This is a genomic window from Niabella aquatica, assembly GCF_054779315.1.
The window spans coordinates 230,687-272,536 of sequence record NZ_BAAGYM010000011.1 but is presented as its reverse complement, the minus strand read 5'-3'; the positions used below and the strand labels follow the sequence as shown (position 1 = coordinate 272,536).

The 41,850-nt window shown below is 40.2% G+C and carries 47 protein-coding genes and 1 pseudogene (1 of these 48 running past the window's edge); 32 read left to right on the top strand and 16 right to left on the bottom strand.

Going from position 1 to position 41,850, the window contains the following annotated elements; translation table 11 throughout:
- Window positions 1–140: 140 nt before the first annotated feature.
- Both ACYVBM_RS10755 and ACYVBM_RS10750 read right to left on the bottom strand, forming a co-directional pair.
- Window positions 141–476: a hypothetical protein gene (locus ACYVBM_RS10755; RefSeq protein WP_460685656.1), complete on the bottom strand. Its 336-nt coding sequence runs from the start codon at window positions 474–476 to the stop codon at window positions 141–143.
- A 135-nt stretch (window positions 477–611) separates the two neighbouring features.
- Window positions 612–1,481 carry a hypothetical protein gene (locus ACYVBM_RS10750; RefSeq protein ID WP_460685655.1) on the bottom strand — a complete coding sequence of 290 codons (870 nt, stop codon included), beginning with the start codon at window positions 1,479–1,481 and terminating at the stop codon, window positions 612–614.
- 398 nt (window positions 1,482–1,879) lie between these two features.
- Here ACYVBM_RS10750 and ACYVBM_RS10745 point away from each other — a divergent pair, with 398 nt between their 5' ends.
- The 4 genes from ACYVBM_RS10745 (at window position 1,880) to ACYVBM_RS10730 (ending at window position 3,575) form a co-directional block, all read left to right on the top strand.
- Window positions 1,880–2,185, top strand: coding sequence for a hypothetical protein (locus ACYVBM_RS10745; RefSeq protein ID WP_460685654.1), 306 nt, complete (start codon window positions 1,880–1,882; stop codon window positions 2,183–2,185).
- Between the two features lie 35 nt (window positions 2,186–2,220).
- Window positions 2,221–2,757 carry an FKBP-type peptidyl-prolyl cis-trans isomerase gene (locus ACYVBM_RS10740; RefSeq protein WP_460685653.1) on the top strand — a complete coding sequence of 179 codons (537 nt, stop codon included), beginning with the start codon at window positions 2,221–2,223 and terminating at the stop codon, window positions 2,755–2,757.
- Between the two features lies 1 nt (window position 2,758).
- The gene (locus tag ACYVBM_RS10735) at window positions 2,759–3,226 is read left to right on the top strand and encodes an FKBP-type peptidyl-prolyl cis-trans isomerase (protein WP_460685652.1); all 468 of its coding nucleotides are present in this window, start codon (window positions 2,759–2,761) and stop codon (window positions 3,224–3,226) included.
- A 178-nt stretch (window positions 3,227–3,404) separates the two neighbouring features.
- Window positions 3,405–3,575: a LuxR C-terminal-related transcriptional regulator gene (locus ACYVBM_RS10730; protein WP_460685651.1), complete on the top strand. Its 171-nt coding sequence runs from the start codon at window positions 3,405–3,407 to the stop codon at window positions 3,573–3,575.
- Between the two features lie 137 nt (window positions 3,576–3,712).
- On the opposite strand, the gene ACYVBM_RS10725 is transcribed toward ACYVBM_RS10730, so the two are convergent.
- The 3 genes from ACYVBM_RS10725 to ACYVBM_RS10715 form a co-directional block, all read right to left on the bottom strand.
- Window positions 3,713–4,798 (bottom strand): PAS domain S-box protein, encoded by a 1,086-nt coding sequence (locus ACYVBM_RS10725; RefSeq protein ID WP_460685650.1) that lies wholly within the window; start codon window positions 4,796–4,798, stop codon window positions 3,713–3,715.
- Window positions 4,799–4,976: 178 nt separating this feature from the next.
- Window positions 4,977–5,153, bottom strand: coding sequence for a hypothetical protein (locus tag ACYVBM_RS10720; protein ID WP_460685649.1), 177 nt, complete (start codon window positions 5,151–5,153; stop codon window positions 4,977–4,979).
- Window positions 5,154–5,573: 420 nt separating this feature from the next.
- Entirely contained in the window at window positions 5,574–5,774 is a 201-nt protein-coding gene (locus tag ACYVBM_RS10715; RefSeq protein ID WP_460685648.1) for a hypothetical protein, read from the bottom strand.
- Between the two features lie 226 nt (window positions 5,775–6,000).
- On the opposite strand from ACYVBM_RS10715, the gene ACYVBM_RS10710 reads away from it, so the two are divergent.
- Both ACYVBM_RS10710 and ACYVBM_RS10705 read left to right on the top strand, forming a co-directional pair.
- Entirely contained in the window at window positions 6,001–6,207 is a 207-nt protein-coding gene (locus tag ACYVBM_RS10710) for a hypothetical protein (RefSeq protein ID WP_460685647.1), read from the top strand.
- A 712-nt stretch (window positions 6,208–6,919) separates the two neighbouring features.
- Complete coding sequence (locus tag ACYVBM_RS10705; protein WP_460685646.1) at window positions 6,920–9,046, top strand: catalase; 2,127 nt, start codon at window positions 6,920–6,922, stop codon at window positions 9,044–9,046.
- Window positions 9,047–9,169: 123 nt separating this feature from the next.
- Here the strand turns inward: ACYVBM_RS10705 and ACYVBM_RS10700 are convergent, their stop codons facing one another.
- The 4 genes and pseudogenes from ACYVBM_RS10700 to ACYVBM_RS10685 all read right to left on the bottom strand — a co-directional run.
- Window positions 9,170–9,370: a CsbD family protein gene (locus ACYVBM_RS10700; RefSeq protein WP_460685645.1), complete on the bottom strand. Its 201-nt coding sequence runs from the start codon at window positions 9,368–9,370 to the stop codon at window positions 9,170–9,172.
- A 401-nt stretch (window positions 9,371–9,771) separates the two neighbouring features.
- A complete protein-coding gene (locus tag ACYVBM_RS10695; RefSeq protein ID WP_460685644.1) occupies window positions 9,772–10,143 on the bottom strand; it encodes a nuclear transport factor 2 family protein in 372 nt (123 codons plus the stop codon).
- Window positions 10,144–10,241: 98 nt separating this feature from the next.
- Window positions 10,242–12,965, bottom strand: a complete 2,724-nt coding sequence (gene ligD, locus ACYVBM_RS10690) for a DNA ligase D (RefSeq protein ID WP_460685643.1) — start codon at window positions 12,963–12,965, stop codon at window positions 10,242–10,244.
- 23 nt (window positions 12,966–12,988) lie between these two features.
- Window positions 12,989–13,198: pseudogene (locus ACYVBM_RS10685) on the bottom strand (DUF3606 domain-containing protein); the annotation flags it as partial.
- A 594-nt stretch (window positions 13,199–13,792) separates the two neighbouring features.
- Between ACYVBM_RS10685 and ACYVBM_RS10680 the strand changes: the two are divergent.
- From ACYVBM_RS10680 to ACYVBM_RS10630, 11 genes are all read left to right on the top strand, one after another.
- Window positions 13,793–14,266 carry a hypothetical protein gene (locus tag ACYVBM_RS10680; RefSeq protein ID WP_460685642.1) on the top strand — a complete coding sequence of 158 codons (474 nt, stop codon included), beginning with the start codon at window positions 13,793–13,795 and terminating at the stop codon, window positions 14,264–14,266.
- 370 nt (window positions 14,267–14,636) lie between these two features.
- Window positions 14,637–15,059 (top strand): SRPBCC family protein, encoded by a 423-nt coding sequence (locus ACYVBM_RS10675; protein WP_460685641.1) that lies wholly within the window; start codon window positions 14,637–14,639, stop codon window positions 15,057–15,059.
- Window positions 15,060–15,361: 302 nt separating this feature from the next.
- On the top strand, window positions 15,362–15,784 hold the full coding sequence (locus tag ACYVBM_RS10670) for a hypothetical protein (RefSeq protein WP_460685640.1): 423 nt from the start codon (window positions 15,362–15,364) through the stop codon (window positions 15,782–15,784).
- A 3-nt stretch (window positions 15,785–15,787) separates the two neighbouring features.
- Window positions 15,788–16,324: a glycosyl-4,4'-diaponeurosporenoate acyltransferase CrtO family protein gene (locus ACYVBM_RS10665; RefSeq protein ID WP_460685639.1), complete on the top strand. Its 537-nt coding sequence runs from the start codon at window positions 15,788–15,790 to the stop codon at window positions 16,322–16,324.
- Window positions 16,325–16,687: 363 nt separating this feature from the next.
- A complete protein-coding gene (gene ubiE / locus ACYVBM_RS10660) occupies window positions 16,688–17,419 on the top strand; it encodes a bifunctional demethylmenaquinone methyltransferase/2-methoxy-6-polyprenyl-1,4-benzoquinol methylase UbiE (RefSeq protein ID WP_460685638.1) in 732 nt (243 codons plus the stop codon).
- A 378-nt stretch (window positions 17,420–17,797) separates the two neighbouring features.
- On the top strand, window positions 17,798–18,322 hold the full coding sequence (locus tag ACYVBM_RS10655; RefSeq protein WP_460685637.1) for a TetR/AcrR family transcriptional regulator: 525 nt from the start codon (window positions 17,798–17,800) through the stop codon (window positions 18,320–18,322).
- Window positions 18,323–18,333: 11 nt separating this feature from the next.
- On the top strand, window positions 18,334–18,744 hold the full coding sequence (locus ACYVBM_RS10650) for a DUF1348 family protein (protein ID WP_460685636.1): 411 nt from the start codon (window positions 18,334–18,336) through the stop codon (window positions 18,742–18,744).
- 126 nt (window positions 18,745–18,870) lie between these two features.
- Complete coding sequence (locus ACYVBM_RS10645) at window positions 18,871–19,665, top strand: DUF6597 domain-containing transcriptional factor (protein ID WP_460685635.1); 795 nt, start codon at window positions 18,871–18,873, stop codon at window positions 19,663–19,665.
- Between the two features lie 164 nt (window positions 19,666–19,829).
- On the top strand, window positions 19,830–20,162 hold the full coding sequence (locus ACYVBM_RS10640; protein WP_460685634.1) for a RidA family protein: 333 nt from the start codon (window positions 19,830–19,832) through the stop codon (window positions 20,160–20,162).
- 206 nt (window positions 20,163–20,368) lie between these two features.
- On the top strand, window positions 20,369–20,947 hold the full coding sequence (locus ACYVBM_RS10635; RefSeq protein WP_460685633.1) for a TetR/AcrR family transcriptional regulator: 579 nt from the start codon (window positions 20,369–20,371) through the stop codon (window positions 20,945–20,947).
- Window positions 20,948–20,991: 44 nt separating this feature from the next.
- A complete protein-coding gene (locus ACYVBM_RS10630) occupies window positions 20,992–21,960 on the top strand; it encodes a nuclear transport factor 2 family protein (protein ID WP_460685632.1) in 969 nt (322 codons plus the stop codon).
- 79 nt (window positions 21,961–22,039) lie between these two features.
- On the opposite strand, the gene ACYVBM_RS10625 is transcribed toward ACYVBM_RS10630, so the two are convergent.
- Window positions 22,040–22,951 (bottom strand): LysR family transcriptional regulator, encoded by a 912-nt coding sequence (locus ACYVBM_RS10625; protein WP_460685631.1) that lies wholly within the window; start codon window positions 22,949–22,951, stop codon window positions 22,040–22,042.
- 115 nt (window positions 22,952–23,066) lie between these two features.
- Here ACYVBM_RS10625 and ACYVBM_RS10620 point away from each other — a divergent pair, with 115 nt between their 5' ends.
- The 7 genes from ACYVBM_RS10620 to ACYVBM_RS10590 all read left to right on the top strand — a co-directional run bounded on the left by ACYVBM_RS10620 (window position 23,067) and on the right by ACYVBM_RS10590 (window position 28,072).
- Complete coding sequence (locus ACYVBM_RS10620) at window positions 23,067–24,074, top strand: polysaccharide deacetylase family protein (RefSeq protein ID WP_460685630.1); 1,008 nt, start codon at window positions 23,067–23,069, stop codon at window positions 24,072–24,074.
- Window positions 24,075–24,093: 19 nt separating this feature from the next.
- Complete coding sequence (locus tag ACYVBM_RS10615) at window positions 24,094–24,483, top strand: Dabb family protein (protein ID WP_460685629.1); 390 nt, start codon at window positions 24,094–24,096, stop codon at window positions 24,481–24,483.
- Between the two features lie 36 nt (window positions 24,484–24,519).
- Window positions 24,520–25,419, top strand: a complete 900-nt coding sequence (locus ACYVBM_RS10610; protein WP_460685628.1) for an NAD-dependent epimerase/dehydratase family protein — start codon at window positions 24,520–24,522, stop codon at window positions 25,417–25,419.
- Window positions 25,420–25,424: 5 nt separating this feature from the next.
- Entirely contained in the window at window positions 25,425–25,835 is a 411-nt protein-coding gene (locus tag ACYVBM_RS10605; protein WP_460685627.1) for a MauE/DoxX family redox-associated membrane protein, read from the top strand.
- Window positions 25,836–25,850: 15 nt separating this feature from the next.
- The gene (locus ACYVBM_RS10600; RefSeq protein WP_460685626.1) at window positions 25,851–26,138 is read left to right on the top strand and encodes a putative quinol monooxygenase; all 288 of its coding nucleotides are present in this window, start codon (window positions 25,851–25,853) and stop codon (window positions 26,136–26,138) included.
- A gap of 13 nt (window positions 26,139–26,151) precedes the next feature.
- Entirely contained in the window at window positions 26,152–27,150 is a 999-nt protein-coding gene (locus ACYVBM_RS10595) for an aldo/keto reductase (protein WP_460685625.1), read from the top strand.
- 97 nt (window positions 27,151–27,247) lie between these two features.
- Window positions 27,248–28,072, top strand: a complete 825-nt coding sequence (locus ACYVBM_RS10590) for an RteC domain-containing protein (RefSeq protein WP_460685624.1) — start codon at window positions 27,248–27,250, stop codon at window positions 28,070–28,072.
- A gap of 6 nt (window positions 28,073–28,078) precedes the next feature.
- Here the strand turns inward: ACYVBM_RS10590 and ACYVBM_RS10585 are convergent, their stop codons facing one another.
- Window positions 28,079–28,432, bottom strand: a complete 354-nt coding sequence (locus tag ACYVBM_RS10585; RefSeq protein WP_460685623.1) for a winged helix-turn-helix transcriptional regulator — start codon at window positions 28,430–28,432, stop codon at window positions 28,079–28,081.
- Between the two features lie 102 nt (window positions 28,433–28,534).
- On the opposite strand from ACYVBM_RS10585, the gene ACYVBM_RS10580 reads away from it, so the two are divergent.
- Window positions 28,535–29,083: an NAD(P)H-dependent oxidoreductase gene (locus tag ACYVBM_RS10580; protein ID WP_460685622.1), complete on the top strand. Its 549-nt coding sequence runs from the start codon at window positions 28,535–28,537 to the stop codon at window positions 29,081–29,083.
- A gap of 9 nt (window positions 29,084–29,092) precedes the next feature.
- On the opposite strand, the gene ACYVBM_RS10575 is transcribed toward ACYVBM_RS10580, so the two are convergent.
- Entirely contained in the window at window positions 29,093–29,449 is a 357-nt protein-coding gene (locus ACYVBM_RS10575) for a winged helix-turn-helix transcriptional regulator (RefSeq protein ID WP_460685621.1), read from the bottom strand.
- Window positions 29,450–29,539: 90 nt separating this feature from the next.
- On the opposite strand from ACYVBM_RS10575, the gene ACYVBM_RS10570 reads away from it, so the two are divergent.
- From ACYVBM_RS10570 to ACYVBM_RS10560, 3 genes are read left to right on the top strand one after another with little or no spacing between them, the layout of a single operon-like run.
- Window positions 29,540–30,367 carry an SDR family NAD(P)-dependent oxidoreductase gene (locus tag ACYVBM_RS10570; RefSeq protein ID WP_460685620.1) on the top strand — a complete coding sequence of 276 codons (828 nt, stop codon included), beginning with the start codon at window positions 29,540–29,542 and terminating at the stop codon, window positions 30,365–30,367.
- A 13-nt stretch (window positions 30,368–30,380) separates the two neighbouring features.
- Window positions 30,381–30,767 carry a DoxX family protein gene (locus tag ACYVBM_RS10565; protein ID WP_460685619.1) on the top strand — a complete coding sequence of 129 codons (387 nt, stop codon included), beginning with the start codon at window positions 30,381–30,383 and terminating at the stop codon, window positions 30,765–30,767.
- A complete protein-coding gene (locus ACYVBM_RS10560; protein WP_460685618.1) occupies window positions 30,764–31,003 on the top strand; it encodes a hypothetical protein in 240 nt (79 codons plus the stop codon). Before ACYVBM_RS10565 ends, ACYVBM_RS10560 begins: the two co-directional genes overlap by 4 nt.
- Window positions 31,004–31,481: 478 nt before the next feature.
- Here ACYVBM_RS10560 and ACYVBM_RS10555 read toward each other — a convergent pair whose 3' ends face one another.
- The 4 genes from ACYVBM_RS10555 to ACYVBM_RS10540 form a co-directional block, all read right to left on the bottom strand.
- The gene (locus ACYVBM_RS10555) at window positions 31,482–32,828 is read right to left on the bottom strand and encodes a TolC family protein (protein WP_460685617.1); all 1,347 of its coding nucleotides are present in this window, start codon (window positions 32,826–32,828) and stop codon (window positions 31,482–31,484) included.
- A gap of 1 nt (window position 32,829) precedes the next feature.
- The gene (locus ACYVBM_RS10550) at window positions 32,830–35,898 is read right to left on the bottom strand and encodes an efflux RND transporter permease subunit (RefSeq protein ID WP_460685616.1); all 3,069 of its coding nucleotides are present in this window, start codon (window positions 35,896–35,898) and stop codon (window positions 32,830–32,832) included.
- Complete coding sequence (locus ACYVBM_RS10545) at window positions 35,898–36,932, bottom strand: efflux RND transporter periplasmic adaptor subunit (protein WP_460685615.1); 1,035 nt, start codon at window positions 36,930–36,932, stop codon at window positions 35,898–35,900. The genes ACYVBM_RS10550 and ACYVBM_RS10545 overlap by 1 nt, the downstream gene beginning before the upstream one ends.
- Window positions 36,933–37,033: 101 nt before the next feature.
- Window positions 37,034–37,630, bottom strand: coding sequence for a TetR/AcrR family transcriptional regulator (locus tag ACYVBM_RS10540; protein ID WP_460685614.1), 597 nt, complete (start codon window positions 37,628–37,630; stop codon window positions 37,034–37,036).
- Window positions 37,631–38,120: 490 nt separating this feature from the next.
- On the opposite strand from ACYVBM_RS10540, the gene ACYVBM_RS10535 reads away from it, so the two are divergent.
- The 4 genes from ACYVBM_RS10535 to ACYVBM_RS10520 form a co-directional block, all read left to right on the top strand.
- The gene (locus ACYVBM_RS10535) at window positions 38,121–38,294 is read left to right on the top strand and encodes a helix-turn-helix domain-containing protein (protein ID WP_460685613.1); all 174 of its coding nucleotides are present in this window, start codon (window positions 38,121–38,123) and stop codon (window positions 38,292–38,294) included.
- Between the two features lie 387 nt (window positions 38,295–38,681).
- The gene (locus tag ACYVBM_RS10530; protein ID WP_460685612.1) at window positions 38,682–39,887 is read left to right on the top strand and encodes a tyrosine-type recombinase/integrase; all 1,206 of its coding nucleotides are present in this window, start codon (window positions 38,682–38,684) and stop codon (window positions 39,885–39,887) included.
- 503 nt (window positions 39,888–40,390) lie between these two features.
- On the top strand, window positions 40,391–40,675 hold the full coding sequence (locus tag ACYVBM_RS10525; RefSeq protein ID WP_460685611.1) for a helix-turn-helix domain-containing protein: 285 nt from the start codon (window positions 40,391–40,393) through the stop codon (window positions 40,673–40,675).
- A gap of 302 nt (window positions 40,676–40,977) precedes the next feature.
- Window positions 40,978–41,850, top strand: partial view of a site-specific integrase gene (locus ACYVBM_RS10520; protein WP_460685610.1) — the 5' portion only. It continues 381 nt past the right edge of the window; 873 of the gene's 1,254 nt are visible here — the first part of the coding sequence; its start codon is at window positions 40,978–40,980; its stop codon lies off the right edge, out of view.

Sequence of the window (41,850 nt, the reverse complement as noted above, 5' to 3'; positions counted from 1 at the left end):
GTAAAAATACTCACCCAACAAACAAATGATGAATTTGACACCCTCTCTTAATGTACGAAAATAATCGTACAACGACTATCTTTTAATTTTCGGGAACACCCTTACCATATTTTTGATTTTTGACAACATTTAACACCGCGCTATAGTCTTACGGGAACTTTTTTAATAAGATGATTCTCCAGCGCCTGGAATTTAATGTATTGCTCACGGCTTAATATTCTTTGCAGGCAAACCGTTCTCTTTTGTTTGAGTTTGAATAACTGCTCATCGTAATTTTTATCAGCCGCTTTTAGCTTTTGAGCCCTGGCCTGGTAGTCGCGTTCTACTGTTTCTAATTTTTTTACCTGCTCAGCACTTAATTTTAACAGGCTGCGCCATTCATTGATTGGGGTATTTGCCCGGGACGTATTATTTTGGGAAGACGCGCAGGAAACAAATAAAAAACCTGTAATCATTAAAAGGTATATCATTTTCATTTCCTTATTCATTTAGAGAAAGACGGCCACAACCCGTTATACGTTGTATGTGCAATAGCCTGCAAGTCTGGGATCGGGAAGTCAGAAGCCTGTTACACACTATACCTATGAACTGTGATCCTGCAACGAGCCTCTCTAGCGCTCTATCCACACCCTTCTTCCGGAAAGCGCGCTTAATGAGTCTTTAACTCTTGTAGTATCCAGGTGGGCTACAGGAAGAGGAATAAACAGCTTATAGGTTACAGAATCAGCAGTTTGCATTTCTACCGGCCAGTTGATCTTTTTTAGCTGATGGTATCTTTTAAATGCCCGTGCCTGTGTGGCTGTTTCAAGCACGAACTTATACATTCCGGGAAGGGTAGCAGCAGTTGCCGCGGTTGCGGGTTTAGCCGCCATGGTATCTTTACCTGCATGCGCTTCAGGTGGTACAGGAGTTGTGGTGATTTCTTCTACAGCGTTGGCATTGGTCTCCACGTTCTTGGCATAAAACCAAACGGTAGCAGCTATAGCCAGGATGCAGAGGGTGAGTATAATAACGGCCGGCCTGGTCTTTCGGGGTTTTCTTGTTTCATCAATATAGGTTTGAGGCACAGAATTCTTCTCTGTTATAGGAACCTGTTTTTTCTTTTCTTTTTCGGTATGATGATATTTTTCTTTATGAAACTCAAAACTGCCATCAACTCTTTTTGTAAGGGTACCAATACCACTTAAAAAATAGGGTTTCCCGGTATTTAAAAAGTTAATAACGGCATCTATCTCAGACAAAAGGTCGGATTTTGAAAGTACCTTCATTTTCCCTGTTTCGGCCGAAACAAAGTCTATCAGCGCTTCATCGAGCGCTGTAATTTTACTTTGTTCAAAAGTGATATTCAAAAGGGCAGCCCCTTTTTTACTGTAGTCTGCATCAGGATCATAAGCACTTTCTGCATGAAAGGTCCCTAAGCCGGGCAGGCATAATATTTTATTGGCTGCAAGATATCGGGCTAAAACAGGAGCTAATTTCATCCGTTTATTTTTTATTTTTTTTAATCAGGTTTGATGGTTACTGCCCTGCTAAGCAGGAAAACGGCTCATTTCTTTGCTCTTACCTGGTTTTTAATAGCCGGATCTGTCTGGTCTGAAGGACAGGATCTGTTATCTCATGCAGTCCGGATATGCAAACCAACCTGGCTTATTACAAAACGTTGATTATGATGAATTCGCAATATAAAAGTTTTTATTGTATTACCCAAATGCAGTAAAGCGCTTAATTTTGGCAAACATACATGAAACGCGCTCGTTTATAAAGTCTGCCCGTTCCGGCGGGGAGGTACACGAGGGGTGAATGAAAAATTTCATGGAAGTTCCATGCCTGCCTGTCCGGCAGGCCCTGGTCCAGAAACAATGATAAAATTTCAATAGAAATGTACACCAAGGAGGAAGAGGCCTTCATTACATATTGGGCAGCGCACCGGCAAAAAAAGAAAAAATTTTTCAGGCAAATGATCGTAGGATTGCCTGCGGGTATCCTGTTAGTGGTTGCTATCCTGCTCAATTTCATGAGTGGCTGGTATAAAAGGGCCGCCATGGTAGCTAATGCCAGCCCTTCTCTTTTTATTATTTTATTCATTGCTGGAATAATTATTGTTGCGTTTGCCGGTATATTCTCGTCTTACCACAAGTGGGATATCAACGAAACCCGCTATAAAGAATTGATCAGCAGAAAATAGTTCACTTTTTAAATTTTAATAAAATCTCTACGAAAATGAAAAAAATGGTATGGTTCCCGGTTGCGGCTGTATTTGCGGCGCTTATTGTAACGGCTTGCTTTAAAAAGGATGATGTGGTACAATGTACGCCAAATACAATGGAAAAGGACCGGCATATAATTGATTCTTTTATTAATGATAATGGCTTAGGTTATGTATCATTTAATTCTCAATTAAATCTGTACACTGGTATAGTAAGTCCGGGAGAAACAAATGCGCCTGGCGATAATACAGATATCGCTTATAAATATACCATTAAGCTTATGAATGGAACTACTTTATACACCTCAGATAGCCTGTATCGGAACTCTCAAACAGGAATTAACCTTAAGCCAAGTGATTTTAACTCGGCCTCGCTCGAATATTACTTTTTTAAGAGTGTGGGTAAGAAGGGCGTAATGAAAGTCATTGTACCATCTCACAGAGGTTCGGATTGTAGAGATCAACAGCTTCAAAATGGGATTATAATTCCGGCTAATTCGCAACTTATTTATGATTTTACTTTAACCGGGGTAGGAACAACAACGCCATAATATGAAAGTATATTTAATTGTATCGGTTTTATCAGCTTTTATTCTTTCAGGGTGTTTAAAAAATGATGAGCCCGATCCCTGTGTATCCAAAACAGCAGAGCAGGAACTGCCGGCTATGATAAAATATGCAACGGATAGTGCCATCACCTACCAGCAACATGAATCCGGCATTCTTTATGAAATAATCGAACCCGGCACAGGGGCAAATCCTACCGCTACCAGCACTGTTAAAGCAAAATACGTAGGAAGGTTTTTAAACGGCCAGCAGTTTGATGCAAGCACTGGCGGTGTTTCTTTTAATCTTTCCGAAGTAATAAGAGGATGGACCATAGCTGTTCCTCTTTTGAAAGAAGGCGGTAAAATGAAAATGATCATTCCATCGTCCCTGGCGTATGATTGTAATCCTTATTATCCTGCTTTTCATAACAAGCCTTTGTACTTTTATATAGAACTGGTAGATGTACAATAGCCTCGAAAAGAACATAACCTTATTAAAGCCCGGGTTACCGGGCTTTTTTGTACCTGCTTGCCGGTCATCAAAATATAGGTAAGCTTTGCGAGACGAAATCACTTGAACAGGTATTAAGCTCAACTGAGCGTAGAATTGTTCAACTAATTGCGGAAAACAAAACAAGTATACAAATCGCGTGGCTTTATTTATCAGCACATACACGGTAAAGAATCACCGGCACCGCATCTGCCGTAAGCTCAGTCTGAAAGACGAAAACAATGCCCTGGTCAAACGGGTACTACAACATAAGGACTTATTAAAAAGAAATTACATAAAAAGCAGCTGTCGGCCAAAGCAATACACATAAAGAAACATCAAAGCCAACTACAGGTCAGATACATAGCATATCAATTTTTACAACGGCTCCATCAGCTTCCGCAAAAAAATTCAATACTATCTCCTTTCGCTTTCTTATGGTAGCTGCGTATTTGTGATTTTAATAAATCAAGTCGTATGCTGTTCTGTTAAATCTCTTGTTACTTTAGTAAATCCTATCACCTGGTTCGCGCTATCATGTATAGCGGTAATTACCACACGAGCCCAAAATAACAATCCATCTTTTTTTACTCTCCAGCCTTCATCTCTTACTACATTACAGGAACGGGCCTGGTCCAGTAGCCTTTCCGGAAGTTGAGCGGCGCGATCATCTATAGTATAAAATTCTCTAAAATTTTTGCCAACTATCTCCTCTGCCTTGTAGCCCTTAATTTTTTCAGCACCCTTATTCCAATTCTCAATATTTCCGCATTCGTCCAGTAAAAGGATAGCATAATCTTCAATTTCTTCAACCATCTTGTTGTATTTCAGCAGTTTTAAATCTTCCTTACCCATGGTCTCATTTACAATTCCATGGATCCGGTCATCGAGCATATTAGAAGCTGTTTCTAGCATCGTTAACCATTCCTCATCTATTTCATAGCCAGAATCTCTTACTAACTTCACTAAACCCAATATGCTGGAAACCGGCTGCCTTATCTCATGCGACTGAAGCTGTGCAATATTTCGAAGCCTGTCATTCTTTAGCTTTATTTCGCTAACAGTCTTTTCAAGTGCACTCCTGCTAAGCTCTAACTCTATAATCAATACAATTTGTTTGGCTAAAACTGTAAGCAGATTTTTTTGAGTGAGGGAAAGATTGTTCGGCTTTTTGTCAAACAAGCATAAAGCTCCTAAATGATTCCCGTTATTTAAAATCAAAGGTGCCCCGGCATAAAACCTGATAAATGGAGGTTGTACTACCAGTGGATTATCAATAAACCTCGCATCTTTCGTTACATCAGGTATCTCCAGTATTTCATCTTGAGCGATTCCATACTGGCAAAAAGATTTATCAATAGGAACTTTTTTTAGGTTTATTCCTGATGCAACAGTCAGCCAGTTCGTGTCTCGGTCCAGCACAGTTACAAAACATATAGGCATGTTGCAAAGCCGGGAGCATAGCTTGGTTATTTCTTTAAATTGCGGGTAACGTGAAAAATCAATTTCCAAAACTCTCTCCGCTTCTTTAATCCGATCCTCTTCATTGGTCATATTTGCAAAACGTTTAAAAAGCCATTTAAAGTAAGATAAAAGACTAATAAAACAGGAAATTTATTTTACTTTGATCAACAATTTCTGACATCACGATAGGCAGCTGATGAAATGAATCATCTTATTCAATAATTTGTTCGGCTAGCTCGAATTAACTATTTGTCTCATATCCTATATTTCAATTTACCGGCACCATTCCGTTTTCTTTTGAGGTTATCACTCCAAAAAAGACAATATTGATAGCAAACCAAAAAACTGACTTTAACCAGTTTCCTTCCCGGAAAGCTTCAATCAGCGAAACGCCAAAGAAGATTGCAAATACAGAAAAGTCAGTACGCTGGTTTATCTTTCTCATAATTTGAAGGCATTTATCGTTTACAAAAATAAACTTATTGAAAGTTGAAGTTACATCAGGTGACTTCTGTCAGCTTTTAAAATGACTATAATCAAATTATACAACAATACCAGTTAAGTGATATCCGCACGCTTTTCTATGGGCAAAATAGCTATAGTCATCTATCTCGTTTTTATGGGTCAGCACACCCTGCGCTTAGTTTGGGTTGGTCTGCCTGGTTTTTCGCATTTCAGCGAATAGATTTCCGATCATCCTATCTGCAAAAATCACTTCTTCCGGCTTTTGTTTTTTCAAATGTGGAACGAATAAAGTGGCCACTTTGAAAATGCACCAGGTATTAAACGGAGGTTTCGCATTTTATGGCTGGCTTTTTATTCATAATCCGGCCGGTAGTTCTGATAAAGAAGTACACTGCTTCGGTTACGCAACAGCCCCAAGTTTTTTGCATAGGTATTGCAACTCTTCTATCTTGTTTATACTGATCACTTTAATATCGGTTACAAATACATTGGTAACCAAATCCTCTGCTACCTCCACTTTAACAAGACCATTAACAAAATGTTGGGTATTAGACCCATTAGACGGCTGAAACCCGAGATTCATAATTTCGTTGGTAGTCATATTCGTTGTTTCCTATGCAGATTCAAAATAAATGCCATTAATTGCTAAAATCAAACCGATATCGATAAACACCCTTAATAGTTCGGTGAATAAGGAACAGTTTTCGATTAACGGGATTCTTACTATTTCAGTAAAGGGCCTCTTATTATATACTTATTAAAATATTTATTGTTCCTGCCTCTGATTAGGAAAAGTCTGTAAATTTGCTTTTTAAAATCTAACCTGTATGAGAAAGATATTATTCTATGAGGACGTGATCCGGTTGCTTCGCGAGTCCGAGTCAGATGATTTTATCCAGCAGGGAATCCTTCTGCTAAGCCTGGTGCACGAAGCAATGGCAAAAAATACGTTACAAAAGGATGACTTCATATTTACCCAGTTTGAGGAAGGACATATTTTGGTTACAGATATTAAAAAAACTGCAAGGGTTTAGCCATTTATGGATCCATATTTTTATAAGCAGATTTTGGACTCGTACTAAAACAATGGCATTACCTGGCACCTGTTATTGACAAATAATATAAATAAATGAAAATCAATGTGGTCCTCAAGCATTAATTTTTAAATAGACATAATACGCTATTAAACCCCAATATATATATAAGGTAATCTATCAGAGATAATAAAATATCATAGTCTTTGCAGTAACTAAGGCCTGAGCCTATTGGATAAGCTGCCTGCATTCAAAAAAAACATCACTTCTGGTACAGTACGGCTATTGATCTCGAGCGTTTCGCGCCTGTTTTCGGTCTGGGCATGTTATCGATACTTGCACTGGCAGGTGGTGGCACCAAACGCCGTTAGACAGGTATGGCAATACTGGCATTAGTGACAATGAATAGCTATTGATCCGAGCCAGTGACCTTCCCGATCTTAAGAGTGAGATACACTATCCAGCTGATGTATCCGGCCTGTAATGAGTTTAGCACTTTTCCAGCTTTTAATTTCCTGGCTTGTTGTCAGGAACAACTTCTCGTGCCGTGTTGCCTTTGTTGCAGTGATTAGCAGCCTGAGAAAACCGCCTCTCCCAAATTTTAGCATTCCAAAATGCTTTACTCCCTTTGAAATTATTTTTTGGCCTTTTAAATTTGGTATAGTTTTAGTGTCATGATAGTGTCATTTATAAAAATCGAAAAATACTTGCCATGGCTAAATCCAAATCTGCTCCAGCTAAAAACTTAAAAGCCGCTGATCTGGCTGCTTACACAACAGACCCTGCCAATAAAGCAATGACCACCGACCAGGGTTTAAAGATCAACGATGATCATAATTCCCTGAAAGCCGGTGAGCGTGGCGGAACCCTGCTCGAAGATTTTATCCTGCGCGAAAAGATCACCCATTTCGATCATGAGCGCATCCCTGAAAGGATCGTTCACGCAAGAGGCAGTGGTGCGCATGGAGTGTTTAAACTCACCCGGTCTTTGAAGGAATTTACAAAAGCAGCATTTCTTACAGATACCAGTCGCGAAACGCCCGTTTTTGTAAGGTTTTCTACAGTAGCCGGATCGCGTGGCTCTACCGATCTGGCGCGGGATGTGCGCGGGTTTGCCGTAAAGTTTTATACAACCGAAGGCAATTACGACCTGGTAGGTAACAATATCCCCATCTTCTTTATACAGGATGCGATGAAGTTTCCCGACCTGGTGCATTCGGTAAAGCCGGAGCCGGATCATGAGATGCCGCAGGCCGCGTCAGCGCACGATACATTTTGGGATTTTATTTCGTTGATGCCCGAAAGCACCCACATGGTAATGTGGACCATGAGCGACAGGGCCATACCCCGAAGCCTGCGCATGATGGAAGGTTTTGGAGTGCATACCTTCCGCCTGATTAACGATAAAGGGCAGGGAAGCTTTGTAAAGTTTCACTGGAAGCCCATATTGGGCGTACATTCAGTAGCATGGGACGAGGCTCAGAAAATTTCGGGGAAAGATCCCGATTTTCACCGGAGGGATTTGTGGGAAGCAATTGAAGAAGGAAATTACCCGGAATGGGAGCTGGGTGTGCAGATCATTCCCGAAAAGGATGAGCATAAATATGCGTTCGATCTGCTCGACCCTACCAAGCTGGTGCCGGAAGAGCTGGTGCCCGTACAGATGATCGGGAAAATGACCCTGAACCGAAACCCAGATAATTTCTTTGCAGAAACCGAGCAGGTAATGTTCAGTCCCGCGCACCTGGTGCCGGGCATAGATTTTACCAACGATCCGCTGCTGCAGGGCCGTTTATTTTCTTACACGGACACACAGCTGTCAAGGCTGGGCGGTCCGAACTTCCACCAGATCCCGATCAACCGTTCGGTAAACACCATCTACAACAACCAGCGGGACGGGCACATGCAAATGCAGATCAATAAGGGAAAATCCAGCTATTCACCCAATAGCATCGGCGGGGGATGCCCCTATATGGCAAAAGCGGCCGAAGGCGGCTTTACTTCTTATACAGAAAGAATTGATGCCAGCAAGATCAGGGCGCGCAGCAAAAGCTTCCGCGACCATTTCGGGCAGGCAGCCTTATTTTATAACAGCCAAAGTGAGCCCGAGCAACAACATATTAAAGACGCTTTTAGTTTTGAGCTGTCTAAGGTTACCATCCCGGCCATCAGGGAACGGATGGTAAATAACCTTACGAATGTTAATATGGACCTGGCGAAATATGTTGCAGGTAAATTAGGACTACCATTGCCCAAAAAGGCGATGCCGGTTGAAAATGGTGCCATCCCTGCCGACGGAGATCCGAGGGACTATGCACCGCTAAAAATAAAGCAGAACATCGGGCATTCGCCTGCGTTAAGCATGGCCGGTTCTAAAAAGGGAAATATTGCCACCCGTTGCATAGCGGTGCTGGTCGCCAATGGAGCGAATACAGCAACCATTATGGAATTACAAAAGGCAGCTACGGCAAAAGGAGCCAAAATAAAGCTGATCGCTCCAACGCTGGGCGCTGTAACCACCGCCGATGGCAAGCAATTGCAACCACAAGAAACATTATTCAATACCGCTTCAGTACTTTTTGACGCAGTGTATATACCCGGCGGTGAAGGGGCGGTTAAAGCTTTGATGACAGATCCTGACGCCATTCATTTTGTAAATGAACAGTTCCGCCATTGCAAAGCAATAGGTGCAGACAAAGATGCCGCCGATTTTATAGAAAGAACTTATTGCGACAAGGGTGAAGGCATTGTTACTGATGGTAATATTAAACGGTTCCTGGATGAGGTAGGCCAGCACCGCTTTTGGGAAAGGGAAATGGCCAGAAAAGTACCCGCATAAGTTCGATAATTTAAATCCAATCATTATAAAACTGTTCTTATCCACTGACCACTAAATTAGTTTTTACCAATAAAAAGCCTCCAGTGTTATGCTGGAGGCCTTTTTGTTTTTGTTTAAAAGTTATTAATCAAATTTCAGTTTGTCGATGAACTCATTAATATTTTCCTTTGTTTCACCGGTTTTCTTTTGCACTCTGCCGATCAGCTCATCTTCTTTACCTTCTTCATAAAGTAAATCATCATCTGTCAGGTCCGCCCATTTTTGCTTCAGGTTTCCTTTAACAATGTTCCAGTTCCCTTTGATCTTATCATTTACTGTGCTCATAACTCTTTAAGTTTTTAAGATTAAAAAATATGATGGATTAAAAATACAGGTAATGCGCCCGGATATGGCACTAAGCAATGTTTAAAAGTATCTATACGCTGCCTTTTTAGTACTTGCTTTGCATTTGGCTTTATGTGGTAGCTGATTTACAGATAATGATACAATTCTATTTATTCGCGTGTAGCGGAGCCCATCGGCTCACTACCTGCGTAAACAGCATACGCTCTAAAACTTCCTGCATGAGTACAATTTCAAATTTCAGGCCATAAATTACATTACAGAATATTTTAAAAATAAGCAATATCAAAAACAAGAGACTTGATGAAAAATAATATCAAATCGGCTCTTAATTTCATTCTCAATTATACTTATAGTTGTCGCATCGCCAACCAATAAAAATATTATCTACTTAAATCAGATTCGGTATGCATTGCGCATAGCCAATCGTTATTAGCGTTTACCCACGTTGAGGTACAGACGCACTCAAAGAAAGATGGCTGACCATCCACATTAAATTCCAGCTGGATATGGTAAGCAATAATTGCGGCATCATTTATTACCTGTATTTCCTCCTTGGAGATGTCCAGCACTTTCATTTGCCTGCTCTTGCCCGCATCAAACATTTTTTTAAAAGTATCGGCATCCACATTTTTAACGCCATCTCTGCCGGCTGTAATGCAGGGAAAGCGGGTAAGGCTTTTTACCGTTTCAAAATCCCGGCTTTCCATTGCCTGCCAGTATTTCTTTTCCAGATCGAGAATGTTAGTTTCCATAATGTTTTTTTGTTATTGATACATATTGTGTTTATTTCAAACATTGTCCAGATATAAAGTAGCAAACATGTTCAGCTCCGGTAAGCAGGCTTGTGCGGTTATTGTGCTTCTATTGCCTGAATCACTTTTTTAAGGTCAATTCCTTTACCCAGCACCGGTTTAAACAGGTCGCCTTCAGCTTTTATCCGTTCAACAGCGTTGCGCATTGTAAAATCAGCCATTTTTAAACCCTTTTTTACCTCGTCCCAATGGAGCGGCATCGAAACCGTAGCGCCCGGTTTTGGCCTTACCGAATAAGGGGCTGCTATCGTAGCATGAGGCCGGTTTTGTAAAAAGTCGAGATACATCAGTCCCTTCCTTGCCTTTACTGTTCTTTTGATTGAAGTGTATTTAGGAATTTGCTGATGAACCAGCATAACTATCACCCTGGCCAATTCCTTCGACTGTTCATAGGTGTACTTATTACCCAGCGGAATATAAATGTGCATGCCTGTTGATCCGCTTGTTTTGGGGTATGAAACTACACCCATATCTTCAAGCACCTGCCTGGTTACCTGTGCCGCTTCTATCACCTGTTCAAAAGAGGTTTTACCGCCGGGATCCAGGTCTATTATGCAAAATGTAGGGTAATCGGGCTTTTTGATAGTGCTGCTCCAGGGATTCATTTCAATACAACCTAAGTTGGCCATATACAGCAGCGTTGCTTCATCGTAACCAACGAGATAATTCCTGTCCTTATTATCGGCATCGCTATGGTAGAGAAAAGTATGTACCCAATCAGGGGCTTTCCCCGTTACATCTTTGAAGTAAAAACCTTCTCCTGTTATTCCGTCGGGAAAACGGTTCATTGATTGGGGGCGGTCTTTAAGATAAGGCAGGATATAAGAAGCTACCTGGTAGTAATAATTTATAAGGTCGCGCTTAGTATATTTTTCCTTTGGCCAGAATATTTTGTCAAGGTTGGTAAACCTTAGCTCATGGCCGCCCACCTTGCGTACCTGGGTTTTATCTTTTGGATTTAAAAGCGTCTTTCGGTCTCCCTTCTTAACCGGCTGAACAATCGCTTCGCTGCTCTGACTCTCCAGCACTTTTTCGGTGGCGATTTCTTTTTCAAGAACCACTTCTTTAGCTTTTTTATCGTTCCGCATACCTTCGAATGAGGGATGACGCATCACGCCATCAGTGGTCATTTCAGCGTAGCTTACTTCGCAGATCAATTGAGGCTTTAACCATGTGGCTTCAGCTTTGGGTGGATTAGGTCTGAAACGGCTGGGCTTATTGACATCCGGTTCTTCGCTAAAGGCTGGTTTCTGGGTAATAAGCGGTTGAAATTGCTTCAGCATGCCCTTTTGCTGTTGTATGTTAAAGCCAGTGCCTATTTTACCGGTATAGATAAATTTACCTTTTTCAAACACGCCCACCAACAACGAGCTAAAAGGCTTACTACTGTCTACGTTATTGGTATAACCGCCAATAACCACTTCCTGCCGCTTGTTGGCCTTGATCTTCAACCATTCCCTGCTTCGGCCGCCAGTCAAATATTTACTGTCTTTCCTTTTGGCCATAATGCCTTCGAGGCCCATTTTCCTAGCGGCTTCCAGAAACTCGATGCCCGAAGTTTCGAAATCATCGCTGGCCTTAATTATCGAATCGGCAGGTAATAACTCCTTCAGTATGGCCTTCCTGTTGGTAAGCGGCAAATGTGTAACGTTATATCCATTGTACCAAAGAATGTCGAAAAGATAATACAGCAACGTGCCATCGGCTTCACTTCTCCAGTTTTGCAGCGAAGCAAAATCAGCATGGCCATTCTCCTTTACTACAACAATTTCTCCATCTACAATCGCGTCAACTGGCCAGTCTTTTAACGCTTCATGCACCGGGTAGTATTTATCATTGAAGGATTTATCGTTTCGCGATTTAAGCTCTATCTTATTGTTATTCATGAATGAAACGGCGCGGTACCCGTCCCATTTAATCTCATAGAGCCAGCCTTCATCATCGAATGGTTTATCAACAAGTGTTGCCAGCATCGGCTTCACCGATGTATAAAAGGCTTGTTCCGTTGCTTTATCCAGCAGCCTTTTTAGCCTGCTGCCCGCCGGCTTTGTGCTGTCCGCTATGGGCGCTATCTTTTTCTTTATCTTTTTTACCGGTTCAGGGATGGTTGCTGCTTTTTTTGCTGTTTTTACCGCTCCCGTACTTCGACCCTTCTTTTTTGCTGATGAGGAATATATATTTGTAGCAGAATGGGCAATCTGCTCAATGGTTTTTTTCGATCTTACCGACTTATCCTTTAAAGTAATGTCTTCTTTACCGGCATACTTATCGTCAAGCTTCATCAGCAACCAGCCGTTTTCGCCACGGGCGGCAGCTTTAACCAGTGCAAACATTCCTTTCAGCTTTTTGCCGTGAAGCGTAAATTTTAATTTCCCTGAATAGAGCTGGTGCAACAATGATTTTTCCTGTGCTTTCCTGTCTTTTTCCTTTATCTCCGCCGGTTCATAGGTACCCTCATCCCATACCATCACGGTGCCGCCACCATATTGTCCCACCGGTATGATCCCTTCAAAATTCCTGTAGTCAAAAGGGTGATCTTCTACCATCATCGCCAGGCGCTTTATACCCGGATCGAGCGACGGGCCCTTTGGTACGGCCCAGCTTTTCAATACGCCGCCCATTTCCAGGCGGAAATCGTAATGCAGGTGCGATGCTGCATGTTTCTGGATAACAAAATGAAGTTGGGTACCGGCAGACTTTCCGCCAAAGGGCTCAGGAGTCTTGCCTGGTGATCTTTTCTGCTTGTAGGCTGATAAGCTCATAATTAGGTGGGTTAAAAACACGGTCAATCAAAATTCACTATGGGGCATATTTTCCCTATGCCATTCTTTGCAGGCTTGTCAATATCCAACGCTTTTATGTCAATATGCGCCCCGTCAGGATTCTTTCGCCTTAAATATTCCGTAATCCCGGATTGTTCGTTACCTACCTTTTCTATTGCCTGCTTCACGGCCTCTTTGGTAACATTCAGCGCTCCTGCCAGGTAGTCTATTTCATACGCCTCGTTACCGCGACCCGATCACGGTCGCGCCGGTCTTTTTTGTTTTTGTCATCTGCCATAACCTTATGTTTTAGAAATAAGATGAATATTAAAAGATTTTGCAAAAAGCATGCTACTTAATAAGTGACAGCCAAAGAGGTTATAAATAAAACTCCCTGTAAATAACAGGGAGCACAACTTAAAATCAGCTGCTATAAAGAACGCCTTTATTACTAAAAATAATAATCTCTGTATTATTAGGGTACAACGGATGAATCAATTTTTAATAATTGTTTTTCTCGCCTCTTGTTAAGCCTTCTGTTTTTTATGGGCTTTATATTTTATTATGCCCAATATGAAATTGCATTAATCTCACTCCCAGATCCCGTTGAATGGTTAACAGATCGGCCTGCCGTTCATCACCGGTTTCATTAGGGGAGTAAATTTTCGCCACCTGGAATTTGTTACCGCCTATACCATTATTGATATTACAACAATCTGAATATGTGGGATATATGCAAAACTGAGTGTCCTACTGAGTTTATATTAGTGATAAAATGTTGCGCTTCCTATAATATCAACGTATTTATATAAAAATATTTAAGCGTTATGAAATTTACTACCATCTTTAAGACTATTACTCTTTGTACTGCTTTTTTATTTATTCTCCGGTCCTGCAAAAAAGCAAATACAGGTGAAAATTGCCTGCCCTTTATTAAAGCAGATACTTTACGTTTCAACGTAGTTGATAAAAACAGTGGAGAAAACCTGTTTTTTCCCAATACGCCCCATTACACCTCAGATCAGATATTATTCCTTATAGATGATATGACAGTGCCTGTAAAAACCAATATTGAAACATCATCATCCGGGCAGAAGAATTTTTTAATTGCAATTGGTTCGGGACAAAAAAGCGGAATCATAAAGGGTTACATCGATGGCATGATGGAATATACGATTGACTATTTAATGAAGCAAGACAGAACTTCAGGGTGTCCAGCATATATTTTCGACAAAATCATTGTTAATGGGAATCAGCAAGAACATAACTTAAAGGGCAGAGTGATTGTTCTGAAGAAATAATGGCTATCAGGTTTGCATTTTTTATTATTCATCTTATAACCATCAAAAAGTCAAAATCGGGTATTGAAAAAACAGGAGCTCATTGACAGGCCTCCTGCTGGGTGCAGCAGCAAAAAAGGTAAAGATTGGGCTATTATTATTCTGAAATGATTAAATTAGCGCAGCTGCTTAAGCTGATATGAAAATAAAAGTAGTCCGAAATGTAATGTCTCGTTAATAAAATATATTACCCTGTCCAATCAATTTGATTTTTGAAAAATAAATCGTATACCAACCCTTACATACATTTAAAAATAGATATACCTCGCTAATCTGCAAGTTAGCGGTCATTGTAACTAACCACACTAAAACAGATTAAAACAAAATCTCTATGCAAACAGATCATCAATCAAAGTATCAGACAATTATTAAAGCACCAATTGACAAAGTATGGGATGCATTAACCCATCCAGAAATTGTAAAGCAATATTTCTTCGGCTCGAACCAGGAAACGGATTGGAATGTTGGAAGTAAAATCTTGTGGACCGGTGAATATGGAGGAACCGCCTACGTAGACAAAGGCGTGGTTTTAGAGTATTTGCCAAACAAGAAACTTTCGTACAGTTATTTGAGCAGCTGGAGTGGATTGGACGATAAGCCCGAAAATTATCTTTTGGTTTCTTATGAAGTAACCCCAACTGAAGGGGGAACAGAGTTAATGATTACGCAATCCAACTATGATGAAGAAAAAGCAAAACATTCTGCCGAGAACTGGGGCGTGGTCATAGACGGGTTAAAAAAACTTATTGAATAAGTGAACGAAGACCTGGGGCTGCGTATTGTAAAGCAGGTCCTAAGAAAACTGGCTGGTCTGATCAGATGAAATACAATAGCGCACCTCCAGTATCCATGAGAGATACATCAATATTTGCTGATATGTTGAGAAGTGCCGGTAAATGCTGCCGATGTTAATTATCGTTTTTATATTATCAGCAATTGTGGCATATTTTAGGGTTGATGCGTGAGCACAACAATGGAAAACAGCTAATCGGAATACAGTAAAATCACCACCGCTGAAGGCACATAAAATAGCAATCATAAATTCGTAGACAACGAATGACAGACAAAAGTAATTTATATTTAATTGGGAAAATTCCAGACTGTGCTGAACAGATTTCACATCTTGTTTCAATGCTTAACTATGTACGACATGGTACGATTTCAACTATTTCGAAATTATCTGTTTCGGAAATCGATTATTTCGAAGACGAAGATACCAATTCTATCGGGTCGCTATTATCACGTGCCGCAGCCGCTGAAGTTGGTTATCAGGCAGCGACATTTTTTAATCGTCAATTAACCCAGGAAGAAAAGAATGAGTGGGATACTGCTCTTGGTTTTGGTAACAAAGCAAGACAGGAAATTAAAGGACATAACGTAGCATATTACCTGGAGAAACTTAAAAAAGTAAGAGCCGTGACGTTTACCGAGTTCGCAACCCGTGACAACAAATGGTTGCTTGAACCTATAACACTGTAAACGATGATAAAATTAGTGATGGCGATACAGAAACGTGATATATTTAATCAGGCAATTAATTTTTTCTGGTCCATACTTTGTTTGGTGCCCATATTCTGGTTTTGGTTCAAGGAAGGTATCAATAACATATATTTTCGTTTATTTCTTGGGATTGCACTAATTATCGGCCTACTTCCCAGAAGTATATTAAACCTTTTGACATTTAGTTCGCAAAGAAATTTCTACGAGCGGCTTGGAGTAAAATTTATTAGGAAATTTGTTCAAAACGGAGATGCCGTCAATTCGTTGAATCATACTAAGGGCATTGCCAATGCAAAAGGGAAAAAACACTTTCGGACCTACACAAAAACCATTGCGATGTATGAAAGATATCATTGGATCTGCCTCACTTTTTTCCTACTAACTACATTATATTGTTTTGCCTACGGTTATGTAAAATTCGGGATATTGATATCAATTGCTAATACATTGTATAATTTCTGCCCCATATTATTGCAACAGTATAATAAACTTAGAATAAAAAAACTATTTAATGACTAAGATAAAATTACAGGCTTATATTTTGCTGCGGCCTGCCTCATTAGGTGGTGGGCTGAAAAGGTCAGATTCTCAGGATTGCACCACATGAAGATGGATCCTTTTACTACTATGTAGACATTGTTGAGTAAAACGATAATGACAACAATCCGTAATAAATTATAAAAGAACAACTATTTTATGACCAAGACATACGTTCCCAAATTAACAACTACTCAAGGCACTTCCGTCTAGTTAAGCGTAACATCTTACCCTGTTATAATCGTACACGACAACGACCCTTCTTATTTCGATTATTATTTATTAGTTTATTGTTATTAAAAGCAAATTTTAACTTTATCGCTTTTCCTATTAAATAGAATAAAAATGAATACACAGGTAATTATACCCTATCAAAATTCCAACAAAGGAAAACACGAGCAGATTGAAAAAATGTTTAACAACATTTCCAAAAACTATGACTTCCTAAACCGACTAATAACGTTCGGAATGGATAAAAAATGGCGAAATAATGTTTTAAAACTTTTGATAGAGAAAAACCCAAAAAACATCTTAGATATTGCAACAGGTACGGGAGATATGGCAATCCTGTTTTCAAAAACAAATGCAAAAAATATCGTTGGCGTAGATATTTCAAAGGGTATGTTAGATGTAGCCAATGAAAAAATATTGAAACTAAATTTGCAGGACAGAATTACAACAGAAATACAGAACTCGGAAGATTTAAAATTTCAGGATAATACGTTCGAAGCTGTGTCCGTAACGTATGGTATCAGGAACTTTGAAAATTTATCAAATGGACTTTCAGAGATATATAGGGTTTTAGATGAAAATGGTGTTTTGGTTATTCTTGAAACCTCACAGCCTAAAAACAAAATATTTAAAGCTATTTATTTGTTTTACACAAGACTGATAATGCCTTTTGTAGCAAAACTATTTTCGAGAGATAAAAACGCCTATAAATATTTATCAAATTCTGCAATCAACTTTCCATACGGAACGGAATTAAAAGAAATCATTCAAAGCGCAGGTTTCAAAAGTGTAGCAGTATACCCTCAATTTTTCGGTGCTTCTACTATTTATTACGCAAAAAAATAGATAGAAAAAGAAGAACCACAGAAACGGGAAAGACAACAATATTTTTTTTGACCATCAATGACCAGGATTAACATCTTGGTCGTTGTGGTTTTAAAACAATGTCAAACAAATCCACCCGACCTCTCTTCGGATAAGCCCCGATGAAAACGGAGCGGATAATATGAAGTAGGAAATCGAGAGCAATTGCAAACAGATAAAGCTGGATGTCGTGAACATTTTTTAAAATGAAATGGAGCGCATTAAGAATGACCCCGATTTACAGCATTTGATACAGCAGGAGGGGTAACGGCTAAAATAATAGGTATTCTAAAAAAATAAACAGACAGACTTGTCTGTTTATTTTTAATTCTATACATTTGTTTTATAAACGATATAGACATGAATACACCAAGAGAGAGAATTATTGATACCGCTTCACTACTGTTCCACCAACATGGCTATAACAGCACTGGAATTAATCAGATTATCAGTGAAGCCAATGTTGCCAAAGCGAGTTTTTACCAACACTTTAAATCAAAAGACGACCTATGTGTTGCGTTTCTGAATGCAAGACATAAATATTGGTTTTTAGAATTGATGACATACGTATCAAAATCGAAAAGCACCAAGAAAAGAATATTGACCGCTTTTGATTTCATCATTTATATGAACGAAAAGGAACACTTTAGAGGGTGCAGTTTTTTGAACATCCTGTCGGAAATATCAAGCGAGCAGGAAAAGATACTTTCTGTGATACAGGCACACAAAAACGACCTTAGAAAATTCTTTGAAAAAGAACTCGGAGAGGAATTGTTATCCGCTCATATCTACCTGTTATTTGAAAGTTCAATTATAGAGAGCCAACTCTTTAAATCAAATGAGTTGGTCGAGAAATCAAAAAAAATCTTGAACAGTTTAATTTAAGTTTTACAACTATGGAACAGAAACATCCTTTACCTCCATTTACTTTGGAGACTGCAAAACAAAAAATCCAAATGGCGGAAGATGCTTGGAATACCAAAAATCCCGAAAGGGTATCAATGGCTTATACCGTTGATAGTAAATGGCGCAATCGAAACCTGTTTATCAATGGTCGGGAAGAAATTGTGAGATTTTTGACCGAGAAATGGGAAAAAGAATTGGATTACAAACTTAGAAAAGAATATTGGGCGCATACCGACAACAGAATTGCCGTTAGGTTTGAATACGAGTACAGAACCAAAGAGGGCAAATGGTTCAGAGCCTACGGTAACGAAAATTGGGAGTTTGATGAGAACGGTTTAATGAAAAAGCGATACGCAAGTATTAACGACCTCGAAATAAATCAGGGAGACAGGTATTTATAGAATACTAGTCTCCCGCTAACGGAAAACAGATAACATACGGACGGACAGGACGGAAAGGGACTCCGATTTATAGTGCTTGAATTGCTTATAAAAAAACTCATTTCTTAATACTTTTAAAATAAAACAATGTATTATCAACAAATTATTCCAATCAAACCGTTACAGGACTATATACGGTACTTTTGGGTATTGGAAGATTTTACTGATGATAATACACAAAAAAGGTTTAAAATCATTCCCGATGGTCTACCTGCATTGATTTTCCAAAACGAGCCAAATCTGTTTTTTGATAAAGCGGGTAAGGCTATGCCTCAATTGTTCCTGTATGGACAATCAACAAAATATACTGAACATAAAGTTACAGGGGCCTTCAAAATTATGGGGGTATATTTGCAACCGACTGCGTTAAAAACACTTTTCAATATAGAAGCATTTGAATTAAATAATCAAAATGTTTCCTTAGAACACATTCTTGACGAGCCTATTCTTGAAAAACTTGTTAATGCCATATCTGTAAATGAAAAGATAGATATTATCACCCATTTTTTCCTTAACCTAATTCAGCAGATTAGGTACAATAATAGAAAAGCAGAATTTGCATCAGCGCTATTGCAAAATGGCAAGACACTGAAAGAAATCCAGGTAGAAATGAATGTGTCGGAACGTTCTTTGGAAAGGATGATAAAGCAATATGTTGGAATATCGCCTAAAATGTTTTCAAGGATTATCAGGTTTCAATCGGGTTTAAATACATTACGTCAGACTGACTTTAAGAATTTTACAGAACTCGCCTATATGGCTGGTTATTTCGATCAGTCGCATTACATTAAGGAATTTAAAGAGTTTACAGGAACTAACCCTACAAATTTTGTACTTAACACGCGTGAATACTTAGCAAATTTCCCATTGTGGAATGATTAGTTAACCATCTTTTTTTATACCTGTCGGTTTTTTACTATCTCACAGATTTTACCGTGGATAATTTTGTGCTTAAATCAAAAGCATGGCTTTGGTATATCCTTGATCGGGATATACCAAATACTTAGCGTATTTATTTAATTATTGTACAGATAAACAAGAGCAAAATGAGCAAAGACAACATTCTAAAAGTCGTTAGATTAAATCCTAAGAGTATATCAGCCCCGGTTGGAAAGTATTCACACGTCACTGTCATTCCCAAAAATTCAGATTTATATACCTTTTCTGGTCAAATCGGGGTAGATAATAACGGAAATATCCCCGAATCTTTAAATGAGCAGGTGCATAACACATTTAAAAATATTGAGCAGATTTTGGAAAGTCAAAATCTAACCCCCGATGATATAATAAAAGTAAATATTTGGGCTACGGAAGATATTGATTGGGATTCCTATATACAAAATGGGAAAATTTATTTATGCAAACGTATCCCTCAATGACCATCGCCTATGTAAAAGGATTAGGTCTTGCAGAACTTAAAATCGAGATTGAAATTTGGGCTTCGAAACAATGATAGCCCGCCTTGTAAACTACTCATTCTAAGTTAATTTTAGCGTTTCTGGTTTTTTCTGATAAAAATATAATGAATAAATACGTCGGAATTTTTTTGTAGTGATTGCTACAAAATACTATCTTTGTCAACGATATGCCGAGAAACAAAGGATTTGATTACAATAAAAAGCTGGAAATAGTGCGTAACCTATTTTGGGAAAAAGGTTATCATGCAACTTCCATGAAAGACATTGAGCATGTAATGCAACTCAGCATTACCAGTATTTATAATGCCTATGGGAACAAACATAAACTTTTTCTTGAATGCCTCGGTAATTATGCCCAAATGAAAACAGCCCAATATCAAGGTGCGGTCAAACATGACGGTTCACCGTTCACAGTACTTTTCCATGTTGTACATGATGTGGTGAAACAGACAATAAAGGATAAAAAAAACTGCCTTATAATCCGTACAATCTTTGAATTGGGGGATAGTGATAAAGAGGTAAGCAAATTGATTACCACTAATGCCAAAGTTTTAGAGGGAATATTCAAAGACCTTATAGAAAAAGCAAAAATGGCAAAAGAGATTAAAGGCGATGTTGTACCCGAAGTGGTTGCAAGATTTATCCTTTCGTCTTTTAGCGGATTTCACAAGCATTATATCCTATCGGGAAACAACAAGGAAGTAGAACAGATGGTTGATTTTATGCTAAACTCAATGAAAGCATAATTTTTTTTGCAATATTCTGTATCGTTCACTACAAAATAAAATTTATGAGAAAGCAATTAAAGATAATTTTAACGTGTGCAATGATTATGGCAAATGGAGCGTATGCACAACAATTCACAAAAAACAGAAAAGAAGTAATTATGGTAAACAATCCTCAACAAGAAGTACAACGACTGGTTGCTCATTCTTATTACGAAAAAATCAATAGTGGAAATTTCAATGATGACAGTTATTATGACCTGTTTACAGAAGATGTAAAAGTATTCTATCCAAAATTCGGATTCGCCGAGGGCAAGGCAGGTGTAAAGAAATTCGGTGAACAGGTAAGGAAGTTATTTAACAACCTCACTTTTGAGTTGGACAAATTCAACTTTATAGTAACGGACAATATCGTTGTTGTCGAGGGAGTGGAAAAAGGAGCGATATATACAGGTTCTACCTTTCCCGATAATGAAGTGTCATTTGGAAAATTTTGTACAGTGTTTGAATTTGAAGGTAACCGAATAAAGAGAATGTACTGTTATGTTGACCCAGACCACGCGGGCATGGATACAGAAGTTGTGACGTTGTTAAAAAATGACATTCAGAACCTAAAAGAAACCGAACAGAAAAACATTGAAATTCAAACACAAAAAATCGTTGAAGAGTTTTACGAAATCCAATCGGGTAAAAAACAGCGAAGTATGGCAGAACTGTTTGCCGATAAGGTTGACTTTGATCTACCGGGAAATAGGGAAAAATTTCCATGGACAGGAAAGCGAAGTACAAAGAAAGAAGTTGAAGACTATTTCAAAGTTCTGTATCAGAATATAAAATCCGAAAAATTTGGCGTGGAATTTATCGCTATAAACGGAGAAAATGCTGTGGCAGTAGGACAATTGTCATCGGTCATACTAAAATATGATAAAGTATTTAACGCCCAATTTGTAAATATTTTTAAGGTTCGCAACGGCAAAATAGTGAAATACCATTTTCTGGAAGATAGTTACAGATTAAATGAAGAAATGAAGTAGCGGAAACAGGCTAATTAACCGAGATAGAGAAAAAGCGTATCGGTAACTTTGTTTGATAAACTTAGAAATGGTGTAAGAATTACACCATTTCCACGTCCCACTTTTCCATAAACAGCTTTTTTAATTGCGCTAACTCATTTTGGTACATGGTGTTTTTCCTTGTGCCAAAGTAGAGCGTGTTTTCCCACGGTTGGTTGCCCTGCCATACCAGTTTGATTTTTCCGGCATCCAATGCTTCATGGCAAAGAAAATCCGGTACAACAGAAAAGCCCTCGTTATCGCTCAAACAGCGGATAATAGAACTGATATTGGGTACAATATAGTTGGGGCTGAAATCGGGATGCTCATTAAAATTCCTTGACCAAAAATTTTTCAGGTGTTCCATATCGCCTGCCGTGCTGTACCATAGCTGTTGTTTGAGAAAATCCCCTGCCCCTGCAATATTACCATCTTCCAATAATGGTGTCAGTTCGGAAATATCCGTATTGCTTCCGGCAATCAGCACTATCCTTTCTTTGGAAAACGGTTCGTAAACGAGGTTTTGCTGGTTGCCCTTTTGCGGCGTGACAATCATATCCAGCAAACCGCTATCCAAATCCACCTGCATCTGCGGATAAAGTCCGAATTTGATAATCAGGTTAAACGGCAGGCTTGCCACGTGTTCTTCCAATGTATATTGGAACGTTTCAAAGCACATTCCTACGCTGATGGTTGCCCGCTCCGGTTGCGAACGGCGATGGAAATGCTGTTCGGCACTTTCCAGTTTTTTGAGCGGTTCGAGGATGAAGTTGTAAAGTATCTTGCCCTTTTCGGTAGGAACCATTTTCCGTGGCGAACGGTCAAACAACTTATATCCCGCATAGGCTTCCAGCGAATTGAGGTGCAGGCTTACGCCCGGTTGCGAGATAAACAACTCCTGTGCTGCGGCAGACAATGTGCCTGTTTCGTATATGGCTCTGAAAGTCCTAAGCCATTCTAAGTTCCATTGCATATCTATCAGTTTTGTGATACAAAGGTGCAATTTAAGTTATTTGTATAATAAATAATTGTGATAGAAATTTGCATTATCATTCATTTATCTGATAATAACTTAATAATAAAATACAATGGATAGACGAGATTTCATTACAAAGACCTCTTTAGGTGCATCCGCATTGGCAATCCCTGCATGGGTTGGAGCAACAGCCAAAGAAACAATAACAGGAGAACAGGCATCCGTTTCAGCAAAAGGCTTTTGGCCGAACGGAGCAAGATTAGCCATTTCCATAGCCCTGCAATTTGAAGCAGGCGGACAACCCATTTCGGGAGCAGGTGGATTGATACCCGAACCCATCAAAAAAGGCTACCCTGACTTAGCCACCAATTCCTATTTCGATTACGGCGTACAGGAGGGGCTTCCGAGGTTACTGGATTTATTCGACAAATACGGTGTCAAGGCAACATCGTTCATGGTTGGCAAAGCGGTGGACAACAACCCCGAATTAGCCCGTGAAATTGTACGCCGTGGACATGAGCCTGCCGCTCATGGCAAAGAATGGGCATGGCAATACCATTTATCGAAAGACGAAGAACGGGAATGGATACGAAGCGTGAAGCAGTCCATCGAAAAGGCAACGGGCGTAACGCCATTGGGTTATGACTGTTACTGGATGCGTGGAAGCGTACATACGTTGAGCCTGCTCCAAGAATTGGGCTTTATCTACCATAACAACGATTTGAGCCGTGATGAGCCATACATACAGCAGTTGAACGGAAAGCCATTTGTGACCATGCCCTATACCATACACATGAACGACATCGGTTCGTATGACTTCCCCGGTTTTTCGCCTGCCGACTATGAACAACAATTAAAGGATGAGTTTGACCAACTGTATGAAGAAGCGGCTACCCGCAGGCGCATGATGCTCATTAGCTTCCACGACCGTATTTCCGGTCATGCCTCACGTGTGCGTGTGATAGAACGTTTCCTAAAATACGTGGCACAGCACGATGGCGTATGGTATGCCACCAAAGGCGAGCTTGCCAAACACGCTTTGGCTACGCCCGACATCACACCACTTGTAAAGCGTGATGTTGCCGAAAAAAGCGGTCTTGCAGGCAATACAAATCTATAACCCTTAAAAATCAGGAAACATGAAGCATATCATCATCACATTATTTGTCCTGCTCTTTGGCAGCATGGCTATTCCGGTAAACGGACAGAACATAAAGAATACTGGCAAAGAAAAAGCCGTCCATATCGTGTTGTTCAAATTCAAAGAGGGAACAACCACGGAACAGGTACAGAGCCTTAAAGATGAAATACTGAAACAGAAAGGCACTATACCCGGACTACTGGAGATTTCTTTCGGCGAGGACTTCACGGGCAGGGCAAAAGGTTTTACCCATGCGGAAGTAGCGGTGTTCAAGAACAGGAAATCATTGGAAGACTTTAATGTATCGGAATACCACAAACAGTTGATAGCAACATATATCAAGCCAGTACTGGAAGATATTTTGGTACTGGACTACCAGCAAAAATAACACGTCGCTATAAAGATTAATTTAAAAACAAAAAAGATGAAAATATTTCTCACAGGAGCAACAGGCTATATCGGTAGTTCGGTTGCTACCCATTTGATAAAGCAGGGGCATGAGGTTTTCGGCTTGGTAAGGGATAAGGGCAAGACAGATGATGTCAAGGCATTGGGCATCGTTCCCGTAATCGGAACATTGGAAGACCGGGAGTTGCTTACCGGGTACGCACAGGAAACGGATGCGGTAATCCATACAGCCAATTCAGACCATCGTTTCGCAGTTGACACGTTTATCGGTGCTTTAACCGGAACAGGAAAAACGTTCATACACACTTCGGGTTCAAGTGTGGTGGGTGATGACGTAATGGGTGAAACTGAAAACCCACAGGTATTCGATGAAGAAACATTGTTTGTTCCAATGGATGTACGGCAAGAGCGGGTAAACATCAACAACGATATACGGATAGCAGGTATCACCAAAGAAATACGGGGTATTATTATCGTTCCATCCATGATATACGGCAACTCTTTGGGATTGGAGGTTGAGAGTGACCAATTGCCTGTTGTTTTCAGAAAATCAAAAGAAATGAACGCAGGTGTTTACGTGGGCAAAGGTGTAAACAAGTGGTCTAATGTGCATATAGCAGATTTGGTAACACTCTATTCGCTTGCTTTGGAAAAAGCCCCGACCGCTTCCTATTTCTATGCCGAAAATGGCGAGGCTTCTTACAAGGAAATTGCAGGTTATGTAAGTCAGGCATTGGGATTTGACGGAAAAGTGATGTCGTGGAATGCAGATGAAGCATTGGCAGAATTAGGCGATTGGGCAAAATATGCGTTGGGTTCAAACAGCCGTGTAAGAGCCGTTCACGCCCGAAATCTGTTAGGGTGGAAACCTGATGCCGTTTCGTTACAGGATTGGATAGCATTACAGAAAAAATAAACACGATGGTAAATCAGTATTTAACATATCTATTCGCCCGGTTGCTCATTGGCATGAGCATGTTCGGACACGGTTTTGTACGGGTTTTTGACCTTGCGGCATTCGCAGAAAAAATGACCAAAGGCTTTGAGGACACCTTGTTGCCGGAGGCATTGGTGCATCCGTTTATGATAGCCCTGCCGATTTTGGAATTAGCGGTAGGATTGCTTTTGTTGGTTGGGGCTAAAACCAAATGGGCAACGATAGCGGGATTGGTCATTATGCTGGCTTTAATATTCGGCTCATCCATGCAGCAAAATTGGAGTGCCGTTCCCGTCCAGCTATTCCACGGGCTTTTTTTGCTCGGCATTTTGCTGTTTCTGCCCTACAACAAATATTCGCTTGATGGTAAACTTTCACAAGACAGCCAACAATAATTAAAATAAGAAAAAATGAAAATCAATTTAACAGCTATTATCAAAAGCAACCCCGAACACACAGAGGAAATGAAGCGTGTTCTAAAAAATCTGGTCGTACAATCAAAGAAAGAAACTGCGTGTTTGCAATATGATTTGCACCAAAGCACGGAAAGCCCGAACATTTTTATTTTCCACGAAATATGGGAAAATGAAAGAGGTTTTGCCCTGCACAACGAACAACCCCACATTAAAGCCTTCGGGGAAATAGTAAACGAGAAATTGCAGGAGCAACCCACTATTTATATAACAGAAACGATTTAAAAACATTAATAAAATGGAATACAGAAAATTAGGTAATTCAGGATTGCAAGTTCCTGTTTTAAGTTTAGGCACAGGCACATTCGGAGGTACAAATGAGTTCTTCCAGCGTTGGGGGCAAACCAATGTAAAGGAAGCCTCACGGTTGATTGACATCTGTTTGGACAGGGGCATCAATTTCTTTGACACGGCAAACGTGTATTCGCAGGGTGCTTCTGAAGAAGTGCTTGGACAGGCTCTAAAAGGAAGACGTGATAAAACAATCATAGCTACCAAAGGCACATACACAATGGGCGATGGAGTGAACGAAAAAGGTTCATCACGTTTTCACATCCAAAATGCCATCCATGACAGTTTGAAACGTTTGGGTACGGATTATATTGATGTGTACTTTATGCACGGTTTCGATAGCCATACACCCATTGAAGAAACCTTGCGGACATTGGATAGCTTGGTAACAAGCGGAAAGGTAAGGTACATTGGCTGTTCCAATTTTGCTGCGTGGCAACTGATGAAATCGTTGTCCGTTTCCGAAAAACACAATCTGGAGAAATATGTCATTTATCAGGGTTACTACTCCTTAATCGGGCGTGATTATGAACAGGAGTTGATGCCTTTGATAAAAGACCAGGATATGGGCTTAATGGTGTGGAGCCCGCTCGGTTGGGGCAGGCTGACCGGAAAGATAAAGAGAAACCAACCGCTTGCCGAGGGGCGGATACAATCGGGCGGAGCCGTTGGCTCTCCACCTGTTGATGATGAATTTCTATATACGGTTGTGGATGCTTTGGAGCAGATAGCCAGCGAAACGGGCAAGACCATTTCGCAGGTTGCCATCAACTGGTTGGTACAGCAAGATACCGTTTCCAATATTGTCATCGGTGCGAGGAACGAACAACAACTGATAGAAAATTTGGATAGTGTCGGCTGGTCTTTATCGGCAGAACATCTTGCAGAATTGAATACCATTACAGCCCCAACGCTGATTTATCCGCATTGGGTTGGGGACAGGTAAATCGTTACAGGGCTATCGGAAAGTCTAAATATTATTCTTATGCTTAAATAGAACATTATTTAGGCTTTTTTATTTACAACCATTTCAAATCAACCGGATGGATAAATTTTATAATGAAACGCTACACAAACTGGAAACAACCATCAACGAGTTGGAAATTGAAGCCGATTACTCCTTACATCGGATAGAGGTTGTTATACACCTGATTGTAGAATGCTTGTCCGAAGTAAAAGCCTATGTCCTCAAAAGAGGGTTTAAAAATAACCATGAAGAAATCCGCTTTTTTAAATATCAAAAGCCTGCTATTGTTTCCAAACTCATTTACTACAATGCTATCTATAAAATAGAAACGAAGAAGCCAAATGAAACGAAAGCCCTGAAAAGATACCTTAATGTAGAATTGAAAAAACTAAAAAGGTTCTTTGACAACAACCTTGAATTTTATAAATATTACCGCACCAACAATTCTTTTCTTGATGAGAAGCTGTTTGTTCGGGGTAAGCACGATATTAAGCTAAGTCTTGACACCTTTTATTTTGAAGCCGACCATAGCTTTTCTACTTCACACGATTATAAGGTGGCAAAGATTATTGCCAATGACCTGATACAAGTCTATCTCGAAGACCAGCTTTACAGCACAACACAAGTAAATAAATCCTTAGACCTGCATAAGTTGAAATGGGCGGGCAGCAAAGCCGCCATGATAGAACTGATTTATGCGTTGCATTATCAGGGTGTTTTTGACAACGGCAACAGCGACATAAGGGCAATAGCCAAGTGTTTTGAAAGCACTTTTAATATTGACTTGGGCAATTTTTACCAAACCTATTTGGAATTGCGAACCCGGAAGATGAACCCAACCAAATTCCTCGATGCGCTCCGGGAGGGGCTTATCAGGAAAATGGATGAGCAGGACGGATAGAGGAAATTAAAGTGCTCTATGCTTTTTACCCCACTTTTCCAGTTCTTTGATAATTGGTTTCAGGTCATATCCAATCGGTGTCAGTTCGTATTCAACACGAGGGGGAACCTCGGCAAATACCGTCCGTTTTACGATGTTGTTTTCTTCCAGTTTTCGGAGTTGCAAAGTTAACATTCGCTCGGTGATGTTGGGTAAACATTTTTTCAGTTCTCCAAATCGGTGCTTTCCGTTTATCAGGTAACAGCAGATGGCTAATGACCATTGCCCGCCGATAATGTTGGAAGCATACACTTCCAAACAATCATTGGCTAAAGCCTGCTTGTTTGCATAGTTGGTAGATGTCTCTTTGATTTTTGCCATTACTTACATTTTTTATAGTACCATACAATTATTTGCTAACATGCAAATTTAATGTTTTGTCAACTATTTTTGTACAATAATTTTTAGTTTGAACAACGATATATGAAAACGTTAATAATAGTTATCCATCCCGATATAGAGCGTTCGGTAATTAATAAAAGGTGGATTGAAGAATTAAACAAGCATCCTGATAAATATGATGTTCACCACTTGCACAAGATCTATCCCGATGAACAAATTGATGTGTTAGCAGAACAGAAACTGATAGAACGATACGATAAAATTGTATTTCAGTTTCCTTTTTATTGGTTCAACTGCCCGCCATTCTTAAAGAAATGGCTGGATGATGTGCTTACCTATGGGTGGGCGTATGGAAGCAAAAGCGGTTATAAGGTTTCGGGAAAGAAAATCGCTTTGGCGATCTCTGTCGGAATAGATGAACACGAGTATAACACAACGGGAAAATACAAATACACTATGGCTGAACTGACCCGACCTTTTGAACTGACCTTTGAATATGTAAAAGCTGATTACAGAGGGTTCTTTGCCTATTATGGGATTGAGTTGAACAGCGAAAAGGAATGGATAGAAAGAAGCGTACCGTTGTATATGGATTTCCTGGACAAGGCTATAAAGCAGGCTATGTTATAATCGCTTATATCAAGGTTGTCCATTCCTGTACTTCTTTCCCCAATGTCGCAATATTGCCAACACATCTTCAAGGGTTTTTCCCTTCTTGCTGATACTGTATTCCACTTTTGGAGGAATTTCCTGGTAATCTTTACGGACAATAAGCCCATCATCTTGCAGTTCTTTGAGTTGCTTTATCAGCATTCGTTCCGTGATGTTAGGAAGTTTGTTTTTTATCTCCGAATACCGCAAAACTTCATTGTCCAGCAACGAAGCTAAGATACCCACTTTCCACCTGCCACCGATAACGGATAATGTGTAGAACATACCGCAGTTTTTTACCAGGTCTGTTTCGTTCAAAAAGTTGGTTGAGTTTTTCTTTCTCATAACACTATTGGTGGTACATACAATTTTGTAGGTACTTGTTTGCTGTAAAGGTATAAAATAATTTTGTCCGGTAGCAAAAACAAAATAGATATGGAACAAAAAGTATGGCTTATTACAGGCGTGTCCAAAGGTTTGGGCAGGGAAATCGCCAAACAGGTCGTTGGTAAAGGCGATATAGTTGTTGGAACTGTACGCAAAGAGGAAGACAAAGAAGCGTTTGAAAACAGTATAGATGCAAAGGCTCATCTCATCGATTTATCCCAAACCAATGAGATAACAACGTTCATTGAAGCAATCGTTCGGCAATACGGGCGGATTGATGTGTTGGTGAACAACGCAGGTTTCGGGGCATTCGGAATGATTGAAGAATTTGAAGAAAGCGAAGTAATCAATCAGTTCAATGTAAATGTGATTGCTGTTTGGAAACTTTGCCAATCCGTACTGCCCTCTATGAGAGCGAAACGCAAGGGAACGATTGTGCAAATATCCTCCCGGTTAGGCATTATGGCAGGAATTGGCAACGGTATTTATGCTTCGGGCAAGTTTGCCATAGAGGGAATGAGCGAGGCGTTGAGGCTGGAGGTTGAGCCGTTCGGTATAAAGGTATTGCTCGTTGAACCCGGAGCGTTGCGGACGGACTTCTTCGGAGCATCTGTCAGATACGCTAAAAATGAATTGCCTGTTTATACCGAAAAATTAGGGGATATCAGGACAAATACTAAAAACCTTAATGGTAAACAGCCCGGCAACCCCATCAAAGGAGCAGAGCTTATTATCAATGCCGTAAACACAGGTACAATCGGCTTCCGGCTCCCGCTTACTTCGGGAACAATCGAAACAATGAAAGCTAAAATCGCCGACCTGCAAAACTGCATAGCATTAACGGAAAGCACGGCATTGAGCGTGGATTATCAATAATTAAAAACAGACTATGAATTTTTCTTTTAAGACGATTGCCTATTGGTTATGTTACGCAGGGTATTTGTATATCATCGCACCATCAGCAATAAAAAAAGTCATACAACATTCCGGAATGATGCAAAGTATGCAGTCATTGGGCTTTGACAAAACTTGGACAATAGCCATCGGTATTGCCGAAACCGCAGGCGTATTGATAGTTTTGGCAGGATTATACAAATCACAATTCAGAACATTGGGCGTATTGCTTTTGTTCCCTTTTGCCATTGGAGCATTTACAACACACATGGCACACCAGGAGTATGAACGCTTTTACAGTTCGCTGATTTTCTGTTTTCTCTCTTTCATTTTATTGTGTTTGGATAAACGGGTATCGGTTAATCTTAAAACAATTGAATGAAAACCGAACGGACAAAAATAACAGCCGTAGCATCGTTGCTCACAAGTGCAGTCATCATCGGATTTTCGTACGTAGTGCTGAAAACAGGGCTAAAATATGCTTCGCCTTTTACGGTACTGATTGACAGGCTTGTGATTGCGGTGCTTGTTATCTTCCTTTTAAAGAAAACAGGTATAATAGCGATTGACGAAATAAGCAAAGGACAAAAGGTTACGCTGTTCTTTATCAGCTCATAAGCCTACATGCCCCCAATAGCTGCCCATGTGCTTTTGTAACATTTATATTATTATGTTTGGAATGCCTGAATAATGAAATACTTACCCACCTTTCCTCTGGAAGTTACACCGGACAACGGATTACCGTAATACAATCCTTTAGCAGAATGAAAAATCTAAGTTTACAGCAGACCGGTGTTGCCGTGATTCTGTCCCTTTAAGAGCTTTGGAGCCTTTAAGCTTTGTTCCGGATACCTTTTCCTGGACAGGGCCTTTTGTAGCTATGGCGTTTCTGTTCTCAATTCTGGATGGCAAACGGTACCTTATTAATGGTTGGGATAATGTTTTTAGCTTGTAACTTACTGGCTTGGGTTATCTTGGGGAAAATGGTGTTGACTTTGTAATTACCGACAATCAGTTTTTAAAATTAATAAAAGCCATGTAAAACCGATTGCCTCGAAAGTAAAGCAATCGGTTTTATCTTATCGAAAAACCAGAATTATCTTCCCGTTACCTGCAAATAGGTAGTCACAGCCAGTTTGTATTGTGTCTGGGCTTCAATAAGCTTATCTTCTGTTTCCTTCACCAATGCCTGAGCTTCCAGCAGATCGGATAAGATAACCACACCGCTGTTATAACCTGTCTGGTTTACCTTCAGGTTTTCTTCTGCCTGTACGGCTGTTTCTTTCAGGATAACTATATTTTTCCACGCTTCGTTGACGTCAGTCCAGGCTTTTTCCATTTGAAGGATAAGCAAGCCTTTGGTATCTTCAAAAGTATTGGCTGCTACCGTTTCTTTTATTTTGTGTTCCCGCAGGCTGTGCCTGCCTGCCCACAAGTCGGATATAGGAATGGAAACCGAAACATAAGCCAACCCGTTGGTATAGCTGTTGGCTCCCTTTTCCAACATATTCAGGTGATAACCGGCCAAGCCTACCGCTATGGCTGGCATGTACTCTCCTTGTTTCATCTTGGTCTGTAAGCGCGCGGCTTCTACCGATTTTTCCAATAATCTGTACTCGGTACGGTTGCTTAATGCCGACTGGTTGTCCGTATAATACTGATCGGGTGATTGCTTCACATTAATTACATCCTGTACCCTTAATGCCGGATCATAGGGAACGCCTATTGTCTGACAGAACTGCATGGTAACCAGTTTTTTACCGTTCATCAGCTTGTTTTTGTTGGCTTCCAGCTCGCTTTGTTTGATCTGCACTTTCAGCACATCGTTTTTGATAATCAGGCCTGCTCTAAAAGCGTCGTCCACCTGCTTACGTACATCATTGAGCAGCAGCTCATATTTTGCCAGCGTTTTTTCTTTCTCCTGCACGGATATAAGCTGCCAGTATTGCTGTTCGGTTTTGAGCAGCACCTCTTTTTCCGATAGTTCCCGTTGTTCTTCCTTAACATCCACGTTGAGCTGAGCCAGTTGATTGCCTGTATTTAACCTGCCCCCGGTATAAACAGGCTGGGCAATATTGAGAATACCTACGGCCATACGCTGAAGCATGTTCAGCTCCACTCCCGGAAAATAAGCAAACTCTGTTGCGGTAGCCAGATTGGCCGGATTGCCATCGTAAACCGGCAGGTTACCGCCTTCCATCTTGTATTCTATAAGGGGGTTGATGGCCTGCATCCCGAAGACATTGGCACTTACTTTCGGGAAATAGTTGGTGTAGGCATTCTTTTTAATTTCCCTTGCCACCTCAATTTCTGCAGTACTGTTTTTAATACCGATATTGTTCTTCAAAGCCAGTTCTCTACTCTGCTGTAATGTAAGGGTAGTCTGGCTGGTAGCGGTTACCGAAAGCGAGGTAACCGCTACCAGTATCATTATTTTTTTCATTTTAAGCATATTTTTTAATGAACATCTGGCGGTACATGACCGGCAGCATATATAAAGTGAGTATCATGGACACCAGCAGCCCGAAACATACGACCGAACCCAACGGTCCCCAAAGGGTAGAGCCGCTGGCGATCATCGGCACCACACCGATTGCCGCAGCAAATGAAGTTAGGAAGATCGGACGCATCCGGCGTTTGCCTGCGGCTATAGCGACATCGGCAAGGGGCATTCCATGCCGGGTTCGTAGTTCCTCCGCATAATCGATCAGGATGATACCGTTCCGCACCACGATACCCATCAGGCTCATTATACCAAGGAAGGAGGTAAGCCCGAAAGGATAGCCCGTAACAACCAGCCCGATAGCGGCTCCTAATAAGCTCAATGGCATGGTCATCATTACCAGGAATACCAGTTTTGGATTTTTGAACTGGAAAAGGATGATGAAGAAAATAAGCATAACACCTGCAAACAGGGCTTTAGCTAAGGGAATGTAATTTTCCACTTCGCTTTCTTCTTCCCCTCCGTACTTCAGCTCCACGTTATTGCCCAGGTCCAGTTTTTTGATTTCCTCTTTCACTTCGCCTGACACCTTGTAAGGCAATACGCCACGTTTCACATCGGCACGGACTGTGATGGTTCGTGTTCCGTTTCTCCGTATAATCTGCCCTTCGCTCCAGTCATTATCCAGCTCAGCCACCTGTCTTACTGGTACGGAGCTTCCTGCCATCGGTGAGGTTACATTCTGATTGGCAATATCGTCAAAGTCATTCCGTTTATCCGGCTCATTCATCAGCTTGACGGACACCGGATAGTCGCCTTCCCAGATCGTACCGATAGGCATACCCGAAATACCTGCGGCCAGCGATGTGGCTACAATGCCTTTGGTCAGGCCCAGACGGTTGGCCACCTCGTCATTTACCTGCACCTGTACACCTTGCCGCGGGTTCAGGTAATCGGTTCTTGCCCAGATGATGTGCTCATTTTGCTGCATCACGGTTTTTACTTTCTGTGCAGCTGCTTTCAGCGAATCCTTATTGTCGCCACTGAGCCTTACTTCAATCGGTGCGGAGGTGGATAGCAGGTCCAGTTGCTTCATCCTGACATACGCATTCGGAAAAATACCGCTGTACTTCGCTTCGTATTCATCCAGTATGGCCAGTGCATCATCTGACGTATGCGTATTGACTACCAATTGGGCATAATTCTTTGACGGGAAATTAGGGGCATACGTAGTGTGAAAGCGGGGTGAGCTCGTGCCTACAAAAGCAGCTACATTGACTACCCGATTGTCTGCCATCAGCATGGTTTCCAGGCTATCCGATACCCATGCCGTCTGTTCCAGCGTAGCTCCTTCGGGAAGGTATATTTCCACCGCAAACTGGTTGCGTTCTACTTTCGGAAACAACTGACGGGGCACTGTTGCCAGCATAACACCTCCTAATACGACAGAAGCCAACCCCAGTGCAATGGTAGTTTTGGGAAACTTAAACGCCCATTCCAATGTGCGGTCGTAAAATTCCTGTACCCTGTCAAGCAGCGACTTTTTGCCGGGTTTTTCATCCTCCTTTTTAATGCCCTTTTTGATAAACACATAGCTCATATAAGGAACCAAAAGACAGGCTATCAGCAAAGAAGCGATAAGGGCTACCCCAATAGTAACAGGCAGTGAACCTACAAAGTCACCCACCATTCCGTCCAGGAAGAATACCATCGGTACATAAGTGGCTATAATGGCCATGGTAGCCGAGAATACCGGTACAAACAATTCTTTAGCACTTTTCCAGGCTGCATCCCAGGGGTTTTCGTCGTGGTCTAATTTCTCTACGTGTCCGTCCAGCACTACAATGGCATTATCTACCACCATACCCAACACCACGATCAGTCCGGCAAGTGATACGGTGTGCAATTCCACACCCAAAACATACAGCACGCCAATGGTAATAAATATCGAGATCGGAATCGTAGCTCCTGCAACGGCTGCTACACGGAAGGGGAGCAAAAGCATGGTAACGATAATTACAGCAAAAATTGCAATCGCAAATTCTTTCAGGAAGTGGGTAATGGAATGGTCTACCGCTGCCGGCATATCTGCAATTTTATCTACCTGAATATCGGGAGAGATTTTTCCTTTCAATATTTCCAGCGACGCATCCACTTTTTTCCCGAAATCAACGATGTTATTGCCCGGCTGCATTTCCAGTGAAATCAGCAGGCTGTTGGCTCCGTTGTTTTTAATGTACGAATCGGGTTTGGGATATTCCCTGACCACCCTTGCCACATCTTTCACCCGGATCACATTGCCCAGAGGGTCGATATAGACGATCTGGTTTTTGATATCCGCTTCGGAATTATAGGTAGCCGGAATATGTATGGGTGTGATCTGTTCGCCATTATCGAGTACGCCGCCATAATAAACCGCTCCTTCCAACTGTGCGGCGGCCAGTATGCTCATGGGTTTTACGCCATATTGGGCCAGCTTGTCATTGTCCGGGTAAATGGTGATCTGCTCGCCCACCAGTCCGTAATTCTTCACTTTTGAAACCTCTTCAATTTTGCGTAATTCGGTTTCGATAGTCTTTAATTCCCGATCTAACTCTTTGTACGTTTTGCTATCGGATTGTACAGATAATAATATGGCAGAAGTATTTCCGAAGTCATTGTTGGCCATCAGAGCCAGCACCTGCGGCGGTACCTGTAGCTTGACCTCATTCAAGCCGAATTTTATTTTGTCCCAAAACGCATTGGGGTCTTTGACATTGGCATTGACTTCCACGAATACAATGAGCGTTCCTTCTTTGGAAATGGAATAGGTCTTTTCACGGTTAACCTCTTCAAATCCATACAGGAAACTTTCCACTTTGGTGGCTAATTGTTCTTCTACCTGCTCCGATGTGGCACCTGGATAGACCCCGATGATCAGCCCCTGGCGGATGGTGAACTCCGGAAATTCATTCCTGGGCATGACCATCAGCGAAAACACACCGAACAATACCAATATAGAAGTGATGATAAGGACTATCTGCTTGTGCTTCATAGCCAGCTCTATGATATTGAAATTCTTCTTTTCCATTAGTTATTGATGATGTTAACGAGTGACTGATCATTCAGTTTCTGTTGACCGGAAATGATGATTGGCACTCCATCCCGGATGTCTCCTTGAACCAAAACTTTATTTCCGATCAATGCAACGGTCTGTACAGGCGTTTTCACCGCTTTGTTATCCTTGATGGTATACACAAATTGCTGCCTGTTCACGTCTTCCTGTAATGCTCTGTTGGAGACCAGGATGCCGGTACGGTTATTATTGGTTTCCGTATTTACGGAACAGATCATGCCTGGTTTAAGGCTTTTTTCGCTATTCTGTACTTCAATTTTTACAGGATAAGTATGCGAAAGCATATCTGCCGAAACACCGATTTCTTTTACTGTACCGGTTACCGTCTGGTCAATGGCAGCAAAATAGATTTGTGCGAAAGCTCCTTTACGGAAGTTGTTGACCTCATTCTCCGATACGGGTATTTTTACATATACTGATTGAATATTGAGCAGATCAATGGCAGGAGAGCCGGGTATTACATTCATTCCGGGCTGAATGTATTTTTTGCCGATTGTTCCGCTTACCGGAGCATACAGGTTACAGTCGGCAATACTTTTCTGTGCAATAGCTACGACGGCTTTCGCTTGAGCTACACCGGTTTCCACTTCCACCCATTTGATTTCGGGAAGCGTGCCGTTCTCCTTCATGGGTTTCATCCGGTGGTACGCATCTTCGGCCTGCTGTAAACTCGCTAAAGCCATCTGGTGACTGTTTTGAGCGGTGGTTGCATTGATACGCCCTAACAATTGGCCTTTGGAAACGGACTGCCCTTCTTCCACCAAAACCTCCGTGACCGTCCCCATTCCTGCGAAGCTGAGCACCGTAGTTTTTTGAGCTTCCACTACGCCCGAATAGCGGGAAGTAATGTTGCCGCTGTAGATAGCGGCCTGCTCTGCCTGAACATTGACCGCCTTATCAGTGCTGACAGATTCAGTACTTTTTTTTTGTGAACATCCGGCAAGTACGATCAGACCTGCCATAGCTAAATAATAACTTCCTGGTTTCATTTTTCAATTTAATTTATTCATGACACGAATAGACCATTTTCGTTTTTTGGTCTATTTTTATTTCAAAAAAAATGCTCTGGAAAGCATCTTATAAATTTGTATTATTTTCCTATTCCCTGAGTAAGCATATGAACCAGCATTTCGGCTTTATTTTCCAGTGTTTTGTGTTTACCCTGTGTTACGATTTCCAGCTCCACACCACGGACACAGGTTACCAAAAGTTCGCTTAATACCTCAATTTCAACTTTGATATCTGCTTTGAATGTATCATTTTCCACTCCGAAGTTCAGGATAGACGCTATTAAGTTTTTTTCCTCTCCGTCATACCTGCTTCTCAGTTTTGAGAAAAGCTCGTTGATCTTTGTAGTCTGGAGATCTGTTTCAATGGCGAAACGATAAAGGTTTATCTTACTTCGGAGTACTTTGATCTTGGTCACAATATAGGATTTCAGCATATCTGAAGCGTTTTTCTGGTCGTTCACCGCTTTTTTTACGGAGTGAAACAGCTCATCCATTTCCAGGTTGATCACCGCATCAAAAATTTCTTCTTTGCTTTTGAAATAATAATAGAGAGTGCTTTTACCTTTTCCTGCTTGTTTGGCAATATCCTCCATTGTGGTCTTGTTCAGACCATATTTTTGCATCAAAACCTTAGCTGCATCTATGATGTTTTGTTCAACTATTTCGTCTTTTTCCATAATACAAATAGACTAATTTCGTATTTTGTTCGACAAAAGTACAGTGAATTTTCAAATTGTGCAAATTTGGGAGAAAAAATTCTAACACATTAATAAGCTGCCCCTACTGGTTTTTTACTGATTATTGATAGAGGGTTGCCGTTAAAAATTATGTGATACTTTACATTCCCTCATATTGAAACATTTAGCACAACATGCCATTTTTCATTCTCATTGTTTAAGAAAATATTATATTTCCCCTGGTATAGGAGGTCAAGTCTTCTCCTGACATTGTCTTTCTGAACAAGGGATATTCGTACAAAATTCAGCTTGTCATCATCGTGGGAAACGTATTTAAAGGCATTTTTAACAAATGGCAGAAACAGCAGTGGGGCTACTTTTACTTCCATTATATCAACGCTTATGTGCAAATCGATATTGATATTAGCATCACTTCTAAGTCTTTGGATGGCAACGTAGCTCTCCAGGTAAGCTGCTGATTGGAAATAAAATGAGGGAGATCAGACAATCAAAGAAGATTTCGATAGAAACACTGGCTAATACCAGTGGTATGGATTATTCTCAATTGGCAAGAATGGAAACAGGCCAGGTTAATTTTACTGTATCATACCTTTTCAGGGTTGCAGAAGCGTTAGGCGTTACGCCAAAAGATTTATTGCCTTAATCCCAACCAACTACGAACCTCATATAGCTGAGCCTAATTATATTTCCAAACAAACTAAACCAAACTTCATTTTATTATCTTAGCTAAAGAAATCAGGTAATTATGGCTATTTCAGGCAATGTTTTGCAAATGTTTTACCTCAATAAAAAAAACCTTACACAACTGATTAATAATCAGCAATGTAAGGCTTCTGTTTGTGACCCGGATTGAACTGACAAAATAGCATAGGGAAGCATTTGATTACACTCTAAAGCATTCATTTAGAGAAATTAACAAATTATTAAAAAGTAATCGAGTGCATCAAAAAGTAAATGAATAACGGAAATGTTGTCCCCGTTGTTGTCCCCATTTACTGGTACGATGTGTGATAAATCCCATGTAAAAATTATGGCAAGTTCTATTAAATTAACATTACGAAAAGACAAATTAAACAATCAGGGGTTAGCCCCTATCCACTTTAGAATCACTAAAAATAGAAAGTCGAGCTACATATCTTCAGGGCAATATATTAAGGAATCGGAGTGGGATATAAAAAACAAAAGGGTCAAAACCAATCATAAAAATTCAGGCCGCTTAAACGCCTTACTAAGCGCAAAAATGACAGAACTACATGCACAGTTGTTAGAAGCAGAAACTCAGCAAAAAATTCCAACTGCCAAAGGGTTGAAGCATGAAATATTTGGGAAGCCGCCAGTGGATTTTTTTGAATATGCTACTAATATAAACGTAAAAAATTATACGGCTGGAAAAATTGGCACTTATGATAAAAATAAAGCTATAATTAAAAAGCTTAAAGAGTATAATAAAAACCAGACACTGGCACTTACGGATATAACTCCTCCATTTTTAGAAAAATATGAGGTATATCTTAGGGGCTTAGGAAATAAAACGAATACCATTCACAAGGATATGAAGTATATCCGTAAAATATTCAATGATGCGTACCGGGAGGAATTGATTGAGCATAAGGATATCCCTTTCCGTATTTATAAACTAAAAACGGAAAAAACTACCAGAAGCTACCTGACCGATGAGGAGGTATTAGCGATTGAAAAACTAAAATTAAATGATGGTTCAAAAATTTCTTTGCACAGGGATATGTTTGTGTTTGCATGTTACGCTGCGGGATTAAGAGTTTCAGATGTTCTGATGCTAAGATGGAAAGATTATGACGGGACTTATTTGCACACCACATCCAGAAAAACTAAAACACAACTTTCAATAAAACTTCCGGCAAAAGCAGTTGAAATTTTAAGTAACTATCAACACCCCAATGTAACGCCCAACGACTATATTTTTCCAGTATTAGACAGAAATTTAGATATTAGCAATCCTGTAGCAGTAGACGGGGCTATTAGCAGGGCTACAGCTTATATTAATAAAAAACTAAAAAGTATTGCGAAAAAGGCAGAAATAGAAAAGCCGTTATCGTTTCATGTCAGTAGGCATTCATTTGCTACTAGAGCTTTAACAAAAGGGATAGCAATTGATAAGGTGGGAAGATTGTTAGGGCATCAGAATTTGGCTGTAACGCAGATATATGCAAAAATTGTAAGCAGCGAATTAGATAAAGCTATGTCAGTTTTTGATTAATTGGTATAATATTTGATAAGAAAAAATGGATTTAAAAAATTGGTAATCATAGGGGTTACCTTTTTAAAATTTAAATATTAAGAACAAATGAAAATGAATATGTAAAAATAAAACAAACATCGAAAAAGCGGTAAAAACTCTGCTTTATTCGTAAACTAAAATATAGATGCTTGGCGAAACTAACCGTTTATATGCCTTCCAAGCTTTTAAAAGGTAAACGGGTTGAAAGAAATATAGTTCGAATACTGAACGATTCGCAAATGAATATTTGCTTCTAAATATGCTTGAATCGGGCATGTCTCCATCTTGGGCCTTTTCAGTAGGGCTGCATTTAATTAATTTTTGCGGGAAGAAGAGTATTAGGATGTGAAGTACTTTTCAAAGAGAATGAATGCTTAAACCGGAAACGGATTGAGCGGGATTACCATTTCTATTAAGGAAACTACACGTTAGTTCATTTTAATTGGAGTGGATTTTTATTTTTTAAAATTTAAAAATGGAATATGGAAATAAATGATATAAAAATTCAATTGGATGCAATTATAGCAAGGCTGGCAAAGCTGGAAAATCACGAGCTCCAAACATATACATCGGAGGAAGTATGCAAGATTCTACGAATATCGAAGAGGACACTTCAATCCTTGAGGGATGAAGGGCAAATTGGTTTTTGCCAAAACAATAATACAATACGTTATACAAGATCGCACATTGAGCAATATTTTAAGCGATATGATATATCAACGCAAAAATCAGGGGTTATAACGATGCACAGGAAAAAAAGTGCGTAAGAAGAAAGAATATTCATTAATACTTATTGAAATTTTTATGAAAAAAAGATTAGTAAAAAGCAAAAATAAGCAAAACGGTTAGAACCGTTGCTATACAATGCTTTATAAAATAGTAGTCTTGGTTTGGAACTCGGTGTCTGATAGGTTTTGGGCTTAAAACGACAAGGTTAGGTTACTAATTCGTTACCGATTGACAAAGGTAATAGTATATCTTAACTGATTATATTTCAGTGTTTTGCACCCTTTTTTATATTCCCTTGTAACTCAATGTAATTTAATTTTAAACATTAAACATTTGAGTTATGGAGCAGACAAAAAAATCGACGTTCAAACTGCTTTTCTATTTGAAAAAGAACGAACTGAAAAAGAATGGTAACGCCCCGATTATGGCACGTATTACCATTGATGGAACAGCTAAAACTTTGGGAACAAAGTTAGAAATTGACCCTAACAATTGGGATTTAAAATATGGAAGAGTTGAGGGCAAGAGTGCCACAGCTTTGAGCATTAACAAAAAACTTGACAACATACGTGGGCGTATCGACAAGATATACGAAGATATGCTGAAGCACGAGGGCTTTGCAACCGCACAGAAAGTAAAACTTTCGTTTTTGGGTGTGGGTGTAATGGATGATGCCATATTGAAAGTCTTCAACGACCAAAATGAAGATTTTAAAAAATTGGTCGAAAAAGAAGAACGGTCTGGAAGCACCTATAATAAGTACATCACAGTTTACAACCATCTTAGCACGTTTATAAAAGAACGCTATCATCGTGATGATATGGCTTTTCGAGAATTGACTGCCGATTTTATCCGTGAGTTTGATTTTTACCTCCGGTACGATTTACAGTGTGCACATAATACGGTTTGGGTTTACACAATGCCTGTATTAAGTCTGGTGGAGTTAGCTATTAAGAAAGGCTTGATACGTGATAATCCGTTTCAGGATTACGAAATTAGTATGGAAGAAACCGACAGGGGTTATATTCTAAAAGAAGACGTAGAAAAATTGATGATGTGTATGCCGTCACACCCACGGTACGAACTTGTAAAAGACCTGTTTATTTTCAGTTGTTTCACCGGGCTTGCTTATGCGGATATTAAAAAACTGACAAGGAACAATATTCAATCTTTCTTTGACGGTCATCAGTGGATTATCAGCAGGAGAAAGAAA

Bases quoted from the DNA above. Each gene is read 5' to 3' on its own strand.
- ACYVBM_RS10605 (WP_460685627.1), top strand. From the start codon at position 25,425: ATGGTAAATCAGTATTTAACATATCTATTCGCCCGGTTGCTCATTGGC.
- ACYVBM_RS10680 (WP_460685642.1), top strand. From the start codon at position 13,793: ATGAAATTTACTACCATCTTTAAGACTATTACTCTTTGTACTGCTTTT.
- ACYVBM_RS10720 (WP_460685649.1), bottom strand. From the start codon at position 5,153: ATGAGAAAGATAAACCAGCGTACTGACTTTTCTGTATTTGCAATCTTC.
- ACYVBM_RS10535 (WP_460685613.1), top strand. From the start codon at position 38,121: ATGAGGGAGATCAGACAATCAAAGAAGATTTCGATAGAAACACTGGCT.
- ACYVBM_RS10715 (WP_460685648.1), bottom strand. From the start codon at position 5,774: ATGACTACCAACGAAATTATGAATCTCGGGTTTCAGCCGTCTAATGGG.
- ACYVBM_RS10565 (WP_460685619.1), top strand. From the start codon at position 30,381: ATGAATTTTTCTTTTAAGACGATTGCCTATTGGTTATGTTACGCAGGG.
- ACYVBM_RS10635 (WP_460685633.1), top strand. From the start codon at position 20,369: ATGCCGAGAAACAAAGGATTTGATTACAATAAAAAGCTGGAAATAGTG.
- ubiE (WP_460685638.1), top strand. From the start codon at position 16,688: ATGAATACACAGGTAATTATACCCTATCAAAATTCCAACAAAGGAAAA.
- ACYVBM_RS10750 (WP_460685655.1), bottom strand. From the start codon at position 1,481: ATGAAATTAGCTCCTGTTTTAGCCCGATATCTTGCAGCCAATAAAATA.
- ACYVBM_RS10650 (WP_460685636.1), top strand. From the start codon at position 18,334: ATGGAACAGAAACATCCTTTACCTCCATTTACTTTGGAGACTGCAAAA.
- ACYVBM_RS10575 (WP_460685621.1), bottom strand. From the start codon at position 29,449: ATGAGAAAGAAAAACTCAACCAACTTTTTGAACGAAACAGACCTGGTA.
- ACYVBM_RS10625 (WP_460685631.1), bottom strand. From the start codon at position 22,951: ATGCAATGGAACTTAGAATGGCTTAGGACTTTCAGAGCCATATACGAA.
- ACYVBM_RS10550 (WP_460685616.1), bottom strand. From the start codon at position 35,898: ATGGAAAAGAAGAATTTCAATATCATAGAGCTGGCTATGAAGCACAAG.
- ACYVBM_RS10705 (WP_460685646.1), top strand. From the start codon at position 6,920: ATGGCTAAATCCAAATCTGCTCCAGCTAAAAACTTAAAAGCCGCTGAT.
- ACYVBM_RS10585 (WP_460685623.1), bottom strand. From the start codon at position 28,432: ATGGCAAAAATCAAAGAGACATCTACCAACTATGCAAACAAGCAGGCT.
- ACYVBM_RS10590 (WP_460685624.1), top strand. From the start codon at position 27,248: ATGGATAAATTTTATAATGAAACGCTACACAAACTGGAAACAACCATC.
- ACYVBM_RS10615 (WP_460685629.1), top strand. From the start codon at position 24,094: ATGAAGCATATCATCATCACATTATTTGTCCTGCTCTTTGGCAGCATG.
- ACYVBM_RS10740 (WP_460685653.1), top strand. From the start codon at position 2,221: ATGAAAAAAATGGTATGGTTCCCGGTTGCGGCTGTATTTGCGGCGCTT.
- ACYVBM_RS10540 (WP_460685614.1), bottom strand. From the start codon at position 37,630: ATGGAAAAAGACGAAATAGTTGAACAAAACATCATAGATGCAGCTAAG.
- ACYVBM_RS10655 (WP_460685637.1), top strand. From the start codon at position 17,798: ATGAATACACCAAGAGAGAGAATTATTGATACCGCTTCACTACTGTTC.
- ACYVBM_RS10640 (WP_460685634.1), top strand. From the start codon at position 19,830: ATGAGCAAAGACAACATTCTAAAAGTCGTTAGATTAAATCCTAAGAGT.
- ACYVBM_RS10645 (WP_460685635.1), top strand. From the start codon at position 18,871: ATGTATTATCAACAAATTATTCCAATCAAACCGTTACAGGACTATATA.
- ACYVBM_RS10555 (WP_460685617.1), bottom strand. From the start codon at position 32,828: ATGAAAAAAATAATGATACTGGTAGCGGTTACCTCGCTTTCGGTAACC.
- ACYVBM_RS10665 (WP_460685639.1), top strand. From the start codon at position 15,788: ATGATAAAATTAGTGATGGCGATACAGAAACGTGATATATTTAATCAG.
- ACYVBM_RS10545 (WP_460685615.1), bottom strand. From the start codon at position 36,932: ATGAAACCAGGAAGTTATTATTTAGCTATGGCAGGTCTGATCGTACTT.
- ACYVBM_RS10675 (WP_460685641.1), top strand. From the start codon at position 14,637: ATGCAAACAGATCATCAATCAAAGTATCAGACAATTATTAAAGCACCA.
- ACYVBM_RS10695 (WP_460685644.1), bottom strand. From the start codon at position 10,143: ATGGAAACTAACATTCTCGATCTGGAAAAGAAATACTGGCAGGCAATG.
- ACYVBM_RS10745 (WP_460685654.1), top strand. From the start codon at position 1,880: ATGTACACCAAGGAGGAAGAGGCCTTCATTACATATTGGGCAGCGCAC.
- ligD (WP_460685643.1), bottom strand. From the start codon at position 12,965: ATGAGCTTATCAGCCTACAAGCAGAAAAGATCACCAGGCAAGACTCCT.
- ACYVBM_RS10620 (WP_460685630.1), top strand. From the start codon at position 23,067: ATGGATAGACGAGATTTCATTACAAAGACCTCTTTAGGTGCATCCGCA.
- ACYVBM_RS10600 (WP_460685626.1), top strand. From the start codon at position 25,851: ATGAAAATCAATTTAACAGCTATTATCAAAAGCAACCCCGAACACACA.
- ACYVBM_RS10710 (WP_460685647.1), top strand. From the start codon at position 6,001: ATGAGAAAGATATTATTCTATGAGGACGTGATCCGGTTGCTTCGCGAG.
- ACYVBM_RS10670 (WP_460685640.1), top strand. From the start codon at position 15,362: ATGACAGACAAAAGTAATTTATATTTAATTGGGAAAATTCCAGACTGT.
- ACYVBM_RS10525 (WP_460685611.1), top strand. From the start codon at position 40,391: ATGGAAATAAATGATATAAAAATTCAATTGGATGCAATTATAGCAAGG.
- ACYVBM_RS10735 (WP_460685652.1), top strand. From the start codon at position 2,759: ATGAAAGTATATTTAATTGTATCGGTTTTATCAGCTTTTATTCTTTCA.
- ACYVBM_RS10725 (WP_460685650.1), bottom strand. From the start codon at position 4,798: ATGACCAATGAAGAGGATCGGATTAAAGAAGCGGAGAGAGTTTTGGAA.
- ACYVBM_RS10580 (WP_460685622.1), top strand. From the start codon at position 28,535: ATGAAAACGTTAATAATAGTTATCCATCCCGATATAGAGCGTTCGGTA.
- ACYVBM_RS10560 (WP_460685618.1), top strand. From the start codon at position 30,764: ATGAAAACCGAACGGACAAAAATAACAGCCGTAGCATCGTTGCTCACA.
- ACYVBM_RS10570 (WP_460685620.1), top strand. From the start codon at position 29,540: ATGGAACAAAAAGTATGGCTTATTACAGGCGTGTCCAAAGGTTTGGGC.
- ACYVBM_RS10530 (WP_460685612.1), top strand. From the start codon at position 38,682: ATGGCAAGTTCTATTAAATTAACATTACGAAAAGACAAATTAAACAAT.
- ACYVBM_RS10610 (WP_460685628.1), top strand. From the start codon at position 24,520: ATGAAAATATTTCTCACAGGAGCAACAGGCTATATCGGTAGTTCGGTT.
- ACYVBM_RS10755 (WP_460685656.1), bottom strand. From the start codon at position 476: ATGAAAATGATATACCTTTTAATGATTACAGGTTTTTTATTTGTTTCC.
- ACYVBM_RS10595 (WP_460685625.1), top strand. From the start codon at position 26,152: ATGGAATACAGAAAATTAGGTAATTCAGGATTGCAAGTTCCTGTTTTA.
- ACYVBM_RS10700 (WP_460685645.1), bottom strand. From the start codon at position 9,370: ATGAGCACAGTAAATGATAAGATCAAAGGGAACTGGAACATTGTTAAA.
- ACYVBM_RS10630 (WP_460685632.1), top strand. From the start codon at position 20,992: ATGAGAAAGCAATTAAAGATAATTTTAACGTGTGCAATGATTATGGCA.